At 58.3% G+C, this 51,526-nt stretch carries 51 protein-coding genes (1 of these 51 cut by a window edge); 30 read left to right on the top strand and 21 right to left on the bottom strand.

Annotated elements, in window-relative coordinates; translation table 11 throughout:
* Nucleotides 1-1,094: 1,094 nt before the first annotated feature.
* The 4 genes from IQ265_RS10265 to phoU form a co-directional block, all read right to left on the bottom strand.
* Complete coding sequence (locus IQ265_RS10265; RefSeq protein WP_194053030.1) at nucleotides 1,095-2,339, bottom strand: hypothetical protein; 1,245 nt, start codon at nucleotides 2,337-2,339, stop codon at nucleotides 1,095-1,097.
* Between the two features lie 30 nt (nucleotides 2,340-2,369).
* Nucleotides 2,370-3,020 carry a flavin prenyltransferase UbiX gene (locus tag IQ265_RS10260; protein WP_194053029.1) on the bottom strand — a complete coding sequence of 217 codons (651 nt, stop codon included), beginning with the start codon at nucleotides 3,018-3,020 and terminating at the stop codon, nucleotides 2,370-2,372.
* 286 nt (nucleotides 3,021-3,306) lie between these two features.
* Nucleotides 3,307-5,691 carry a ribonuclease R family protein gene (locus tag IQ265_RS10255; protein ID WP_194053027.1) on the bottom strand — a complete coding sequence of 795 codons (2,385 nt, stop codon included), beginning with the start codon at nucleotides 5,689-5,691 and terminating at the stop codon, nucleotides 3,307-3,309.
* Nucleotides 5,692-6,216: 525 nt separating this feature from the next.
* Nucleotides 6,217-6,876, bottom strand: a complete 660-nt coding sequence (gene phoU / locus IQ265_RS10250) for a phosphate signaling complex protein PhoU (protein ID WP_194053024.1) — start codon at nucleotides 6,874-6,876, stop codon at nucleotides 6,217-6,219.
* A gap of 238 nt (nucleotides 6,877-7,114) precedes the next feature.
* Between phoU and psaM the strand changes: the two genes are divergently transcribed.
* Nucleotides 7,115-7,210 (top strand): photosystem I reaction center subunit XII, encoded by a 96-nt coding sequence (gene psaM, locus IQ265_RS10245; protein WP_194053022.1) that lies wholly within the window; start codon nucleotides 7,115-7,117, stop codon nucleotides 7,208-7,210.
* Between the two features lie 122 nt (nucleotides 7,211-7,332).
* On the opposite strand, the gene pyk is transcribed toward psaM, so the two are convergent.
* Entirely contained in the window at nucleotides 7,333-9,123 is a 1,791-nt protein-coding gene (gene pyk / locus IQ265_RS10240; RefSeq protein WP_194053020.1) for a pyruvate kinase, read from the bottom strand.
* Nucleotides 9,124-9,431: 308 nt separating this feature from the next.
* On the opposite strand from pyk, the gene crtR reads away from it, so the two are divergent.
* Nucleotides 9,432-10,319 (top strand): beta-carotene hydroxylase, encoded by an 888-nt coding sequence (gene crtR, locus IQ265_RS10235; protein WP_194053018.1) that lies wholly within the window; start codon nucleotides 9,432-9,434, stop codon nucleotides 10,317-10,319.
* A gap of 52 nt (nucleotides 10,320-10,371) precedes the next feature.
* Here crtR and aroH read toward each other — a convergent pair whose 3' ends face one another.
* Both aroH and sppA read right to left on the bottom strand, forming a co-directional pair.
* Nucleotides 10,372-10,749 (bottom strand): chorismate mutase, encoded by a 378-nt coding sequence (aroH, locus tag IQ265_RS10230; RefSeq protein WP_194053122.1) that lies wholly within the window; start codon nucleotides 10,747-10,749, stop codon nucleotides 10,372-10,374.
* A gap of 143 nt (nucleotides 10,750-10,892) precedes the next feature.
* Nucleotides 10,893-11,756 (bottom strand): signal peptide peptidase SppA, encoded by an 864-nt coding sequence (sppA, locus tag IQ265_RS10225; protein ID WP_194053016.1) that lies wholly within the window; start codon nucleotides 11,754-11,756, stop codon nucleotides 10,893-10,895.
* A 261-nt stretch (nucleotides 11,757-12,017) separates the two neighbouring features.
* Between sppA and IQ265_RS10220 the strand changes: the two genes are divergently transcribed.
* The 3 genes from IQ265_RS10220 to IQ265_RS10210 all read left to right on the top strand — a co-directional run bounded on the left by IQ265_RS10220 (nucleotide 12,018) and on the right by IQ265_RS10210 (nucleotide 15,888).
* Nucleotides 12,018-13,025 (top strand): EamA family transporter, encoded by a 1,008-nt coding sequence (locus tag IQ265_RS10220; protein ID WP_194053014.1) that lies wholly within the window; start codon nucleotides 12,018-12,020, stop codon nucleotides 13,023-13,025.
* 252 nt (nucleotides 13,026-13,277) lie between these two features.
* The gene (locus tag IQ265_RS10215) at nucleotides 13,278-14,531 is read left to right on the top strand and encodes a HEAT repeat domain-containing protein (RefSeq protein WP_194053012.1); all 1,254 of its coding nucleotides are present in this window, start codon (nucleotides 13,278-13,280) and stop codon (nucleotides 14,529-14,531) included.
* A 283-nt stretch (nucleotides 14,532-14,814) separates the two neighbouring features.
* Nucleotides 14,815-15,888 carry a glycosyltransferase family 4 protein gene (locus tag IQ265_RS10210; RefSeq protein ID WP_194053010.1) on the top strand — a complete coding sequence of 358 codons (1,074 nt, stop codon included), beginning with the start codon at nucleotides 14,815-14,817 and terminating at the stop codon, nucleotides 15,886-15,888.
* 2 nt (nucleotides 15,889-15,890) lie between these two features.
* Here the strand turns inward: IQ265_RS10210 and IQ265_RS10205 are convergent, their stop codons facing one another.
* From IQ265_RS10205 to IQ265_RS10195, 3 genes are all read right to left on the bottom strand, one after another.
* Nucleotides 15,891-16,553: a DnaJ domain-containing protein gene (locus IQ265_RS10205; RefSeq protein WP_194053008.1), complete on the bottom strand. Its 663-nt coding sequence runs from the start codon at nucleotides 16,551-16,553 to the stop codon at nucleotides 15,891-15,893.
* 75 nt (nucleotides 16,554-16,628) lie between these two features.
* Nucleotides 16,629-17,264 carry an ATP-dependent Clp protease proteolytic subunit gene (locus tag IQ265_RS10200; RefSeq protein ID WP_194053002.1) on the bottom strand — a complete coding sequence of 212 codons (636 nt, stop codon included), beginning with the start codon at nucleotides 17,262-17,264 and terminating at the stop codon, nucleotides 16,629-16,631.
* Nucleotides 17,265-17,379: 115 nt separating this feature from the next.
* Complete coding sequence (locus tag IQ265_RS10195; protein WP_194053001.1) at nucleotides 17,380-18,063, bottom strand: ATP-dependent Clp protease proteolytic subunit; 684 nt, start codon at nucleotides 18,061-18,063, stop codon at nucleotides 17,380-17,382.
* Nucleotides 18,064-18,256: 193 nt separating this feature from the next.
* Between IQ265_RS10195 and IQ265_RS10190 the strand changes: the two genes are divergently transcribed.
* The 6 genes from IQ265_RS10190 (at nucleotide 18,257) to IQ265_RS10165 (ending at nucleotide 25,119) form a co-directional block, all read left to right on the top strand.
* On the top strand, nucleotides 18,257-18,439 hold the full coding sequence (locus IQ265_RS10190; RefSeq protein WP_106873209.1) for a CsbD family protein: 183 nt from the start codon (nucleotides 18,257-18,259) through the stop codon (nucleotides 18,437-18,439).
* 215 nt (nucleotides 18,440-18,654) lie between these two features.
* The gene (locus IQ265_RS10185) at nucleotides 18,655-19,557 is read left to right on the top strand and encodes a glycosyltransferase family 2 protein (RefSeq protein WP_228037761.1); all 903 of its coding nucleotides are present in this window, start codon (nucleotides 18,655-18,657) and stop codon (nucleotides 19,555-19,557) included.
* 380 nt (nucleotides 19,558-19,937) lie between these two features.
* Entirely contained in the window at nucleotides 19,938-21,791 is a 1,854-nt protein-coding gene (locus IQ265_RS10180) for an ABC transporter ATP-binding protein (RefSeq protein ID WP_228037760.1), read from the top strand.
* A gap of 198 nt (nucleotides 21,792-21,989) precedes the next feature.
* The gene (locus IQ265_RS10175; protein ID WP_194053000.1) at nucleotides 21,990-22,535 is read left to right on the top strand and encodes an EF-hand domain-containing protein; all 546 of its coding nucleotides are present in this window, start codon (nucleotides 21,990-21,992) and stop codon (nucleotides 22,533-22,535) included.
* Nucleotides 22,536-22,585: 50 nt separating this feature from the next.
* Entirely contained in the window at nucleotides 22,586-23,167 is a 582-nt protein-coding gene (locus IQ265_RS10170; protein WP_194052999.1) for a Uma2 family endonuclease, read from the top strand.
* A 392-nt stretch (nucleotides 23,168-23,559) separates the two neighbouring features.
* Nucleotides 23,560-25,119 (top strand): pentapeptide repeat-containing protein, encoded by a 1,560-nt coding sequence (locus IQ265_RS10165; protein WP_194052998.1) that lies wholly within the window; start codon nucleotides 23,560-23,562, stop codon nucleotides 25,117-25,119.
* Here the strand turns inward: IQ265_RS10165 and IQ265_RS10160 are convergent.
* On the bottom strand, nucleotides 25,090-25,311 hold the full coding sequence (locus IQ265_RS10160) for a hypothetical protein (protein ID WP_194052997.1): 222 nt from the start codon (nucleotides 25,309-25,311) through the stop codon (nucleotides 25,090-25,092). The genes IQ265_RS10165 and IQ265_RS10160 overlap by 30 nt on opposite strands.
* Between IQ265_RS10160 and IQ265_RS10155 the strand changes: the two genes are divergently transcribed.
* The 8 genes from IQ265_RS10155 (at nucleotide 25,300) to IQ265_RS10120 (ending at nucleotide 30,121) form a co-directional block, all read left to right on the top strand.
* A complete protein-coding gene (locus IQ265_RS10155) occupies nucleotides 25,300-25,689 on the top strand; it encodes a hypothetical protein (protein ID WP_194052995.1) in 390 nt (129 codons plus the stop codon). The genes IQ265_RS10160 and IQ265_RS10155 overlap by 12 nt on opposite strands.
* 52 nt (nucleotides 25,690-25,741) lie before the next feature.
* Nucleotides 25,742-25,990, top strand: coding sequence for a hypothetical protein (locus IQ265_RS10150; RefSeq protein WP_194052994.1), 249 nt, complete (start codon nucleotides 25,742-25,744; stop codon nucleotides 25,988-25,990).
* The gene (locus IQ265_RS10145) at nucleotides 25,977-26,429 is read left to right on the top strand and encodes an HNH endonuclease signature motif containing protein (protein ID WP_194052992.1); all 453 of its coding nucleotides are present in this window, start codon (nucleotides 25,977-25,979) and stop codon (nucleotides 26,427-26,429) included. Before IQ265_RS10150 ends, IQ265_RS10145 begins: the two co-directional genes overlap by 14 nt.
* A 235-nt stretch (nucleotides 26,430-26,664) precedes the next feature.
* On the top strand, nucleotides 26,665-27,189 hold the full coding sequence (locus IQ265_RS10140; RefSeq protein ID WP_194052990.1) for a gamma-glutamylcyclotransferase: 525 nt from the start codon (nucleotides 26,665-26,667) through the stop codon (nucleotides 27,187-27,189).
* Between the two features lie 70 nt (nucleotides 27,190-27,259).
* Nucleotides 27,260-28,504: a tryptophan synthase subunit beta gene (gene trpB / locus IQ265_RS10135; protein WP_194052988.1), complete on the top strand. Its 1,245-nt coding sequence runs from the start codon at nucleotides 27,260-27,262 to the stop codon at nucleotides 28,502-28,504.
* Between the two features lies 1 nt (nucleotide 28,505).
* Nucleotides 28,506-29,132, top strand: coding sequence for a ribonuclease D (locus IQ265_RS10130; RefSeq protein WP_194052986.1), 627 nt, complete (start codon nucleotides 28,506-28,508; stop codon nucleotides 29,130-29,132).
* A gap of 164 nt (nucleotides 29,133-29,296) precedes the next feature.
* Nucleotides 29,297-29,530, top strand: a complete 234-nt coding sequence (locus IQ265_RS10125; protein WP_194052984.1) for a Calvin cycle protein CP12 — start codon at nucleotides 29,297-29,299, stop codon at nucleotides 29,528-29,530.
* Between the two features lie 288 nt (nucleotides 29,531-29,818).
* Nucleotides 29,819-30,121: an RNA-binding protein gene (locus IQ265_RS10120; protein WP_194052982.1), complete on the top strand. Its 303-nt coding sequence runs from the start codon at nucleotides 29,819-29,821 to the stop codon at nucleotides 30,119-30,121.
* A gap of 71 nt (nucleotides 30,122-30,192) precedes the next feature.
* Here IQ265_RS10120 and IQ265_RS10115 read toward each other — a convergent pair whose 3' ends face one another.
* Both IQ265_RS10115 and IQ265_RS10110 read right to left on the bottom strand, forming a co-directional pair.
* Nucleotides 30,193-31,116: a hypothetical protein gene (locus IQ265_RS10115; protein WP_194052980.1), complete on the bottom strand. Its 924-nt coding sequence runs from the start codon at nucleotides 31,114-31,116 to the stop codon at nucleotides 30,193-30,195.
* Between the two features lie 71 nt (nucleotides 31,117-31,187).
* The gene (locus IQ265_RS10110; protein WP_194052978.1) at nucleotides 31,188-31,610 is read right to left on the bottom strand and encodes a peptide chain release factor 1; all 423 of its coding nucleotides are present in this window, start codon (nucleotides 31,608-31,610) and stop codon (nucleotides 31,188-31,190) included.
* A gap of 223 nt (nucleotides 31,611-31,833) precedes the next feature.
* Here IQ265_RS10110 and IQ265_RS10105 point away from each other — a divergent pair, with 223 nt between their 5' ends.
* Nucleotides 31,834-32,655, top strand: coding sequence for a carbonic anhydrase (locus IQ265_RS10105; RefSeq protein WP_194052976.1), 822 nt, complete (start codon nucleotides 31,834-31,836; stop codon nucleotides 32,653-32,655).
* A gap of 1 nt (nucleotide 32,656) precedes the next feature.
* On the opposite strand, the gene IQ265_RS10100 is transcribed toward IQ265_RS10105, so the two are convergent.
* A complete protein-coding gene (locus tag IQ265_RS10100; RefSeq protein WP_194052974.1) occupies nucleotides 32,657-33,223 on the bottom strand; it encodes a hypothetical protein in 567 nt (188 codons plus the stop codon).
* Between the two features lie 452 nt (nucleotides 33,224-33,675).
* Between IQ265_RS10100 and IQ265_RS10095 the strand changes: the two genes are divergently transcribed.
* The 3 genes from IQ265_RS10095 to IQ265_RS10085 all read left to right on the top strand — a co-directional run bounded on the left by IQ265_RS10095 (nucleotide 33,676) and on the right by IQ265_RS10085 (nucleotide 39,508).
* A complete protein-coding gene (locus IQ265_RS10095; protein ID WP_194052972.1) occupies nucleotides 33,676-36,660 on the top strand; it encodes a peptidase domain-containing ABC transporter in 2,985 nt (994 codons plus the stop codon).
* Between the two features lie 116 nt (nucleotides 36,661-36,776).
* Nucleotides 36,777-38,300, top strand: coding sequence for an HlyD family efflux transporter periplasmic adaptor subunit (locus IQ265_RS10090; protein WP_194052970.1), 1,524 nt, complete (start codon nucleotides 36,777-36,779; stop codon nucleotides 38,298-38,300).
* Between the two features lie 221 nt (nucleotides 38,301-38,521).
* On the top strand, nucleotides 38,522-39,508 hold the full coding sequence (locus tag IQ265_RS10085; protein ID WP_194052968.1) for a LysR family transcriptional regulator: 987 nt from the start codon (nucleotides 38,522-38,524) through the stop codon (nucleotides 39,506-39,508).
* Nucleotides 39,509-39,695: 187 nt separating this feature from the next.
* Here the strand turns inward: IQ265_RS10085 and IQ265_RS10080 are convergent, their stop codons facing one another.
* The 3 genes from IQ265_RS10080 to IQ265_RS10070 form a co-directional block, all read right to left on the bottom strand.
* A complete protein-coding gene (locus tag IQ265_RS10080; protein WP_194052966.1) occupies nucleotides 39,696-40,484 on the bottom strand; it encodes a hypothetical protein in 789 nt (262 codons plus the stop codon).
* A 71-nt stretch (nucleotides 40,485-40,555) separates the two neighbouring features.
* Nucleotides 40,556-41,329: a 1-(5-phosphoribosyl)-5-[(5-phosphoribosylamino)methylideneamino]imidazole-4-carboxamide isomerase gene (gene hisA / locus IQ265_RS10075; RefSeq protein WP_194052964.1), complete on the bottom strand. Its 774-nt coding sequence runs from the start codon at nucleotides 41,327-41,329 to the stop codon at nucleotides 40,556-40,558.
* A gap of 38 nt (nucleotides 41,330-41,367) precedes the next feature.
* The gene (locus tag IQ265_RS10070) at nucleotides 41,368-41,589 is read right to left on the bottom strand and encodes a hypothetical protein (protein WP_194052962.1); all 222 of its coding nucleotides are present in this window, start codon (nucleotides 41,587-41,589) and stop codon (nucleotides 41,368-41,370) included.
* Between the two features lie 184 nt (nucleotides 41,590-41,773).
* Between IQ265_RS10070 and fabI the strand changes: the two genes are divergently transcribed.
* From fabI to IQ265_RS10045, 5 genes are all read left to right on the top strand, one after another.
* Complete coding sequence (fabI, locus tag IQ265_RS10065; RefSeq protein ID WP_194052960.1) at nucleotides 41,774-42,550, top strand: enoyl-ACP reductase FabI; 777 nt, start codon at nucleotides 41,774-41,776, stop codon at nucleotides 42,548-42,550.
* Between the two features lie 140 nt (nucleotides 42,551-42,690).
* Nucleotides 42,691-43,272: a Uma2 family endonuclease gene (locus IQ265_RS10060; protein ID WP_194052959.1), complete on the top strand. Its 582-nt coding sequence runs from the start codon at nucleotides 42,691-42,693 to the stop codon at nucleotides 43,270-43,272.
* Between the two features lie 17 nt (nucleotides 43,273-43,289).
* Nucleotides 43,290-44,456 carry a serine hydrolase gene (locus tag IQ265_RS10055; RefSeq protein ID WP_228037759.1) on the top strand — a complete coding sequence of 389 codons (1,167 nt, stop codon included), beginning with the start codon at nucleotides 43,290-43,292 and terminating at the stop codon, nucleotides 44,454-44,456.
* A gap of 4 nt (nucleotides 44,457-44,460) precedes the next feature.
* Nucleotides 44,461-45,057 carry a CPBP family glutamic-type intramembrane protease gene (locus IQ265_RS10050; RefSeq protein ID WP_194052958.1) on the top strand — a complete coding sequence of 199 codons (597 nt, stop codon included), beginning with the start codon at nucleotides 44,461-44,463 and terminating at the stop codon, nucleotides 45,055-45,057.
* A gap of 210 nt (nucleotides 45,058-45,267) precedes the next feature.
* Nucleotides 45,268-46,395, top strand: coding sequence for a hypothetical protein (locus IQ265_RS10045; RefSeq protein ID WP_194052957.1), 1,128 nt, complete (start codon nucleotides 45,268-45,270; stop codon nucleotides 46,393-46,395).
* Nucleotides 46,396-46,597: 202 nt separating this feature from the next.
* On the opposite strand, the gene radC is transcribed toward IQ265_RS10045, so the two are convergent.
* Nucleotides 46,598-47,329 (bottom strand): DNA repair protein RadC, encoded by a 732-nt coding sequence (radC, locus tag IQ265_RS10040; protein ID WP_194052956.1) that lies wholly within the window; start codon nucleotides 47,327-47,329, stop codon nucleotides 46,598-46,600.
* A gap of 96 nt (nucleotides 47,330-47,425) precedes the next feature.
* Between radC and IQ265_RS10035 the strand changes: the two genes are divergently transcribed.
* Nucleotides 47,426-47,869, top strand: coding sequence for a DUF1824 family protein (locus IQ265_RS10035; protein WP_194052955.1), 444 nt, complete (start codon nucleotides 47,426-47,428; stop codon nucleotides 47,867-47,869).
* Between the two features lie 80 nt (nucleotides 47,870-47,949).
* On the opposite strand, the gene IQ265_RS10030 is transcribed toward IQ265_RS10035, so the two are convergent.
* A complete protein-coding gene (locus tag IQ265_RS10030; RefSeq protein WP_194052954.1) occupies nucleotides 47,950-50,043 on the bottom strand; it encodes an AMIN domain-containing protein in 2,094 nt (697 codons plus the stop codon).
* A gap of 233 nt (nucleotides 50,044-50,276) precedes the next feature.
* Nucleotides 50,277-50,435: a hypothetical protein gene (locus tag IQ265_RS10025; RefSeq protein WP_194052953.1), complete on the bottom strand. Its 159-nt coding sequence runs from the start codon at nucleotides 50,433-50,435 to the stop codon at nucleotides 50,277-50,279.
* On the opposite strand from IQ265_RS10025, the gene IQ265_RS10020 reads away from it, so the two are divergent.
* Nucleotides 50,434-51,147, top strand: coding sequence for a COP23 domain-containing protein (locus IQ265_RS10020; protein WP_194052951.1), 714 nt, complete (start codon nucleotides 50,434-50,436; stop codon nucleotides 51,145-51,147). The two genes, IQ265_RS10025 and IQ265_RS10020, sit on opposite strands and share 2 nt — an antisense overlap.
* 14 nt (nucleotides 51,148-51,161) lie before the next feature.
* On the opposite strand, the gene IQ265_RS10015 is transcribed toward IQ265_RS10020, so the two are convergent.
* Nucleotides 51,162-51,526: the 3' portion of a hypothetical protein gene (locus tag IQ265_RS10015; protein WP_194052949.1), read on the bottom strand. It continues 256 nt past the right edge of the window; only the last 365 of its 621 coding nucleotides appear in the window; its start codon lies off the right edge, out of view; its stop codon occupies nucleotides 51,162-51,164.

Genomic DNA, 51,526 nt, shown 5'->3' with positions numbered 1-51,526 from the left:
AGKTTGNCCAKCYWKNATGKYSRNCKCMGSSSYACYNGMCSWSCACCRYRNNCGGSNNCGNAANTGCYSAMNGYAKGSCAWRRMCWCAMTGWSNNNGCGAAYCMYRKCGGCCTYGRSSTYGYYRWCYKTNNTKGCSRMGSMGMMGNACTKRRCCAYNASYGNTGNGRMMYMGARRYWGCKGRRYRTAWRSCWRRKCYTCACYSAGRMNGCGRAYNNTGSCSGNNTMGGCCNTCNTYSASCKTYTGMGMWNGAGMMKRSTGNAGNNATWGYNCWGKARNNNATMRAKKKAGCRSGGCAKAAWCMKSMTCWKMACSMAKKCKYKGRNTNCMMKTAGGSCSWSKSYNGCKKSYGNGCNGANNGCCTSSWSMWSRTYKYCRGYASYNTANCARYNNNNCACSKSMRMATCRGCCTSRGNNCGWAKWSKNNTTNGNCMRYTMNGGCCAGSRKGSKKGYGNGCKNTMGYCTNCCASNTCKTSWYCSNGCANNNAYAGCSRSCKGCMYRTMKSCCYGGSCRNAGMGSKMTTGCMGCWCGKCCRGSRRKGYWKTKARCYWMRYCWSMMWGYCKTGRNNNTGCARNTAGCKSSMGKYSTGYWKCYSSGKMNCAANCGCYSYYSCMGSWSGYMMKSRSNAKGCRWYKRWMSRCNCSAMARYKCCGYSNGTRCMKNTAGYTYCNNNNGWGCTGMYGRRWRRCRRCSYCGCCCYSGGYGGCAAWMAYCWNGGCRAYGGWMKGCCSMRMGSNCMGCCWSWAYSWYASYWTCGNGNTGWCGAAARRCKGSNTMGCCCWRRGNCNNGGCMARRRYNNCTNCGGYRMTGSWCTKSCCMGCRSNCAKCMTNNCAATKASRYMRWSGKTGWYGMMRWWSWGGYNAKCSSWMAGTSTSRKNNNGGGCGGCTCCGGTGCTGCTCTTGCCAGCACCCATCATGCCAATTAGGTAGAGGTTGATGCCGTTGAGGCGATCGGTCAGGGTCATGGGAGGGGGAAGATGAGTAGATGGGTGGGAGAGTGGGCGGGTAGGTGGGTGGCGGTCCCTGAGCGAAGGCGATCGCGCTAGCGTCTCCCGTAGGGAGAAAGGGGGTGAGTCGGTAGGTGCGGGTGTTAGGGGGTGAGGGCGTCATCGGCGGCGTCCCACTCGTCGTCGCCGTTTTGAATAGCTGTGCTGTCGTCCCTGTTGTTAGCCCAGTCTGAGGTGGCGGCGGCTTCGGCGGCGGCGCTATAGGGGGGCACAATGACTCGGTAGTCGGCATCAACTACGCCGTCCTCGGCCATCTCAGGGTCGCTGAGGGGGGTGTCATCGTCATTGGGTGCGGCGCTGTAGGTTTCGTCGTAGCCTGCATCGGATGAGAAACTGTAGACCGTTTCCGAGGCGTACTCAGAACCCGAGTCAGCATACCTGGGGGTTGAGCCGCTGCCGTAGCTGACATCGTCGGGCGGGGCGTAGATGTTGTCTACCTGGCCGCTGGGCGCAGGTGAGTCGTCGTCATCGCGGTAGCTGTAGGAGTACAGCGATCCATCTTGATAAACCCGACGGGGGGCTTGGGGGGCTTCGAAGTTGCGGTCAGGGGAGCGGTTGATGTCCTGGCTGGAAGGTCTCGTATAGCCCTGCTCCCAGCCCTGGCTGATATCGTCTAGGCTGTCCTGCACGGGGCTTACCCCTGGTGTGGTGTAGGGTTGATTTTCGAGCCCGCCCCAGTCGTCATCTAGCTCGCGCAGCGATTCGTTGACCCGCTGCTGCTGTTTGGCTTGCTGCTTGCTGCTGCTAAACCAGGTGGTAACGCCATCGATAATGCCTGAGGCCGCGTCTAAGGGCGTCCCCGAAGCGGGAGGAGAGGTGCTGGGCGTAGAGGCTCGGCTGAGTGATTCCCAGTCATTCCACCGAGCGGGCGACTGTAGGTTGGTCCAGGCTCGCCAGCTGGGGTCGTCGTCGGCTGAGTCACCTGGGGGGCGATCGCCAGGGGAAGATGACGCCCGGCCAGACCCAGCGGCTCTGGAGGCAGGGTTAGTGTAGGGGGGCGGGCTACGGCGATCGCTCGCTGCTCGGCTAGCCGAAGCAGCACCAGAACCCGGAGCTGACCCAGTCGGCTCATAGAATGACTGGGGCCGATACTTGTACGCCGCCGATCGGCTGCGGTTGCTGGCCCCCACCGAGCCTAGCACTGCTGTTAGCGCCAGGGTGGTCAGCGCGCCCAGCAGCACCGCCCCCGTCAGCCAAATGCCCAGGGGCAACGCCTGGGTACTGCCGCCAAAGAACACCAGCGGCAGCGCCGGGGCCAGGTTTTGCACCCCCAGCAGCACCACCAATCCCAGCACCAGCACCACTACAATCAGACGTACGGTAGCCATAGTTAGCCCTACAACGCCATCTTGCCCATCCTATCGTGACTCGTGGGGCAAATGCCCCTGCCAGCGGTTGAGGGGTACGCAGTCAATCTCTAGCTGGTCAAGGGCGCGAGCCACCACAAAGTCGACCAGATCATCAATGCTCTGGGGCTGATGGTACCAGGCGGGAATGGCAGGCACAATGCGCGCGCCAGCTTCGGCCAGGGTCGTTAGGTTACGCAGGTGAATTAGGCTAAACGGCGTTTCGCGCGGTACCACCACCAGCTTTCGGCCTTCCTTGAGCTGCACATCGGCGGCCCGCTCCAGCAGGTCAGAGCTGAGCCCCGCCGCCAGTCGCCCCACGGTGCTCATGCTGCACGGTATCACCACCATCCCCGCCGCCCGATACGACCCGCTGGCAATGGTCGCCCCCACGTCGCCCCAGGGGTGGCAGCGCAGCTTTCCCGCTGTAGGGACTCCCGCCTGGTCGCGCCAAAATTGCTCTTGCTTGTCGGGGTCAAGGGGCATGTGAATGCCCGACTCGGCCTGCCACACCATCTGCGATGCCTTAGACGCCACCAAATCTACGACACCGCCGGCGTTCAGTACGTGTTTGAGAGTGTGGACGGCGTAGATTAACCCCGATGCTCCGGTGACGCCCACGATCAGGGGACGGGTGAGGGCGGGTGAGTCGGTGGAGGGCATTTGGGGATGGGTGAATGGGTGGATGAGTAGATGGGTGGATGAGTGAATTAAAGGGCTATCGCTCTGGTTTGCCGCTTCTAAAGCTTTTGGGGACTCGCAGGAAAATAAGGTACCTGCTTACCGGGCTTCGACTTCGCTCAGCCCTCGATCACCGAAGGTTGAGCGAAGTCGAAACCTGGCTACCTAGTACACTATTAGCCCGCCGCTCCCTCGCCCTCTTCATCCTAACGAGCTAGGGGGATTAGAGCTAATTCATCCACCCATCCACCCCTAACTCATCTACCCTTTACTCACTCTCATCCCGCCCGCCGTCGTCGCGGTTAATGGGCTCGCCGTTCTCGTCTTCGCTGTAGTTGTTGTCTTCGTCTTCGGGGGCCTGGCTGCCGCCGCCGACGGCGACGAGGTCAATTTGCTGGCGGTAGTAGTCAACGCTCTTGACCTGCACATCCACTTTGTCGCCGAGGCGGTACTGCTGGCGGTTTTTGCGGCCAACCAGCTTTTGCTGGCGGGCGCGGTACTCGTACCAGTCGTCTTTGAGCGAGCTGACGTGGACGAGACCTTCGACCAGCAGTTCTTCAATTTCGACGAAAAAGCCGTAGGACTGCACGCCGGTAATCAGGCCGTGGAAGACTTCGCCGGTATGCGATCGCATAAACTCAGCTTTCTTGAGCCCCTCCAGGTCTGACTCGGCCTCCTGGGCCAGGCGCTCGCGCTCGGTCAGGTGAATGGCGATGCGGGGCAGGTCGTCTTCTAGCTCGTGCTGAATTTCCGGGGGCAGCACGTTCCAGTTGACCTGGCCGTGGCAGGAGCTGTGGCGCAGATTAGCCGGGTCTTTGGAGCGGGTGGAGCGGCGATCGCGGCCCGACTCAAACACCGCGTGCAGAATGCGGTGTACCAGCAGATCGGCGTAGCGCCGCGACGGCGAGGTGAAGTGGGTGTAGCCATCGGTGAGGGCCAGCCCAAAGTGCAGGTCGGCGTGGGTGCTGTAGAAGGCGGGCTGAATGGTCTCCAGCAGTAGGTAGGTGAGAATCTTCTCGGCCCCAGAGGCGGCAAACTGCTCCACAAACCGCTGGTAGTCTTTGGGCTGAGGGGCAGCCTCGTCGTCAAGGGTGAGCTGAATTTCCATGTTTTCGGCCAGTTTCACCAGCTCTTGCACATCGCTGGCGTCGGGGGCGCGGTGCAGTCGGTAGATGGCGGGCACCCCCAGGGCCTTGAGCTGCTGCGCAATCAGCTGGTTGGCCAGCAGCATGCACTCGGTGACAATCTGCCGCGAGGGTAGGCTGGTGGCGGTCACCATCACCCCCAGCAACCCCTCGTCGTCGTACTGGAACTTGGGCGATCGGTAGTGGGCCAAGGGCTCGCCCGCGTCGGCGGGGAAGTCGTACTCGGGCAAGTTGAGCTCAAAGGAACCCCGGTGCAGCCGCTGTCGCTTGATTGCCTGGCTCAGGTAGAGCAGGTTATCCATCAGGTCATAGACGGGCTCCAGGGCCTTCAGGGCTTTGGGTTTGATGCCCAGGCTTTGAATCAGCTCTGAGTTGTCGCGCTCCAGCACCGCCTGCGCTTCCTGGTAGGAAATTTGGTGGTCTACGGCCACGACTGTGGGCTGCACCTCATACTCCAGTACTGCGCCCGTATCATCGAGGGTGACCAGCACGGAGATGGCGAGGCGATCTTTGCCCGCCAGCAGCGACCCCAGGGGGCCAGACAAAGGCGGCGGCAGCATTGGGATCACCTCGTCGCCGAGGTAGACCGAGGTGCCGCGTTTGCAGGCCTCGTGGTCGATTGCAGAGTGGGCCGGCACGTAGTGCGAAATATCGGCAATGTGAATACCTAGCCGCCACTGGCCAGCTTTGGTGCGCTCCAGGCTGAGGGCATCGTCGATTACCTGGGCGTTGGGGCCGTCGATCGCCACCGTTAGCGCCTCGCGCAGGTCGACGCGACCCTTGCTGTCGGCCTTGAGCACGCGGGTGGGCAACTCCTGGGCCGCCGCTAGCACCGCATCGGAGAAGGTGCGGGGCAGGTCGTGCTTGCAGTAGACAATGTCGATGTCGGCAGCGGCTTCGGCGTCGCTGCCCAAAATTTGGGCTACCCGACCCTGGGGCGGGTGCTGCCCCAGGGGATAGCGCACAATTTCGACGTGGGCGAGCTGATCGACCGCCTCGGCTAGGTTGCCCCCGTTTTCGATTAGGGCCAGCTCAAACAGCAGGCGATCGTCGAGGGGCACCGCCCGATACTCTTCGGCTTCCTGCTTGACTCGGGCCAGCACCGAGGCGTTGGCGCGTTCTAAAATGAGCTGCACTTCACCCTCGGGGCTGCGGCGACGACTGCCCTCTTTGGTCACCTTGACCAGTACGCGATCGCCGTTCCAGGCCGTATTTAGCTGGCTCTCTCGCACGTAGATATCGTCGGCCCCCTCCTCGTCTTGAATAGCAAAGCAAAAGCCCTTGCTGGAGCAGCGCAGCTTGCCCTCAATCACATCTTCGGCCAGGTTGCGGCGGTACTTGCCCCGCTCCTTGACCAGCACTCCCAGCCGCTCGAGGGCATCGACGGCAATTTGCAGGTCGCGCTGGCTGGCATCGTCATTGCAGTGCAGCTTTTTCTCCAACCCTTTGAGGGTGTGGGTCTTGTCTTTGGCGAAGCTGGCCAGTAGGGCCGCGATCGAGAGTTCCATGTAGCGACTGATTCCTAAAACTATTCATGACTGGGTGCCCTGGACTGGGTCAGGGCATCAACCCGGTTTAGCTTCCTGGTTTAGAGCGAAAGGGAAGCTTTAGCAAACCGCCTGTGGTAACGAGGCAGCGCCGCAGCCGGGGGTGACGTTGTAGCTGAAACCGACCTCGATTCGTTGGCTTAAAGCAAGGTTTCAGATCCTAATACCCTGGCTTCGGCCTCCAGCTTTGGCCGAGAAGACAGCCGCCTGGAACCGCCAACGCCCAAGTGTAACCGCTACAGCCGCAGATGAACCCGGCTGATGGCAACCACAACCCCAGGCCAGACCTGCAGCGAGGGCTAGCCCCCCTCAGCAAAAGGGAACAGGAGCGACGGGGAACAGGCTACTCCTACAGTTTCTCAGGAAATGGACCGCTGTCAAATCTTTTTGTCAATGGTAGGCAACGTTTTGTAAAGCGGTCTGCGGTGCAGGGTACAGGGTATCAGGTCACCTCTACCCTCGAACCCTGTACCCTGTGTCCTACTCTCAAGTTCGCTCGCCGGTAACGATATAGGCCACCCGCTTGCCAATATTGGTGGCGTGGTCAGCGATCCGTTCCATGTAGCGAATGGCTAGCACCAGCAGCACCGTGGGCTCGACCGACCCCATCAGGTTGGTCTGATGGGCCAGCAGGGCGTAGAGTTCGTCGTAGTCGGTGTCGATCGCGTCGTCTTTTTGCTTAATTTCCAGGCCGCTTTCGGCATCCAGGTCAGACAGGGCCAGCAGACACATGGCCACCATCGATCGACAGCGATCGAGCATGGTCTGCACGCGCCCCATCAAGGGGTGGACCGGGTAGGGAAAGAGCTTAATGGCGACTTCGCCCAGGTCTTCGGCGTAGTCGCCAATGCGTTCGAGGTCGCGCACCAGCTGCATAAATGCGCCAATTCGCCGCAGGTCTTCGGCCTCAGGCTGGGCCTGAAGCGTGAATAGGTGCATGCAGTCCACTTCGATCTGGCGGTAGAACTGGTCGATCTGCTTGTCGTGGCGGTGCAGGCGCTGGGCGGCATCCAGGTTGCGATCGCACAGGGCCTCCCGGGCCAGCACACAGGAGTTCTCAACCAGGGCTCCCATGCGCAGCAGGTCGCGCTGCACCCGCAACAGCTGCCGCTCAAAGTTACCGCGCACTGGTTGAGTTGTGTCCATATCAAGCATTGCTAGCACACCGAGAAGATTGAAACAGCAGTGGCCGTAGCCCTTCACCCTATCAGGCTCTGGGATGATCTCTAAAATCAGAAACGCCAGCCCTGCCCAGCTGAGTTCCCATTAAGCTCTGTAACAGTTAGGCCCGACCGCCTCGCGAAAGATCCCGTCTTAGTTAACAATCGGTCTAGACCAAGCGTCTTTCTAAGCGTCATTCACTCAGCTTTGAGGAGTATTTTGTATGCCCCTTTCAGAAACTCAGATTTTTATTGCCCTAGCCGTAGCTTTATTGCCTGGTATTCTGGCACTTCGCCTGTCTACTGAGCTTTATAAGTAGGTTAAGTTGGGGTGCATTTTAGTACTCCACGGCTATAACTCACCATAACAAAAGGCTTCGGCGTCATGAGCACCGAAGCCTTTTGTTATGGAATGTTGACAATGGCGGCGGGAAAGACCGCCCTACAAACTCATAGCAGGCTCGTTTTTGACTGGCCCCAGTGCCCCCGAGTAGATCAGGCCGCGCCGGGTATCGAGGGTGAGAATGCTGCCGTCGCGGATGATTTCGGTGGCGTTTTTGACCCCCACAATCACTGGCACCCCCAGCCGCAGGCCAATGACTGCCGCGTGGCTGGTAGGGCTGTCATCCTCGGTGACAATGCCCCCTGCCCGCCGAATCACCTCAACAAAATCGGCACTGGTGTTGGGCACTACCAAAATTTCACCATCGTTGAAATCGTTGACCTCCAGACTGTTGCGGGCTACCCGCGCTCGCCCGCTCACCGAGGCCTCGCCAATGCCAACGCCGCGCCCTACCACAGCGGTGACCACATCCACCTTGATTAGGTCAGTGGAGCCTGACACGCCCTGCAGGGTTCCCGCTGTCAGCACCACCAGGTCACCGTCGTTGAGCAGGTGTTTTTCCTGGGCGACGCTCATAGCCGCCTGAAAAGTCTGGGTACTAGAGGGCAAATCGAGCACCAGCAGGGGCCGTACCCCCCACACCAGCTGCAGCTGGCGAGCCACGTTGACGTGGGGCGTGACCGCCAAAATTGGCGTTTCGGGGCGGTACTTCGACACGTTGCGGGCGGTGGCCCCCGATTTAGTCAGCGTCATCACGGCCGCCGCGTTGAGCTGAGCGGCAATGCGACCCACAGCCTGGCTAATGGCGTTGGGAATAGAGCGCCGAGCGCCGCTAATGTTGCGATCGCCCAGCGTCAGCCCCTCCTGTTCGGTACAGATGGCGACCTTGGCCATCGTCGCCACCGCTTCCACCGGAAACTTGCCCACGGCGGTCTCGTTGGAGAGCATCACCGCATCGGTACCGTCGAGAATGGCATTGGCAATGTCAGAGACCTCGGCGCGAGTAGGGCGGGGGTTAGACACCATGCTGTCGAGCATTTGGGTGGCCGTAATCACCGGAATGCCCAGGGCGTTAGACATGGCGATCAGCCGTTTTTGCAGAATGGGCACCTCCTCGGCGGGCAGCTCTACCCCCAGGTCGCCCCGGGCCACCATCACCCCGTCGGAGAGCGACAAAATCGCCTCCATCTGCTCGATCGCCTCGTGCTTTTCGATCTTGACGATCACCGGCACATTTTTGCCAGCGGCGCTGATAATCTCCTTGATTTCCAGCACATCCTGAGGGTTGCGCACAAAACTCAGCGCCACCCAGTCAACCCCCTGGTTGAGGCCAAACAGCAGGTCTTCGCGGTCTTTGTCGGTGAGCGCCTTCACCGAGAGATACACCCCCGGAAAGTTGACCCCCTTGTTGTTAGACAGGGTGCCGCCCACGACCACGCGGCAGTGCAGCTCCTGGGCCTCTAAATCGACCGATTCCACCTGCATCTCCACCTTGCCGTCATCCAGCAGAATGGTGGACCCAGCGGGCACCTCTAGGGCCAGCTTGTCGTAGGTGACGCAGGCGCGCTCCTGGTTGCCCACAATAATCTCGCTGGTCAGCACAAAGGGATCGCCCTTAGCCAGCACAATCGAACCGTGCTCGAATCTACCCAGCCGAATTTTAGGCCCCTGCAGGTCTTGGAGGATGCCGACGGGCTGGTTGAGCTCAAAGGAAATTTGGCGAATTAGACGAATGCTGCGCTGGTGGTCGTCGTGGCTGCCGTGGGAAAAATTGAGCCGCAGAGTGGTAGCCCCAGCTTCGATCAGTGCCCGGAGTACATCGGCATCTTGAGTGGCAGGGCCGATGGTGGCAACAATTTTGGTGCGGCGAACAGCGTTGCGCAGGGGCATAAATGACCTCTACTGAGAGTAAAACGCTACCGCCCCGAACGCTTGATCAAGCCCACAGGTTGGTAGCCATAAAGCACAGGGATAGTAGCACGAATGCCGAGGGGCTTTACGCCTAACCCCAAAACCAGCAAGAATTTCAGCGTTTTCACCGAAGATAAACCGCCTGCCACAGCCTAGGGTTACCAAAGTTCTGCATTGCCCTCAACACGCGGGGTGGAACCTTCAGGCTTTAAGCGACGTCACAAAACTTTAATGTTTATGCGTCGTAACGTATACTACCGAAGACACTGGTGTAGGAGCGATGCAACATGTCGGCGGCAGCTGAGCCCCTGACGATTCGAAAAACGGTACCCCCCGAGTTATTGAAAACTGAGGGCGGGCTAAGTTTGAACAGTCTCATGTTTATAGCCTCCGTTGGGCTCATGAGTCTGTCTACGGTGGGCTATTTTTGCTGGCACTGGGCTAGCTGGTGTGTGTTTCTAATGAATGTTTTGTCTCTGCACCTGGCGGGGACGGTAATTCACGATGCCAGCCACAACTCGGCCCACCGCAACCGGGTGGTGAATGCTTTGCTGGGTCACGGCAGTGCCTTGATCCTGGGGTTTTCATTTCCGGTGTTTACGCGGGTGCACCTGCAGCACCACGCCCACGTCAACGATCCCGAAAACGATCCCGACCATTTCGTGTCAACCGGCGGCCCCCTGTGGCTGATTGCGGCTCGCTTTTTTTACCACGAAATCTATTTCTTCAAGCGGCGGCTGTGGCGAAACTGGGAGCTGCTGGAGTGGTTTTTGGGCCGTTTTGCGGTGGGCCTGCTGGTATTTATGGCCTGTCGATTTGACTTTTTGGGCTATCTCTTCAACTACTGGTTTTCGCCTGCCCTGGTGGTGGGTATTGCCCTAGGCCTGTTTTTTGACTACCTGCCCCATCGGCCGTTTCAGGACCGCGATCGCTGGAAAAATGCCCGCGTTTACCCCAGCCCCGTTCTCAATCTGCTGATCATGGGCCAGAACTACCACCTGGTGCACCACCTGTGGCCCTCAGTGCCCTGGTACAAGTACAAGCCCACCTACGAGGTGATGAAGCCTCTGCTCGACGAGAAAGGGTCACCCCAATCGCTAGGGCTGCTGCAAATGAAAGATTTCTTCGGGTTTCTCTACGACCTGTTTTTGGGTATTCGCCTGAAGAAGCATTGACTCCGGCACAACCCCAGTAGGGGCACAACATGCTGTGCCCCTACTGGGGTTGTTAACCCGTTACTACCAGATCGGGGCGCAGGTCGCGGGCACCGCGCAGGTAGACGTGCTGCACCTTGCCGTGGAGCACAGGAAGCTGCACGTGCATTAGAATGCGGATGCAGCAGGGCAGGCTGCCTTCAACGTGCATGTGCTGCACATCCAGAAGGGCGACATTGTCCCACTGGGGGCGCTGACGGGCGATCGCAGCCGGGAACACAGCATCCAAATCGCGGGTGACCGAAAAGGTGGCGCTAATAATGTAGGTGGGGTCGAGGCGGTTGCGCTCCTCCACAGCGTCTACCAGCTCTGTCACCGCCTCCCGAATGGCCCCCTCGGTATTTTCTGATACCGTCACTGCTCCTCGAATTGCCCACACTCGCCAGTCCACGCTGCAACCTCCAAAGGTCATTCTTCAAGGCCCCAGAGGCACCATGCGGGCAACTGAGGAAGAGAATTGACTGCATTTTACCGCTTAATCCTACCAGGCTCGCGATCTGACCAGTGCCTTAAGGGGTAGATACAACTACGCCCTTAGGGGCGATACAGCCATAGGGGAATGCCGCTGGTAGAGCGCTCAAACTCCAGCCATTCGAGGGTGGCACTGAGGGCGGGCACGGCCAGTTGGGGGTAGGGCAGGCTTGAGGCTCCAGGCAGAATGAGGCTGCTGTTGCCGGGCACCAGCCGCTTCAGCAGCGGTTTTTTCTCGTCGAAGGTAATGCACTCGGCTTTCTCGGGGTCGAGCCCGACCAGTTCGGCGGCCCAGCGACGGGCGTCTTCTTCGCTGCCCAAGCGGTCTACCACGCCCAGCTGGAGCGCCTGTTCGCCGGTAAAAATGCGGCCGTCGGCGAAGGTGCGTACGGTGTCTTCGCTGAGTCGGCGGGCCTCGGCCACGGTTTTGACAAACTGCCCGTAGCTGACGTCAATCAGCTCTTGCAGAATGCCTTTTTCGGGGTCGGTAAGCTCGCGATCGAAGGCCAGAATGTCTTTGTAGGGGCCAGACTTGATCACCTTAAACGACACCCCAACGCGATCGAGCAGGCGCTCCAGGTTGTTGCCCCGCAGGATCACTCCAATGCTGCCGGTGATGGTGCCGGGGTTGGCCATGATATGGTTAGCCCCCATACCAATGTAGACGCCGCCCGAGGCGGAGATATTGCCGAAGCTGGCCACAATTTTGAGCTTGTCTTTGAGCCGCTGCAGAGCCGTGTAGATTTCCTGGGAGTCGCCGACGGTACCGCCGGGGCTGTCGATGCGCAGCAGCAGCGCCGGAAAGCGCTTTTCCTCAATTTCTTTGAGGGCTTCGAGCACGCGCTTGCGGGTGGCGGCGGCGATCACGCCAGTGACCTCAATGCGGGCAATGGACTTGCGAAAACGGGGCGAAAACGGCCAGACCATAGGGGTTAAAGCAAACCTAAACGAATTCAAGGACAGACGGTAGCCAACGAGCCCCTGGGGGACTGAGGTTAGCTTTCAATTGTAGCCAAAACCACACTGCGCCGGGGCAGCGCGCTGTAGCGTCGGAGCGGGGGCTGTGCCTAGCTGGGCGCAGCCGATCCCGAACTGCGTTAACATTCCTTAAAGAAAGTCTCTGGCCGCCGCGATCGCCCTCTGGGCTAACTTTTGGGCTAGTTCTTAACGACCTCACCCCCTCTCCCTATGGATTCAGCCGCCGCTCCCTCAACCGCCGCCCGTAACCCCATTGTGCTCATTGCCCCTTTTTTCCTGTGGGGTACCGCCATGGTGGCGATGAAGGGGGCCATGCCCCACACCACACCGTTCTTTATGGCCGGTACGCGGCTAGTGCCTGCCGGGGCCGTGGTGTTGCTGGTCAGTTTTCTCCTGCGGCGGCCTCAGGCCATTAGCCGTCGGGGCTGGCTGTGGATAGCGCTTTTTGCCCTGGTCGATGGCACCCTCTTTCAGGGCTTTTTGGCGGCGGGCCTGCAGCGCACCGGGGCAGGCCTAGGCTCGGTAATGATCGACTCGCAACCCCTGGCGGTGGCGGTGATGGCGCGAGGCCTGTTTGGCGAACACATTGGTGCCCTGGGCTGGATTGGCCTGCTGTGGGGCATTGCGGGCATTAGCCTGCTGGGCCTGCCCGACGAGTGGATTTTTGCTCTCTTCCATGGCGATACCACTTGGCTAACGGGGGGCACCGCCCTCAATACCCTGCTGCAGGGCGGCGAATGGCTGATGCTGCTGGCGGCGCTGTCGATGGCGACGGGCACCATTTTGATTCGCTACGTGTGTCGCCACGTTGACCCCGTGGTGGCTACCGGATGGCACATGGTGCTGGGCGGTCTGCCGTTGTTTGGTCTATCGGCCCTGGGCGAGGTGCAACCCTGGCAGGGGTTGACCGGGTTGGACTGGAGCGCGATCGCCTACTCGACCCTCTTTGGTAGCGCCCTGGCCTACGGTATTTTCTTCTTCCTGGCGGCTCAGGGCAACCTCACCAGCCTCAGCGCCCTCACTTTCTTGACTCCCGTGTTTGCGCTGCTGTTTGGCAATCTATTTTTGGCCGAAACCCTGAGCTCGCTCCAGTGGTTGGGGGTGAGCTTTACCCTGGTCAGCATTTACCTGATCAACCAGCGCGACGCCCTCACCCAGAAACTGCGGCAGTGGATGCTGGCCTATGGAGCGACGGCTTCTTCGGTAGAGCCAGATTAGGGGAAGAGTAGGCGGATGAGTGAGTAGGAGCATGGGGGCGTAATATTGATCATCCCCTCACCTAATTCTCTCCCAACTCAATCGCCAATCGCATCTACCCATCCACCCGCCCACCCATCTACCCGCCTACCCGCCCACCYAWSMRMCMRCCTCCTCCCATAGATCGCTCTGCCCCCAGCGGGGTAAGTTACCTTAGGGGCATCCGCACTGGGTAACCGTCACCGCCAGCTATGGGCTGTCATGAACATGAGAATGCTATTGCCAGGATGTAGGCTCGGCCCCAGCGGCAGTCGTGCGGTGGCCCTGGCCCTGATTGCCGGTCTGTCGGCCTTGGGCATAGGAGACGTATCCCCTGCCTGGTCAAGAACCGCCGTCCTACCGAACCTAGGAGAGCAACGGGCAGATTTTATTGCTCAAGCCAATACACCAATTCAGACGAACGCCTCCTCTGCTCCTAACCCGGTGCTGCTGCAGCCGGGGGCAGAGGGCGATGAGGTGATGATGCTACAGCGGCAGATGCGGCTGCAGGGCCTTTACCAGGGAGCGGTGGACGGACGCTACGGGGAGGAAACTAAGGCGGCGATCGCGGCCTTTCAAACCAGCGTTGAACTTCCCCCAACGGGCACCCTCGACCAGGCCACCTGGCAGCGCATGAGCACTCCCCAACTGCTTGCGAACGATGCCTCAGCGGCAGCGGACCTGCCAGTGCTGTTACCCAGTGCCGAGGGTGACGCTGCACCGCTTGAGGTACCGGAGGCAGAGTCTCTAGAACCGGCTACCAATCCTCCGAACCGTCTCAGTCGTCGCCTGGGTTGGTTCATGGTGGGCGGCCTGGCGCTGGCGGTTTGCCTGGGGGGCTGGCTATGGCTAGGCCAAGGAAAAAGGCGTTCTAGAGCGGGCAATTCGCCCACCGTGCTGCCTGAAACCAATCTGCCACCAGCTTTAGACCCAGCGGCACCTGAGGCCCCAGCCGCCACCGACCTGCCGCTGGAAGCCACTACCCGCTTGAGTCGCGTGGATGTAGTCGATTCTTTGGTACATGAGCTAGGCAGCGCCGATAGCTCAGTGCGCCGCCACGCTATTTGGGAGCTGGGGCAGCGGGGCCATTCCGACGTTATTCAGCCCTTGGTAAATGGGCTTTTAGAGGCCGACTCCCAGGAGAAAAGCCTGATTTTGGCGGCTCTAGCGGAGATTAGCAGCCGCAGCCTCAAGCCCATGCACCGCGCCCTGGCCCTAGGGCTGCAAGACCCCAGCCCCGAGGTGCGCAAAAACGCCATTCGCGACCTCAGCCGGGTTTACGATACGGTGGTGCAGCTCAGTCATATGCTCGCCCACGCCAGCCAAGACCCTGACCCTGGGGTGCAAGAAACCGCCCGGTGGGCGTTGACCCAGCTCAACCGCATACCCACTGCTCCCTACCCCAGCGAACCCACCGCTTTGGAAGCTGCCTACGACGACGATCGCCAGAGGCCAACTCACGAGGGTCGTCGTATTCCGCCCTCCTAAGGGGAATTTTGGATTTTGGATTTGGACAATGGACTGAACCTGCTCTAAAAATAGCCGTTCCCTGAGCGAGGTCGTTGGTGTTCGCGAAGCGAGTGCTGGGCACTCAGCCGCTCCAAAGGGGCTAGGGAATGGCTATGGCTGTTTTTATTGTTGAGGGTGCTGCGCTAGCGGCATGGACGATTGGTATAAGTAGAATTGCCAATCCAAAATTACCGATCCAGAATTACCGATCTAAAACTTCAAGCACCGTCTTTTCCTGCCCTACCTACGTTTACCCCCGCCCATGCCATCCCCCCGCCGCCTGCTCTTGATCTCAACTCCCGTAGGACCGCTGGGGTCTGGGCTAGGGGGCGGTGTCGAGTTGACCTTGCTTAACCTGTGCCAGGGGTTGAGGGCGCGGGGGCACCAGGTAACAGTGGCGGCACCAGAGGGGTCTAGCCTGGCCGATGTGCCTGTGGTGGAGGTTTCTGGTCAGCTTCAGCCTACAGCTCACACCCAGGGGCGCAACGCTCTGGTTACTCTCCCGGCTGACAGCGTGTTGGGCAACCTGTGGCGCTACGCCCAGCAGCAGCAGGAGCAATTTGATCTGATCGTGAACCTGGCCTACGACTGGCTGCCCTTTTACCTGACCGAGTTTTTTGATACGCCAGTGGCCCACTTTGTCACTATGGGCTCTCTCAACGACGCAATGGACGAGGCTATTCAGCAGGTGGCGCGGCAGTTTCCGGGGCGGCTAGGAGCCTATACCCGCACCCAGGCCGAGACCTTTGGGGTGGCCGATGCCTTTGCAATTCTCAGTAGCGCGATCGCTTTAGAGCAGTACGACTTTTGCGCTACCCCCGGCGAGGCCCTGGCCTGGCTGGGGCGTATTTCGCCTGAAAAAGGCCTGGAAGATGCGCTGGAGGCCGCCGAAATGGCCCAGGTGCCGCTCAAAATCTTGGGCAAGCTGGAGGACGCCAGCTACTGGCAACAGCTCTGCGATCGCTTTCCCCACGCCGCTGACTACTATTTGGGCTTTTTGCCCACCCGTGAACTCCAGCAGGTGCTGCGCCAGTGCCGTGCCCTGGTGATGACCCCGCGCTGGATCGAAGCCTTTGGCAATGTGGCGATCGAGGCCCTGGCCTGTGGGGTGCCGGTGATTGCCTACGCCCGCGGCGGCCCCGCTGAGATTGTGCAGCAGGGTAAAACCGGGTGGCTAGTAGAACCTGACTCGGTATCGGGGCTGGTGGAGGCGATTAGGAAGATTGACCAGTGCGATCGCCACGCCTGCCGCCGCCAGGCCGAAACTGACTACTCCCTCGAGGCCCTAGCCCTCCGCTTTGAGCAGTGGTTTGAAACTATTATCGGCCGTACATAACCCTACTGGGCCTGGGCCATGGAGCGCTGGCCCAGCTGCTCTAGACGCACAAAGTCGTGGTGTAACGCCTGGCGTAGCGAGCGATTTTGAGGGTCAACCCGACGGGCCTTTTTCAAACAGGCTTCGGCCTTTTTAAGGTTGCCGGTACTGAGCAGGTCGTGGCCCCAGCGGTAGTAGGTAATGGCGTGCCACTGACGAATTTCTGGATCGTCGGGGAAGCGCTGGGCGAGCCCTTCGACTAAAGCCACCGCTCGGGGAAAGCGCTGCCCTCGGAAGAACTCTCGCAGCTGCTTAAAGCTGGCCACCTTGAGCTGTTGATCGGCCTCAGAACCCCCCGGTGTTGGGCTGACGGTCAGCTCAATCTCCTGCTCCTGTGCTTTTGTCTGTACGGGCGGCACCTGGGGAGCGACTGGGGCGGGTGCTGTTGGGGCCGCTGGGGCCGGTTTGGGGGGAGTCCGCTGAGCTATGACGGCCTCAGGGGGAAGCGCATTCACCAACGCTTGGTACGCCTGGGTGACCTGAATAAATTTTTCCTTCGCCAGCTGGTCGCCGGGGTTGGTGTCGGGGTGGTAGAGCCGGGCCAAATTACGATAGGCCAGCTTGACATCGCCAAAGCTGGCCCCGGTTCTAAGCCCTAGTATGCGGTAGTAATGCGCCAGCGCCATGGTTCGCTAACTCTATAGCAGGGGTACGTGTGCTGCCCCTATTCTGCCAACTCTAAGCGAAAATGGCGCAGCGAATTAGACCGTAGCCGGCACAGGAGCAGCAAGCTCCTGGGTGCGCTCTTCAATCACGCGGTCGATTAGGCCATAGGCAACGGCCTCCTCTGCCGACATGAAGTAGTCGCGATCGGTGTCCTTTTGAATTTGCTCAATTGAACGCCCGGTGTGGCGAGACATCATCTCGTTGAGTTCTTGACGCACCCGCAGAATCTCTTTGGCCTCGATCGCAATGTCGCTGGCCTGGAGCCGCTGCCGCCCGGTGCCACCCATGGGCTGGTGAATCATAATGCGCGAGTGGGGCAGAGCTACGCGCTTGCCTTGGCTGCCCGCCGCCAACAAAAATGCTCCCATGGAGGCCGCTAGACCCAGGCAAATGGTGACCACATCAGACTTGATGTACTGCATGGTGTCGTAGATGGCCATACCTGCCGTCACCGATCCACCGGGGGAGTTGATGTAGAGGTAGATGGGCTTGGTGTTGTCGTCGGAGTCGAGGTACAGCATGGCGGCCACAATGGAGTTGGCCAGGCTGTCGGTCACCTCTTGACCCAGAAAGATAATCCGCTCCTGGTTGAGGCGGGTGTAGATATCGACCCACTGGGAGTACTGGCTACCGGGCAAACGATAGGGAACTTTGGGAGTGCCGATGGGCATAGTGCTCTTTCAACCTAAAAACAAAACAACAGAACTGGAATGAGCCAAGACCGCCTTTAGGGGCGATCGCGCCTGAATATCGCGCCTGAATCTTGAGTGCAGCTTGGCGTTGGGTCTAAACGCCCACTCCGGCAGCCACCGGCAGCTCTTTACGGCTGGCCAACACCCGGTCGATAATGCCGTATTCCTTGGCTTCTTCGGGGTTCATGTAGAACATCCGGTCAGAGTCGCGCATGACCTGATCCAGGCTCTTGCCGGTACTCTTGGCGAGAATGTCCATCATCGATCGCTTATTGTCGAGCACCTCTTTGGCCCGAATTTCGATATCGGTAGCCTGACCCTGGGCACCGCTGCGGGGCTGGTTAAGCACAATGCGAGCGTGGGGCAAGCTGGCCCGATAGCCCTTGGTGCCTGCGGCCAAAATTACCGCTGCCGACCCCATCGCCTGACCAATGCAGATAGTGTGCACCGGGGGCTTGATGTAGTTCATGGTGTCGCAGATGGCAAAGGCTTCGGTGTCGTAGCCAATCATGTTGCCGTCGTACCAGGAGGTGCCGGTGGAGTTGATGTAGAAGAAAATGGGTTTGTCGGGGTCGTCAAACTGCAAAAACAGTAGCTGAGCAATAATTAGCTCGGTGACGTCAATACCCACCTGCTGCTTAATGTCGTCCCCTGAAAAGAGGGGCAGCCCCAGATAGACAATGCGCTCTTTCAGCAGCAGTGAGGGTAAGTCTGGGGGCGGCGTGCGGTACGTTGCATCGCCATACGGTGCCTGCACGGCTTTAATCTCTAAACTCATAGACCGAAGACGCCCAAATACGGCATTTGAACAGTGTAACGCGGGATTGAGCCGGGTTCGACGCCGCCCCCAAGACGGATATCCTCACCTCAGGTTCTACCTAAATGCACACCCGATTTCGCCCTTGTTATAGATGAGGTGTCGATGGGCTTAGCTCTACGGTAGAAGTAAATCACGTTAAGGAACTTCTACTATGTCTATTGAAGATCGCGCTAAGGCCACCGCTAAGAATATAGAAGGCAAAATGCAGGCCGCCGCTGGTGAAATTACAGGCGACCCGAAAGATAAAGCCGAGGGTGAGGCCAAGCAAGCCGAGGCTCAGGCCACCCATGCCAAGGAAGATGTGAAAGATTCTCTGAAGCGAGCGATCGACTAGGCAATACAGCGCTAGCGCTTACGCTTGAGCGTTGCCTAATAGCGTTTGGGGCGGCCAGTGGCTGCCCCTTTTTAATGGCCGCAATAACGACAGCGTAAAGATGCTTTGGAACTGTGGCTGGTGGCCAAGTTGGCGAGTAGATTTCAGTTTGGGGGCCAAAATGGGTTCCCTAAACCAGGGAGAGTTCCTGTCTACCGCTGGGATATACCGCGCCTATGTTCTCTATTTTTATTCTGACCCACAATGAAGAGCGAGATATTGCCGCCTGTATTGAGTCGGCACTGCTGTCAGACGATGTAATTGTGGTGGACTCGTGCAGCAGCGATCGCACCCAAGCGATCGCCACCCAGTACCCCATTCGCTTCGTCGAACATCCCTTTGCCAGCCACGGCCATCAGCGCACCTGGATGCTCGAACAGGTGCCCTACCGCTACGACTGGGCCTACATTCTCGAAGCCGACGAGCGCATGACGCCGGAGCTGTTTGCCGAATGTTTGGATGCGATCGCCAACGGCGATAAAGTCGGCTACTACGTAGCCGAGCGGGTGATGTTTATGGGCCGCTGGATTCGCCGCAGCACCCAGTTTCCCCGCTATCAGCTGCGGCTGCTGCGGCGGGGCAAAGTGTGGTTTGACGACTACGGTCATACCGAGCGCGAGATCGTAGACGGCCCCACCGGCTTTTTGCAAGAGACCTACCCCCACTACACCTGTAGCAAGGGGCTCAGCCGCTGGATCGACAAACACAACCGCTACTCCACCGACGAGGCCGCCGAAACCCTGCGGCAGCTTCAGGCGGGCCGCGTGGATTGGCAGGCTCTATTTTGGGGCAAATCTGAAGTCGAGCGGCGGCGAGCGCTGAAGGATCTCTCGCTGCGACTGCCCCTGCGCCCCCTGACGCGGTGGCTCTACATGATGTTTATTCTCGGTGGCTGGCGCGACGGCCGAGCCGGGCTAGCTTGGTGCACCCTCCAGGCGTTTTATGAGTATTTGATTGTGCTCAAGGCGCGAGAATTAATGCATCCCGAATACCTGACCGGGGTGCAACCTGGTGAGGAAGTTGTTGGCTTGAAGGACTTTCCTGCTGATGTTGCCGCTATAGAAAATAGCGCCGCCTGACTAAATGTTGGGGCGTCACCAGTACAGCAGGGCAGGTCTGCCGTAGGGGCAAACACCGTTTGCCCTGAACTGGATCAGGCCACTCTCCACCAATACCGCCTGCCCTATAAGCAGGTGTAGCCAAAAACGCGGGACAGAGCCAGAGCTGCCGCTGGGGGTATTTCGACTGTCCCCAGCCCCCGCTCGACCAGGAACCGTCGCCCTCAGTAGGGCGCAAACGTAAACTTAGCAGTGCACAGACCCAACAGAAGGTTTGGTCTGTGCACTGCTAAGTTTGGAGGGTAGATTGGTCGCAGTTTGGAGGCTACCGTTTAGAGCAAGGACCAAAACCTCACCCACTCATCCAGCCACCCACTCCCCTGCAACGCTATCGTAGGAAAATGAGTGAATACCGGGTAAAACGGGTTTCGCCCCCCAAAAAGAAGGCGTCGTGGCGCAACCTGGGCGAATCATTGGGGATGTATCGCTACGGGCAGCGAGCTATTCAGCTCGTGTGGCAGACCGACTGGCGGCTGACGGTGGCGCTGGGGCTGCTGACCCTGGTGGCAGGTTTGCTACCGGCGGCGATCGCCTATGTTGGAAAGCTAATTGTAGATGGCGTGGTCAGGGCGGCCCAATCGGGATTGGCGGTGGATCGCCAGGCCGCGCTGATGTACCTGGCTCTAGAAGCTGTGCTGGTGGCGGGGTTAGCGGGGGCGCGGCAGGGCTTAACCCTGTGCCAATCGCTGCTGCGGGTGCTGCTGGGGCAGCGGGTCAACGTGATGATTCTTGAAAAGGCCCAGACCCTGCCGCTGACCTACTTCGAAGATTCTGAGTTTTACGACAAGATGACCCAGGCTCGGCGCGAGGCCTCGGCTCGGCCCCTGGGCATGGTGAATCGCACCTTTGGGGTGGTGCAAGATGTGCTGTCGCTGGTTACCTTTGGGGGATTGCTGCTGCAATTTTCGGGCTGGGCGGTGGCGCTGCTGGCCGTGGCCACTCTGCCCGCCTTCATCGCCGAAACCCAGTTCGCAGGGGAAGCCTTTCGCCTGTTTAAGTGGCGATCGCCCGAAACCCGGCAGCAGGTTTACCTGGAGGCGCTGCTGGCCCGCGAAGACTTTGCCAAGGAGGTGAAGCTGTTCGGCCTGGGGCCGCTGCTGCTAGAACGCTATCAAAATATTTTTCAGCGCCTCTACAGAGAAGACCGCAGTTTGACGGTGCGCCGCAGCGGCTGGAGCTATGGGCTGGGCCTGCTGAGCACCGTATCGTTTTACCTGGCCTACTGCTGGATTGTGCTGGAGGCGATCGCAGGCCGCATTTCCCTGGGCGAATTAACCATGTACCTGACGGTGTTTCGCCAGGGGCAAACCACCTTTGCTAGCACCCTGACGGCGATCGGCGGCATGTACGAAGACGGGCTCTACCTGGCCAACCTCTACGAGTTTCTCGAACAGCCGGTGCCAGAGGACATGGGCACCGCCGATCGCGGCCCTGACCCGACCGATGGGCTGCGGTTTGAGCATGTGTCATTTACCTATCCGGGCAGCGATCGCCTGGCCCTAGAGAATGTCTCCTTTCACCTGAAGCCGGGGGAAAAGATGGCGATCGTGGGGGAGAATGGCTCGGGCAAAACCACCCTAATCAAACTGCTTACCCGTCTTTACACGCCTTCCCAGGGTCGTATTCTGCTGGATGGCCGCGACCTGCAAGAGTGGGATGCCGACGTGGTGCAGCAGCGCATCGGCGTAATTTTTCAGGACTTTGTGCGCTACCAGTTTAAGGTGGGCGAAAATATTGGTGTTGGGGATGTGAGCGACTTTGAGGATGCCCAGCGCTGGCAGGTCGCGGCCGCCAAAGGCACCGCCACCGAGTTCATTGAGTCGCTGCCCGACGGCTACGACACCCAGCTCGGCAAGTGGTTCTTTGGTGGTCAGGAACTCTCCGGCGGCCAGTGGCAAAAGATTGCCCTGTCTCGCGCCTTTATGCGCACCGACGCCGACATTCTGGTGCTCGATGAGCCGACTTCGGCAATGGATGCCGAGGCCGAAACCCGTCTGTTTGAGCAGTTCCGCGAAGCTACCCAGGATCAGATGGCGATTTTAATCTCCCACCGCTTCTCGACGGTTCGACGGGCCGACAACATCATTGTGCTGGCTAACGGCAAACTGATCGAACAGGGCAGCCACGAGGAGCTGCTGCGGCAGAACGGTCGCTATGCCCGCCTATTCACCATGCAGGCGGCAGGGTATTTGTAGCCCACCAGATCCCAGGGTTCTAACCCTGACTGGCAAACCCCGACAAAGCGTAGAAGAACCCTGGGAATCTACCTCGCCAATCAAACCATCTCGTTGATGGGTCAGCTTATGAATGAACCCACATAGGCACGCCACAACAGGCAACCTGAAAGTACCATAGGCTGATGACAACCAACGGGACGGAGGAACGTACAGGCTATGTTAACCGACTTGCAACAGCGCAAATTGACCAAGCTATTTAGCATGTACGACTCTGACTACACCGGAGTACTGGTCAAAAAAGACTTCGAGCTGATGTTTAAAAAGCTCTCTACCCTGCGCAACTGGTCCTTGCGATCGCCCCGCTGCCTGGTGCTGCAAGATAAGCTCATGCGCAAGTGGCAGGGGCTCGAAAAAAAAGCCGACACCGCCCACAACCATCAGGTTTCCCGCGCCGAATGGCTGGCCTATTACGAGGACGGCCTATCCGACACAGAGCTTCATGCAGAGGACATTATCAGCCTGATGGATCTGATCTTTGATGTCTTTGACCAGGATGAAGACGGCAAAGTTAACCAGGAAGAATGGGGGCAGCTGCTAGCCGCCTTTAACGAGTCGCCGGTCTATGCGCCCCTAGTGTTTCCGCCGCTCGATACCGACCAGGATGGCTGGCTGACCAAGGCCGAGTTTTTGGAGCACTTCAGCGCCTTTTGCTGTAGCGACGATGCCGACAACCCGGCCAACGGTATGTTTGGGCCTTACTAGAATTCCTTAGAATCGGCTTTACGGCCTTGCACGAGCGGAGCACTGTACCCATGAACCCAGCCCTCTCGACAGAAACCCAGCTTTTGACCTTTGAGGACTATCTGCGCCATGACGATGGCACCGATACCCGCTACGAACTGGTGAACGGAGTGCTGGTGGAAATGCCCCCAGAATCGGAAGAAAACAACGACATTGCCCGAAAGCTACTGTTTGAACTGGCGAAGCATATACCCATCGCCCTCTTGGCTCACAAGGATACGGAGATTGAGGTCACCGGACGCCGTGCCACGGGCCGCATCCCCGATTTGCTGGTACATACCGAAGCCTCGAAGGCTGCTGTAGCGGGGGCAACCCGCGCGACCATTACCCGCGATATGCCGCCCCCGGCACTGGTGGTGGAGGTGGTCAGCCCTGGGCAGGCCAACCGAGAACGCGACTACCGCTACAAACACACCGAATATGCGGCGCGCGGCATTACGGAATACTGGATTGTCGATCCAGAAACCCAGCAGGTGACGCTGTGTCTGTGGGTGAGTGGGCAGTACGAAGACCGAGTCTACAGCGGGGCAGAACCGCTGCAATCTACTGTAGTGCCAGGGTTTGGGCTGACGGCGGTAGCAATTTTTGAGTGAGTGGAATTGCACCCTTACTCCTACACCAGATCCCAGGGTTTTCTGGGAAGCTGGAGTAAATTTGTGGCAAGGCGCAGAAAACTCCTGGGCCTTCTCCTGCCATAAGCAACACCCTGCCGCAGAAACCGGGTTTCTTCTGCGGGTAGGCATAGGATGCTGCCTTTTGACCCAGAAACCCGGTTTCTAAATCTAGATTTTCGCTAAAACATTACCGAAATTTGGGCTGAGCCCTTGTAGTTTTAGGAAACACAGCGCTTTTCGTTGTCATGAGACATGCCGGAAAGCCGTTCTGATCCCCCTAGCCCCTTGCGGTAAAAGGCCAATCATGTACCCCCTTAATAGGGGGGGCAGGGGGGATTACAAACCCTAGCTCTACAACAGCCCTGCCCATCATGCAACGGCTTACCGCCAAAGAACTACAGCGCCGCTACCGCGCCGGAGAGCGCAACTTTGCCGAAGTAGACCTCAGCGGCGAATCGCTGCGCGGCATGAACCTAAAAGGCATTGACCTCAGCGGTGCCGACCTCAGCCGCACTGATATACGCGGCACCCAATTTGTAAATGCTAGCCTTCAAAGCACACAATTTGGCCAAGCCAGAGCAGGACTGCAAGGGCGGTGGTTAATAGGGAAACTTGCCTTTAGTCTTTCGTTGGCGATACTGTTTAGTTACGCCACCTCATCCACGATTTCTCAGTTTGTTGTATTCCAGTTATTTCAACCAGTAATATTTGAATATATTTCTGACTTGCATTTCATTTTTCTTATTTCACCTAGTTTTTTGACACTATTTATTTTGTTAGGCATGTTCGCTTCCATTGTCCGTCAGGGGCTGACCTTTAAAACCCTGACCACAGTTTTATTGCTAAGTTTTATCGCATCATTGACAACAGTATTCACAAGCGGAGGCCTGCTTACAGGAGCATCTATAGTTGCACTTATAGCCGCAACCGCAGGTTTAGTCGCAGTCATACTCGCAGTTGTGGATACAGGTCCAGTATCAGGTACAATCGCAGTCATATTCACAGTTGCAAACGTAAATATAGTCCAGCGTAGTGTCGGGCTATCAGCTATAGGTGCAGGTGCAGTCGCAGGTACAGTCGCAGGCGCAGTCACATTTGCAGTCATAGTCTTGAACATCTATGTAGCCTGGCGCTCCCTCAAAGGTGATAAAGATTTTGCGGTGATACGTGTGTTTGCCCTAGCGATTGGTGCTGTTGGCGGCACCTCCTTTGCCGGGGCCGATTTAACTAGGGCCTGTTTTGCTCAAGCCATTCTTAAAAACACTAACTTTGCCGCCTCGCGCCAGCATTCAACGGTGTTGACTAACGTGCGCTGGGAAAAGACCAAAAAACTAGATCGAGCGAGGGTAGGTAATTCTATTCTGCAAAATCCTCAGGTGCTTAAGTTAGTGGTAACACTAAATGGGGCTAATCAAAATTATTTCAACACCAATTTGCGCGGTGCGAACCTGGTAGGTGTAAACCTAACAAACGCTAACCTAAATGGTGCAATTCTTAGCGAAGCGGTGCTTAGCGGTGCCAATCTGCAACATGCTAATTTGACCGAGGCCAGTTGCATTAGCACCGATTTTAGCAGTTCTTCCTTGACTGGAGCCACCTTAGAAGCTTGGAACATTGAAAGCTCTACCTGTTTAGATAACGTTCACTGCGATTATGTTTACCTACTTCACAACCAACGAGAGCGCCGCCCCAGCAGTGGCAGCTTTGCCCCTAGCGAATTCAGCAAACTCTTTCAAGAAGTGCTCGACACCATCGATCTTATCTTTCAAAACGGCGTCGATTGGAAGGCCTTTGTACAAACCTTTAAAGATGTTAAAGTCGAGCATGAAGGAGCCAATCTAGACGTTTTAGGATTTGAAAATAAAGGTGATGGCGTAGTTGTGGTCAAACTACAGGCATCCCTAGGTGCCGATAAGTCGGCCATCCACTAGAGCTTTATGCAGCGTTACAAAAAAGCCCTGAAGAATGTAGAGAACTTTTACAAAGCCAAATTGCATGCCAAGGACCGTGAAATTGAGATTTATCGAGAGAAAAGCAACGATTTCTTTGAAATTGCAAAGCTGCAAGCCCAGCAAACGATCAATGTCAAAGCCATTGCAGGAAACAACAACGTGAACGACCACAGCAACAATCTCAACATCACTGGCAACATCACCAACTCCACCGTTAGCTTTGGCGACATCAACGCCCAGGTCACCAACCAGATCAACCAACTACCCGCCGCGGCCCCCCAGCAACCCGACCTCAAAGCTCTGCTCAGCCAACTGCAAGCTTTGATTCAGAGCGACAGCCAGCTTACCGACGCCAGCAGAGCCTATGCCCTAGAGCAACTGCAAGCCCTGGCCACTGCCGCCCAAAATCCCCAAGACTCCGCCATGAAGAAAATTGCCAAACAATCCATGACCCTGCTCAACAACATTTCCAGCGTCGCTGGCTCCATTCAGATGGGCCTATTCATCAAGCAAGCCTGGCCGCTGATCGCTGGCATCTTTGGACTGTAGAGATTGAGCCATCCGGCTAAACTTGAAGTACCTATTTATGGTGCGTAGCGCTATGACTACAACCCTACTTAAGCCTTCGTCCATCCTGCCCGAGGGTCTGTGTATTCAACAGGTCAACAACCTCACCCTCTTCAAATTTACTGACAAGCTGGGCGATCGCATGCAAGAACTGCTGGACAAAAAAAAGGCAGATACACTCACTGCTGAAGAAAGCCTCGAACTAGAAACCATTGGCGAACTAGACAATATCTTCAGCTACATCAATGCCGTCATGGCTGCTCAAGCCCATGAGCCTTCCTAAGGCGCTGCGTTTTCAGGTGCGTCAACGGGCGCAGTTTCGGTGTGAGTACTGCCATTATCCAGAGCTTTTAAGCTCAGCCCCGCTATCCATCGACCATCTTCAGCCGCAATCGTTGGGTGGGACAGATGACCTCGACAATCTTGCTCTCGCCTGCCGCCGCTGCAACGAAAGGCGTTACAACTTCATCGCAGGTATCGATCCAGAAACCGGTGCAGAGACTGTTTCGTTTAATCCTCGGCAACAACGCTGGGCTGATCATTTCATCTGGTCAGCCGACGGAACGCTTCTGCTTGGGGTTACCCCTACAGGTAGGGCTACTTGCGATCGCCTTGACCTCAACGACAATCGCCGCCCTGATAAATTTATTCAAACCTGTAGACAACTGTGGAGCATGAGCGGATTACATCCCTCAAAGGACGATCCGCAGCAGTCAGAGTAAGTTTTTGTCAAAGCTGCAATGGGCATCTTAAAGACTTGTCAAGGCTTTATTAAGACACCTTTCTAGCTGGGAAATAGAGTGATATAAACGAAAGTAACAGCATCAATCCTCGGTATCCCGACCGGAAAACCGTAGGTTCCGGTTGTAGCCCTTCAATCACCGTTCGCTCCCGGCTCTAGCAAAGGCTATTAACTCACTTCCGTTGCTCTCAAACCACCGCTCTCAACGATCGCCCATGACCAGCCTCACGCCCCTCCCCGGCCCCGACGATCGCTTTTACTACTTTGCCTATGGCTCCTGCATGTGCCCAGTCGATTTAAAGCGCTCCCTGGGCGAGAGCACCCACGATTACGTGGTTGGGCCAGCCACCCTGGCTGGCTATCGACTTGGGTTCTTTCGGCGATCGCGCCTGCGCAACTGCGGCGTGCTCGATGTCGTTCCCGACCAAAATTCTACTGTGCAGGGCGTGCTTTACCACCTGCCCTGGCGGCTCAGCCCTGCCCTCGACCTGCGCGAAGAGGGCTACTGCCACGAAACAGTGTCAGTAACCTGCAACGGCCGAGCTTACGCCGAGACCCGCACCTACTCGGTCATCAGCAAGACCCACGCAGAAATTGCCCCCAACGAGTGGTACTCCAGCGTGGTGATGCGCGGTGCCGCCACCTGTGGGCTGCCAGAGGAATATTGCTGGAACCTGTTTCACCACATTCACTCACTGCAACGGCGGCAGGCCCCGGCGACGCTGCAACGCACGGCCTAACTCCCTAGCAACGGGTCGGGGCATTCCCTATAATGGGGGCACATTCTAACCCTTCACCCCCGCCAAGCCTGTGACCCAAACGCCGCTTTCGCCTCGCCCCGCTGTCACCGATGCTCGCCCCGATGCCCTGGGCCGCTTTGGCCAGTTCGGTGGCAAGTACGTGCCCGAAACCCTCATGCCCGCCCTCTTTGAGCTAGAACAGGCGTTTTACCAGTACCGCGACGAGGCTGACTTTCAGGCTGAGCTAAACGGGCTGCTCAAAGACTACGTCGGTCGCGCCACCCCCCTCTACTTTGCTGAGCGGCTCACCGCCCACTACCGCCGCCCCGACGGCAACGGCCCCGACATCTACCTCAAGCGCGAAGATCTCAACCATACTGGGGCGCACAAGATCAATAACGCCCTAGGTCAGGTGCTCTTGGCCAAGCGCATGGGCAAGCAGCGCATCATTGCCGAAACCGGGGCGGGCCAGCACGGGGTAGCTACCGCGACGGTGTGTGCCCGCTTTGGCTTGCAATGCGTCATCTACATGGGCGTGCAGGATATGGAGCGTCAGTCGCTGAACGTGTTTCGCATGCGGCTGATGGGGGCTGAGGTTCGCGGCGTGACGGCGGGCACCGGCACCCTCAAAGACGCCACCTCCGAGGCAATCCGCGACTGGGTGACGAACGTGGAAACTACCCACTACATTCTCGGTTCGGTGGCGGGGCCGCACCCCTACCCCATGCTGGTGCGCGACTTTCACGCGATTATTGGCGAAGAGACCCGTGCCCAATGCGTCGAAAAATTTGGCGGTCTGCCCGACATTCTGATGGCCTGCGTCGGCGGTGGTTCCAACGCCATGGGCTTGTTCCACGAGTTTGTCAACGAGCCCACGGTGCGGATGATTGGCATTGAGGCAGCGGGCAGTGGTGTGGATACGGGCAAGCATGCGGCGACGCTGACGGCGGGCCGAGTGGGCGTGCTCCACGGGGCGATGAGCTATCTGCTGCAGGATGGCGACGGTCAGGTGATTGAGGCCCACTCCATCAGTGCCGGTTTGGATTACCCCGGCGTTGGCCCTGAGCACAGTTTCTTAAAGGATGCGGGCCGCGCCGAGTACTACAGCGTTACCGACCAGGAGGCGCTGGATGCCTTCCAGCGAGTGTCGCGCCTAGAGGGGATTATCCCCGCCCTCGAAACCGCTCACGCTTTCGCCTATCTGGAAACCCTGTGTCCTCAGCTGACGGGTAACCCCCGCATTGTGATTAACTCCTCGGGCCGGGGCGACAAGGATGTGAACACTGTGGCCAAGGCACTGGGCGGGCTAGAGTAATATGGCCGACGGTTTTGAAATTTGCGATCGCGATCTCACCCCCGACCTGCTGGCCCGCTACCAGCAGGCCGATGCGATCGCCTGCGACACCGAGACCATGGGGTTGCTGCCGCTGCGCGATCGCCTCTGTCTGGTGCAGCTCGCCGACCCCGATGGCCATGTGGCGGTCGTTCGCATTGAGCTGGGTCAAACCGAAGCGCCCCTGCTCAAAGAACTGCTGGAAGCCCCCGAGATTCTCAAGCTCTTTCACTTTGCCAGGTTCGATCTGGCGACGCTGAAGCACAACCTGGGCATTGCCGTCGCGCCCGTGTTTTGCAGCAAAATTGCCAGCAAGCTCAGCCGCACCTACAGCCCCCGCCACGGCCTCAAAGAGTTGGTCAAAGAGCTAGAGGGCATCGAGCTTGACAAGACGGCTCAAAGCTCCGACTGGGGCAATGCCATGAACCTCTCCGAGGAGCAGCTGCGCTACGCCGCCAACGACGTGCGCTACCTGCACAGCATTCAGCAGACCCTGACCACCATGCTCAAGCGCGAGGGTCGTTGGGAGCTAGCCCAGGACTGCTTTCGCTGTTTGCCCACCTTCGTCGCCCTCGATTTGCTTCAGTACCAGGGCGTGTTTGAGCATTAAGAACGGGCGTTTTCTGAGCAGAGTTGTTTGTCTTGCGACAGGCTCCGCCAACGCGGAGCGTTCTACAGGAAAGGGAAAGCCCGTTTAAGGCACGCCTGCGGTCGGCAGACAGGTAAGATGGGCCTATTCATCTCGCCAATTGATCGACGACTAGGAGAACGATTATGAGCGTTGACAGCAAAGACTTTCAAGACGAGTTGCAAAAGGCGATCGACTACGCCCACCAGATCACCGCCGAGAAGGGTGAAACCTCTTCTGAGGCTGCTGCTGCCTGGGATGTAGTTGAAGAAATGCGGGCTGAGGTATCGCACCAGCACCAGAAGCCCAAGAAAACCGGCTTTGATCAGTATTTAGAAGAGAATCCTGAGGCCCCCGAGGGGCTCATGTACGACACCTAAGTCACGTACAACCTCTAGTTGCGTACCTTCCTCTGCGCTCTCTGCAAAGTTGCCCAGAGAGCGCTACTTTTTTGAGGCTGCGGCTGATTTGCATTAGAGATTTGCCTGGCTGGTGACAAGCCCGAAAATGGGAAGCATGACCCAAATCACCACCGTCGGGCAAGGGGCGATGTTAAGATAGGCAAGGTTAGTTTTCGGTAGATTTCGCTTGTTTCATTTCATTTCTGATTTCCGATACAGCTTTGTCTCCGTTTACTCGCTGCATTTGTACAGTAAGGAGACAATCTGATGTCACTCTATGTTGGTAACCTGTCCTACGATGTCACTCGCGAAGATTTGGAGCGAGTGTTTGCAGAATACGGCGACGTGAAGCGGGTAAGCCTGCCCACCGATCGCGAAACCGGCAAGCCTCGCGGCTTTGCCTTCGTCGATATGGCCGCTGAAGCTCAGGAAGACACGGTCATCGAATCGCTCGATGGCGCTGAGTGGATGGGTCGCGAAATGCGGGTCAACAAGGCTCGTCCCCGCGATGATGCCCGCAGCGGTGCAGGCGGCGGCAACGGCGGTAACTATCGCCGCACAGGTTTCTAAACGTCTGGCGCTTTTTAACACGCTTTAAACCTTCAAGGGTAGGTCGCAGTGACCTACCCTTTCTTTTTGAGTTAAAACGTATTTCGCTCAGGTACGACAGGAGAGCGATCAACCTGGGGTTGGGGTCTGCCATTGACGTCTAGATAGCCCAGGTCTTTCAGAAAAGCGTACAGCGCCGTAGGAAAGTCGGCGTACTGCTCTGCTACATCGCCATTGTCGTCGTAGGTTTCGAGGCCCCAGTCATCGGTGCGATCGTAGTGGGCTAGCATGTACTGCCAGGCGTTGCGGTACTGCCCCAGGCGAATGCTTTGGGCTACATAGCCCGCCAACACGCCATTTTTGTCGCTGCCGCGATCGGCAAACTCCGGGTCTTCTATCGTGAAGCGCATACCAGCCGCCATATCATCCAGGTAGTCGGTGAATTGGGTGGTGGTGTCGCGGTACTCCCCATTTTCGTAGGTGAGAATAACGCTGGGCGGATGCGACCCGGCGTAGGAGCTGAAGCTGTAGAAGAAAGCATTGTCGAGGGTGACAAACTCCATCAGCCCATCGCTGTTGAGGTCTACAAATTCGCCGCCGCCGCCGTCGAGGTAGCCAAAGTAAATGGGGTTAAACTGCTCGTCTTGCCAGGTGTAGGTGGTGTAGGCCAGGCAGCAGTGGGCACCGCCGGTAAAGGTTTGCACCACGACCTCTGGGGTACCGTCGCTGTCGAGATCCATCAGTTCTATGCCTGCAAACATAGCGGCGGTGTCGGTGGCTGTCAGCTGAAGCTCGTTGTTGTAAAACAGCTGCAGCGTCAGGTTATCGCCAATTTCCTCTGCCTCGTAGTTGATTGGCGTATAGCTGGCGACCACGCGAACAGGCCCCTGCTCGATTGCCCGATTGGTAAGCGCTTCGGTCTCGTAGTCGATTTCAATGCGAGGGTTTTCGGCCAGGGCGGGCAGGCTCAGGGTGACCAGACTACCGATTAACAGGCTTTTCAGGACGGCTTTCATCGACGGTTCGGTGTTTCTAATAACAGTACTTATTACGCAGTTGGCTCAGCTTGCCCCGGTAGCTTCTGAGGCTACCAGCGTCGCCAGTGGCGTTTGCCCACCACAAAAACGCCCAGCAGTACCCCCACCAGGAGCGTGTAAGACATAGTCACCAGCGCGGTGGGGATGGGCAAAAACCCTTTGACAAAGAGCACCAGGGCAATACAGGGCACCAGCGCCCACAGCACTCCGGTATCGATATAGACCTGGCGGGTAAACCGGCGTTCTAAAACAGCAAGGGCTAGAGCCCCGATCGCAAATCCAGCAGCGATGGGCAGCACCATAAACAGCAGCTGCATCAGCGGCAGTAGGCCAGGGCCAACGTTGGCTAGCAGCAGGGTTAACCCCTGGGCCAGCAGTAGGTCGGCTAGGGTTGCGATCGCTACCGCCGCCAGGGCTACCTGAAGCAAAATGACCCAGGGCAAGGATTTCAGCCGCCAAAAGGGGTTGCGCATAGTCTGAGCTGGAACGTTACGCCCATTATTGCGCCGAAACTGGAATTTGGTACGGTGCTGAGGCCACCGAGGCGGTTTGAATTGGCTGGGGCTGCTCAAAAGCAGGAATGATTGCTGTGATAAGTAAATCTTTGCGGTGCTAGGGCCTTAGATATGGGATAACAATAAATGCGGGTGCAGGCGGCGATCTGCTCCTTCTTCATACCCATTGTTTGGTTGCCCCATGGAAAAGCTGCTGCAAGGTCTGCGTGAGTTTCAGGAAAACTACATTCCCGGACGCGAGGAACTTATTCAGCAGTTGGCTAAGGGGCAAAATCCGCGCGTGCTCTTCATCGGCTGCTCCGACTCGCGGGTAGACCCGACCATCATTACCCAGGCCGAGATTGGCGACCTTTTTATCATTCGCAACGCAGGCAATATTATCCCGCCCTACGAGGCCACCAACGGCGGCGAAGGGGCCACCATCGAATATGCTATGGAGGCGCTGGATATTCGCCAGGTGATTGTCTGCGGTCATACTCAGTGCGGAGCCATGAAGGGGCTGCTGCAACTGGGCGAACTAGAGGATAAAATGCCCCTGGTTTACCACTGGCTGCACCACACCGAAGCGACCCGCAAACTGGTCGAAGACCACTACAGCCACCTGGAGAAAAAAGAAAAGCTAAATTTGCTGGTGGCCCAAAACGTCTTGACCCAAATCGATAACCTGCAAACCTATCCTTCGGTGCGATCGAAGCTGCACACTGGCGATCTGGCCATTCACGGCTGGATTTATGAAATCGAAAACGCTCAGTTGCTGGCCTACGACGACGAAACTCGAACGTTTGTCCCTCCCCACAGCAAGATCTATGCCGACCTGGAGCAGACCAAGAGCCTTAAACCTGGCGGTCTCTCTCTTTCCTTTGACGATACCGTGAAGCCCGGTGCCGGTGCCCCTGCTGTAGCGCTGCCGGAGTTTTCGGAGCCGGTACAGCCCCACTGGCCGGGGGCAAGTCGCCTCAGCCCTCAGCAGGCGGCTCGCATCTACGGGCGAGCTGGGGTGTAGGTTAGCGATCAAAATTGGCAATGCGGCGAGCTGCCCCCACACTCTGCTCGCCGGGGCCGAAAGTGACCTCTAGGGCCTGCTGATCGGCAAAGGCTTGCGATGCCTCGCGGTAAACAGTGCGAGTGGTGGGTAGGGTGCGCCGCTGACCGTTGTAGTCAAAGGTGATGGCATAGTCCACTTCGCGGAGGATCGCAGGGTCGGTGCGCTGCTCGATGGGTTCGCGCTTGCGGGCCTCAAGCTCATCGGCGGTGGGGCGAGGGGGCAGCGGCGGCCAGTACAACCCGTCGTCGTCGGGGCCGGTTGCGGCACCTTCAGGGCGCACGCCGTTGCGGTTGACCAGGGAGTTTGACTCAAAGGTTTCCATGTGAATGGTCTGGCGGCGATCGAAGCTGCGGGCGTACTCGGCCCGCCAAGTTTGGGTGACGGTGGCGGTGGCTTCGTAGGTGCCGGTGGTAATGGTGTCGCCTGTGGCGGGGTAGTTGTCGCACCCGGTCAGACCCAGACCCAGGGCTAGCGTGCCAGCCTGAAGCCAGCGAGGCAGCGAGAACGGAGAAGTCAACGTAGGCATAGCAATAGCTGAGCTTATCAAAGATGATTTATTGCCTATCAACGCTACCAGCGTCTTATATAGAACGGCTATGCCAGGCGGCAGGGGATGAAAGTGGCACAGACAGGAGAGTCGTTCAGCCGGGTAAGCTGTTTCTCGCCGTGGCCGTACGTTTTCCAGGTGCTGGCTTTACGTTTGGGGTTAGAGGGCAAAAAGTTGGTCACGTTAACCTGGGGTTAGCTTGTTGAGATCACCTCACGGCTTACCATGGGGCAGGCTGCGAAAGGCGGTCAAACCGTCGTCTAAACCGCCACTGACCTTTGAGGCTGAACTTAAATTACGTTGTGTATCGATTTAGTGCATCTCCCTATCGTTCACAGAGCGTATTGATTGAACCTGGTGAATACTAGCTTCTGCTTTGGCATATAGCTATGCCCGGCTGCCCCTACCATGCGTCCATAACCCCCCTGGCCATGACCCAAACGTCGCTTTCGATTCAGCAAACCTTCGAGACTTTAGAGCCCTTTGATCGGTTGCCCCCCGAGGCGCTGCAACAGCTGCTGCAAACGGCTCAGCCCCTGCGGTATCGGCTGGGTCAGCCCCTGCTGCGGCGCGAGATGTTAACCCAGCAGGTAATTGTGCTGCTTGAAGGGCAGGCCCGTCTGCTGGGCTACGACCCGCGCAATCAGCAGCCTGTGACCCTTAGGCGCTTTGGCCGGGGCGAAATGCTGGGAGTAATTAGCCTGATTCGCGGTGTACCCTGCGAGACGGTAATCGCTTCGACCGAGGTGCTGGCCCTTACGCTGCCGTCGTACAGGTTTTTGGGGCTGCTGGATGAATGCCCAGAGTTTGGTGAGGCCGTACGCGATCGCATCTATGCGATCGAAGCCTTTGATCTGGTGGCCGAGCATGCCAAGGCCCACGCCCTCGACTTTGGCGATCTCAAGGCCAAGGCCCAAACGGTCTGTGACGAGTCTGCGATCGTCACTTTGCCCAGCGGCCCCAACAATCTGGAACGGTTAAATCCCACCCTCACCTGGGTACTGAGCGGCGGCACGGTGCTAAACATTCCGGTCGGCTCCACGCTGCCGCTCGATCGGCCTGTGGAAGTGCTCAGCCCCCAGGGGGCGCGGGTGCTGGGTATGACCCCGGCGGTACTGGCCGAAACGCTGCCTGAACCTGCGATCGCTGAACCTGAAACGCTAGCGCGCACCGTGGAGGTGCTCGACGTCAACAATATTCCCTACGCTACTGAGGCCAATTTGGCCCCACGCCCTCAAAGCTCCTCAGCGGTAGAGAAAGCTTCAGGCCGCAGCTACCCCTTCGCACGGGGCCGAGGCGAGGTCGATGGTGCCTTGGCCTGCTTCGACATGCTCAGCCAGCACTTTTCCATGCCCTTCCGCAAGGATGTGATTCGCCGCATCTTGGCCAACCAGCACGAGCGCATGGGTCAGCTATCGCTGCCGATCTGCGGATCGGTAAGCGAAATGATGGGCCTCAAAACTCAGCTGGTGCGGGTGCCTGTCGGGGCATTTGGTCGGCTCAACACCCCCTGCCTGATTCGCTGGCAGGAAAGCTTTGCGGTTGTCTACGAAACCACGGAGAAAGCTTATATCCTGGGTGACCCGGAGGTCGGCATCATTCGCCGTACCCCTGAGAGCTTTGCCGAGACCTGGGGGGACAGCGGAGAAGTCCTGTTGTTGGAGCCCACCCGCGAAACTCCCAAACAAAAGTTTGGCCTGCAGTGGTTTTGGCCCTCCATCAAACAGTACCGCTGGGTGCTGATTGAGGTTTTTATAGCCTCGTTCTTTGTACAGCTGTTTGGTCTGGCCAACCCGCTGATGGTGCAGCTGATCATCGATCGCGTGATTGTGCAAAACAGCGTCGATACCCTACAGGTACTGGGCGTATTCCTGGTGGTAGTAGCCATCTTTGAGGCGGTGCTGACCAGCCTGCGCACCTACCTCTTTGTCGACACCACCAACCGCATCGACATGGCCCTGGGGTCAGAAATTATCGACCACCTGTTTCGATTGCCCCTGCGCTACTTTGACAAGCGCCCCGTGGGCGAACTGTCCAGCCGTATCAACGAACTCGAAAACATTCGTCAGTTTCTCACCGGCACAGCCCTGACGGTGGTGCTCGATGCCGTGTTTTCGGTGTTGTACATCGTAGTCATGTTCATCTACAGCTGGCTGCTGACGCTAGTGGCGCTGGCGACCATTCCGCTGTTTGTGCTGGTGACGGTGATGGCGGCCCCCATTGTGCGTAAGCAGCTGCGGGTGAAGGCCGAGCGCAACGCCTCAACCCAGTCGCTCTTAGTCGAGTCGCTGTCGGGCATTCAAACCGTCAAGGCCCAAAACATTGAGCTGCGCACCCGCTGGAAGTGGCAGGAGCGCTACGCCGAGTACGTCAGCGCCGGGTTCAACACCGTGCTCACCTCCACCACTGCCAACAGTGCCAGCAACTTTCTCAACAAGCTCTCGGCCCTGCTGGTGCTGTGGGTGGGGGCCTACCTGGTGCTGCAGGGCGAACTCACCCTGGGTCAGCTGATCGCTTTTCGAATTATCTCGGGCTACGTAACCGCGCCGATTTTGCGCCTGGCCCAGCTGTGGCAAAACTTTCAGGAAACGGCCCTGTCGCTGGAGCGGCTGTCGGATATCATTGACCACCCGCAGGAAACCGAGGCCGACGAGGCCAACCAGATCCCGATGCCGGAGATCACCGGACAAGTCACCTTCGAGAATGTAGCCTTTCGCTTTGCGCCCTCGGGTCCGCTGCAGTTGGCTAACGTCAGCCTGGAGTTTCCGGCGGGCATTTTCATTGGCGTGGTAGGCCAGAGCGGCTCGGGTAAAAGCACCCTGATGAAGATGCTGCCCCGCCTCTACGAACTGGAGTCGGGCCGCATTCTGATCGACCACTACGACATCAGCAAAGTGGAGCTACACTCACTGCGGCGGCAGATCGGCATTGTACCCCAGGATAGCCTGCTGTTTGAGGGCACGATTCAGGAGAACATTTCGCTCACCAACCCCGACGCTGAGCCAAGCGTGATTATTGAGGCGGCTAAAACCGCCTGCTGCCACGACTTCATTATGGACTTGCCCCTGGGCTACAACACCCGCGTCGGCGAGCGCGGCTCGACTCTCTCGGGGGGGCAGCGGCAAAGAATTGCGATCGCCCGCACCATTCTGCAAAACCCGCGCCTGCTGATTTTAGATGAAGCCACCAGCGCCCTCGACTACGACACCGAGCACCAGGTCTCGATGAACCTCAAGGAATGGGCCCAGGGCCGCACCGTTTTCTTTATTACCCACCGGCTCAACACCATTCAGCAAGCCGACCAAATTCTGGTGATGGACCAGGGATCGGCGGTAGAGCTGGGCACCCATGAGGAACTGATAGATCTCCAGGGGCGCTACTTCACCCTGTACCAGCAGCAGCTCAGCGGCGTTTAGGCAATAAATTTTGAATTTTGAACTTAATCCTCCAATTCAAAGTTCAAAGTTCAAAGTTCAAAACTCGCCGTCACCCCCTCCTCCCTCACCCCCAACCCCCTTATCCCCCAACAGCCATGGTTCGCATTAACAGCCTCCCCCCTAGCCAAACCTCTAACGCTGACCAAAACGGCGATGCCGTGCTCGCCAACCAGCCCTCGCGGCAGAAGATACAGTTCGATAAGCCCGTCATTCTTCGCCAGTCGCCCCGGTGGTCGAGGGCGGTGGTATGGACGTTAGTAGGTGTCACGACCTTTACCCTGGGCTGGGCCTGTTTAGCCAAGTTTGAGGAGGCGATTCCGGCCCAGGGCAAGCTGGAGCCGAAGGGGATGGTGCAGCCGGTGCAGGCCCCGGTGGGGGGTGTGGTTGAGGAGGTGCTGGTCAGCGAAGGGCAGGCGGTGGAAGCGGGCGATCCCCTGCTGCGGTTTGACCCCGAGACGACCCAGGCCCAGCTCACGTCCCTAGAGACCATTCGCACTAAGCTGCAGGAAGAAAATGCCTACTACAGGGCGCAGCTAGCCGACAATATCGATGCCAGCGCTCCGGCAGATATTGCCCCTGGGCTGGTGCAGCTGACCAGCAACCGCGCCGCTCTGGTGGCCGAAAACGCTCTCTACCGTGCCCAGCTGGCGGGCGATGTAACCGGAGAAAGTCTGCCTCCGGCCCAGCGCGATCGCCTGCGGGCCGCCACCGCCGAACTCAACTCGCGCCTCAGCATTGCCAACCTGGAGGTGGATCAGCTGCGCCGCCAGCTCACTCAGACCGAGGCCCAGCTCGCCAATGCCCGCGATGCCCTGCGGGTCAACCAAAACATTCTCGATCGCATCAAACCGCTGTACGAGGCGGGGGGCATTGGCGAAATTCAGTACCTGCAGCAGGAGCAGGAGGTGAACAACCGCCAGACCGAGGTCAACCGCCTAGTCGAGGAAGCGCAGCGGCTGGAACTGGCGATCGCCCAGGCCCAGGAGCAGTTTCGCAATACCTCCATCGCCTCCCAGGATGACCTACAGCAGCGGATTGCCGCCAACGACAACCAGATTGCCACCATCGACAGCCAGCTGACCAAAACCATTCTCGAAAACGATAAGCAGCTGCAAGAACTCGACAGCCAAATGGCCCAGCTGCAGCAAACCCTGACTTACCAAGAGCTGCGGGCTCCGGTCAGCGGCACCGTGTTTAACCTCAAGGCCAATCAGGCGGGCTACGTGGCCAACTCCACCGAGCCCATCCTCGAAATTGTGCCCAGCGATGCCCTGGTGGCGCGGGTGTTTATTACCAACCGCGACATTGGCTTTGTGCGCGAGGGCATGACAGTGGACGTGCGCATCGACTCGTTTCCCTACAGCGAGTTTGGCGATGTGAAGGGCACCCTGACCCAGATTGGCTCCGACGCGCTGCCCCCCGACCAAATCAACCCTACCTACCGCTTTCCAGCAGAGGTGACCCTCAGCGACCAGCTGATTGCCATCGACGGCAAGCCGGTACAGCTACAGTCGGGTATGTCGCTAAGCGCCAACATCAAAACCCGGCCCCGACGGGTGATCACCATCTTCTCTGATCTATTTGTGCGCAAAATCGACACGATCAAAACCGGCGGGTAGAGCACAAGGTCTATGTTCTCCAACGCTCTGGCCAGGGACGGTGGAGACGAATTTGCTTTGCAAGTAGTTGGTGGGGGCATTGCACTGCAATGCCCTCACCAAGCCAACGCTCGCTGTAGCAATCCTTTCGCTGGATTCATAGAAAAAGTAAACTAAGTCGACCTGATTTGATAGAATAGCGTCTATGTAAAAGCTCCGTCGCTCACCGGGGAGGTCATTCGTTGATTCACGCTACACTGCACCAGCTCAAGGTTTTTGAAGCGACGGCCCGCCACGGTAGCTTCACCCGCGCTGCCGAAGAGCTCTACCTGACCCAGCCCACGGTGTCGATTCAAGTGAAGCAACTGACCAAAGCCGTTGGTCTGCCCCTGTTTGAGCAAATTGGCAAACGCCTTTACCTGACCCAGGCGGGGCAAAAGCTGCTGGAAACCTGTCAGGAGATTTTTGACGGTCTCGACCAGTTTGAGATGGCGGTGTCTGACCTGAAGGGGCTGAAGCAGGGTCAGCTGCGTCTGGCGGTAATTACTACGGCCAAATACTTTGTGCCCCGACTGCTGGGGCCGTTTTGCCAGCGCTTTCCTGGTATTGACATTTCGCTGAAGGTAACTAACCACCAGCAAATTCAAGAGCGCATGGCGAACAACGACGACGATCTCTACATCATCAGTACGCCGCCCGAGCAGCCCGACCTAAAAATTTACCCATTTTTAGAAAACCCGCTGGTCGTGCTTGGTCCGCAGGATCATCCTCTGGTGGGCAAGCCGCGATCGCCCATTAGCGTCCTCAATGGTGAACAGTTCATCATGCGCGAACCGGGGTCGGGCACCCGTCAGGCGGTGCAAAAGCTGTTTGCCGAGCACGATATCGACGTCAGGGTGCGGCTGGAGCTGGGCAGCAACGAGGCGATCAAACAGGCGATCGCAGGCGGCCTGGGTATTTCGGTGCTGTCGCTGCACACCATTATCTCTGAGGGCACCACGGGCGAGTTTGCCATTCTCGATGTTGATCACTTCCCCATCGATCGCCAGTGGTACGTCGCCCATCTGGCGGGCAAGCAGCTCTCAGTGGTCTCCCAAGCGTTTTTGAACTACCTGCTCGAAGAAAGCCACGCCATGGTAGAAAATTTGCTGCCGGGTATCAACCGCGTTCCACCTGCGATGGCTGCTGGCGCTAAGACCAAAGGCGACGAGGTGCTGACCAAGGTTTAGACTCTATGGCTCTGGCATTTTCCACCGCTGATGAAGTTACTAATTCTTTGTAGCCGAAACCGATTGTATAGCCCTAGAGGCTGTCATTAATTAGCTGCCAATTGCTTGAAAATTAAGGACTACAGCCCCTAGACTGTTTTACAGGTCGGGCGTGGCAAAGCTTGTAATACGAGGTTTGTAGCCAGAATTAATGACACAGGCGTATAGCTACGGTATACGACGGTCGCTGGGTTTTTTCGCGCTGGGTTTTGACTAGGCGAAAATCCTGGTCGATGTAGAGGTGATCGAGCCGCGGTTTAGCCTCAGCAATCTGCTGGTATTGCTTTGCCTGAACCCGATTTTTACCGGGCATTGACATAGAGTTTGGCAGCTGAAATTTGGGGTCTTTTTGGTATTGGGCTACCGTTCGATTGAACCAGGCCTGAGCGGCTTCAGCACTCAGGGAAGGAGAACCCAAGCGCAGAAGCTGCCGAATGCAGACATTTTGAATCTCCCAATAGTCACCAATTTGCTCTGGAGATGGTGAGTCCGGTTCGGTCTGCGGCTGAACGCCGTAGCTTTGCATAATCATGAAGTCGTAGCTCAGGAGCCAGCGAGAGAGCCAGCTCAAAATTGGAGTTTTGCGGCCGGGTTTGTAGCGGGCCAGGTTGGCGTAAAAGCCGTTATCGTCAAAAATTTGATAAGACTCGTGATGCACCCGTCCCGGAATGATGTCTTGAAAGGGAATAGTCGACCAGACTGGACGCCAAATTCCTTTCAATAGCGGAATTTGTTGGGTCAAATCTGGGGTGGGGTTGCGGTGTTCTAGCTCGTCAAAAAGCGGCAGGAGGGTTTCGTTTGCGAACCGAACTTTTTTAGCCATTGGCTCTGTGTCCCGCTCTTCTACCTGCTTCAGAAGGCTGGATTTTAAGGTGGCATCGTCGGCCTCGGCCAGGGTTTTGGGTTCAAAGGGAGGGGCTAATAAACCATAATCCATACTTAGATTGCCTCATGCAGCAAGCCTGCAGGCCGCGATCGCCTCTAAGGCCGGTCCTTGATCTTCGCAGCTTAAGCAAACGCCGATCCGCCGAGGTCGGCGGGCACATCCTGCCAGCGGCCGTTGCCCACCGCCCGCACTGCCTCTTTAAGGCTGACATCGCCTGTGTAGAGGGCACGGCCTACAATCACGCCTTCTACGCCCTGGGGTTCTAAGACGAGTAGACTCAGCAGGTCGCGCAGGGTACCGACGCCACCGGAGGCGATTACAGGAATTGACACAGCTGCGGCCATCGATCGCATGGCAGGAATGTTTGGCCCCTGCAGGGTGCCGTCGCGCTGAATATCGGTGTAGATGATGGCTGCTGCCCCCCGCTGCTCCATTTGCTGGGCCAGGGCGATCGCCTCCACTTCAGAGGTTTCGAGCCAGCCCCGCGTCGCCACCTTGCCGTCGCGGGCGTCGATACCGACGATGATTTGACCAGGGAATTCGCCCGCCAGATCGCTAACTAGCTCGGGGTTCTCGATTGCCGCCGTTCCCAAAATGGCGTAGCGAACCCCTAGGGCAAAGAGATCGGTGACTCGGGCGCGATCGCGCAGCCCGCCCCCCACCTCTATCGGCACATCCACCGCTCGAGCGATCGCCTCAATGGCCTGCCAGTTCTCCGGCTTGCCCGACTTGGCTCCATCGAGATCGACCAGGTGTAGCCGGGTTGCGCCCTGCTCTACCCACTGTCGTGCCACCTCCACCGGGTTGTCGTTAAATACCTCGGTTTGGGCGTAGTCGCCCTGGTACAGCCGCACACAGCGACCCTCAATCAAATCAATAGCGGGAATAACTTCCATAGCTTGCTTCTTAGGGGCATCAACCTGGAACTTTGGCATCACACGGCAACAGCAGCTTCAGCACTAAAGACTTCAACTGATGGGGAATCATCCAGCATCTCTTGCCCAAAAACATCAATGTAGCAAGCGATCGCAGACTTTACATCGGCGAGTGCTTCTTCGCAAGTATTGCCTTGGCCTACCACAGCGCCGGACATACCAATCGGATAGGCCACATAGCCATCTGGACGCTTCTCAATGACGATCTTGAACGTCTTCATAGGTTACGCCTCTGGAGCCGACTGTAAACCTGTGCTAGCTCATAGCCAGCATACGCAGGTCTGCCCTTCCATACTGACACAGCGGGTGGATGCCTTATTTGCCTTTTACTGGCCCCTATTCACCGGGCGCACATTCCCGTAAACTCCTAATTGCGAATCACCACCGCCCAAACGTAACGACACCATGCTAGACCTGACTGGTAAAAACGCCCTGGTAACAGGCATTGCCAACAACAAATCAATTGCTTGGGGCATTGCTCAGCAACTCCACGCCGCTGGGGCCAACCTGGGCATTACCTACCTGCCCGACGAAAGGGGCAAGATGGAAGGCAAGGTCAAGGACCTGGTTGACCCCCTCAACCCCAGTCTGTTTTTGCCCTGCAACGTGCAGGATGAAGTCCAGGTCGAGCAGGTCTTTAGCACCATTGGCGAGAAATGGGGCAAACTCGATATTCTCGTTCACTGCCTGGCCTTTGCCAAGCGAGAAGATCTCACAGGTGACTTTAGCGCCACGTCTAAGGACGGATTTCAGCTCGCGCTCGATGTCAGCGCCTACTCGCTGATTACCCTGGCGCGGGGGGCCAAACCGCTGATGACCGAGGGCGGAAGCATTGTTACGCTCACCTACCTGGGCGGCGTGCGGGTGGTGCCCAACTACAACGTCATGGGCATCGCCAAGTCGGCACTGGAAATGAACGTACGCTACCTGGCCTCGGAGCTTGGCCCCCACAACATTCGCGTCAACGGCATTTCTGCTGGCCCCATTCGTACCCTGGCCTCGTCGGCGGTGGGCGGCATTCTCGACATGATTCACCATGTGGAAGAAATTGCCCCCCTGCGCCGCACCGTGACCCAGACCGAAGTAGGCAACACGGCGGCGTTTCTGTGCAGCGACCTGTCTACGGGTATGACTGGGCAGATTCTCTACGTTGACTCTGGCTACTGCATCATGGGCATGTAGGCGTCGCGATCATACTGAGCGGTGCATTGCGGTTGGGGGATAGAGGTTGCTGCTCCGTAAGGTCTAGTAGCCGCGAATGTACCCTGCCAGGGTTTGGGCGTCGCTAGAATTGTGGAATGCCCAGGTGCTGTAGCGATTCCATGACTACAACGTCCATTCTGCTGACCTTTGAGGATTATCTGGCCCAGACTGACGGGCTAGAGGGTCGTTATGAGCTGGTCAATGGAGCGCTGGTGGAAATGCCGCCCGAATCGCCAGAGAATATTGATATTGCCAAGGGGTTAATGTTTGCCCTGGCCCGCTACGTTCCTGTTTCCCTGATTGCCTACAACACTGAAATTGAGGTTTCTGGAGGGCGGGCGACCTGTCGCCTACCTGATTTACTGGTTCACACTGAAGATTCTAAGGCTGCGCTTCAGGGCACGACTCGCGCCACGATTACCCGTGACATGCCACCGCCCGCCCTGGTGGTTGAAGTTGTATCACCGGGCGAGAAAGATCGGGCTCGTGACTATCGCTACAAGCACACTGAGTATGCGGCTCGACGCATTCCTGAATACTGGATCGTTGACCCTGGGCAGCGGCAGGTGACGGTTTGCCAGTGGATTGAGGGATGCTACGAAAATGAGGTATTTGCGGGAACGCAGGTTTTGAGGTCTGGGGTTGTCGCTGAGCTAACCCTAACCGCAAATCAGGTGCTTATCCTGGAACAGCAGGGATAGCGATCGCACAAACAACCATGACAAAATCCTTCCTTAAGCCCAGGCTGTGGACGGTGGTGGGGCTGGTAGCCGTGGGCGGGCTGCTGCGGGTGGCGGTSGATTGGCGGCTGKGGGCGCGATCGCTCACCTACCCCGATCGCCCCATCACCTCAGCAGACTGGTACCAGCCCCAGCAAAAGGTTGCGGGCATCGGCCTTCAGTCTCCACCGCTGGTGAAGGCTGAAACGACTGAAATTTCCCCAGATGCCCTACAGACGGCGCTGGACTTCGCCGAGGCGCAGAACTCCGTGGCGCTGCTGGTCATGCACCGCGATCGCCTGGTGGTCGAGCAGTACTGGCAGGGCCACACCGCCGACGCTCTGGTCAACTCCATGTCGATGGTGAAAACCCTGCTGTCGCTGCTGATTGGCGTTGCGATCGACGAAGGGCACATTGGCTCAATTCAAGACCCTGTCGGCACTTACCTGCCCGAATGGGCCAACGACCCCAGGGGCGACATCACCATCGCCGACTTGCTCTACATGCAGTCGGGCCTGCGCAACGACGATCGCACCGACACTCTGCGATCCGATCTGGTGAAGCTCTACGGCGGCTCCGATACCCAAAAGCTGGCCCTGAGCATTCCGCTGGAAGGTAAATCAGGCGAGGCTTTCGACTACAACAACATCAACTCGCAACTGCTCAGTCTGGTGCTGGAGCGGGCCACGGGAGAATCTTTTGGTGACTACCTGAGCAGCCGGCTGTGGCGACCGCTGGGGGCAGGGGATGGCTTTCTCTGGCTCGATCGCCCCGGTGGCCATGCCAAACCCTTCTGCTGCTTCTTTGCCACTGCTCCCGACTGGGTACGGCTGGGGCAAATGCTCCTGCACGATGGCCAGGTCAGCGGTACCCAAGTGATTCCGCAGGGCTGGATTGGGCAGATGCGGCGGGAGTCACCGCTGGAGCCAACCTTTGGTATGCACATCTGGCTAAAGGCGCGGACCGCCGACTATCCCCAGGTGAACCAGGCCTCGTCGGCCCCCTTTGCCGCTGCCGACACGTTTTATCTAGATGGTCGCCACCACCAGCGGGTCTACGTGATTCCCTCTGAGGAACTGGTAATTGTGCGCATTGGTGAAGACCCCCCAGCCTGGAACGATGCGGTGATCGTCAATGCGATCGTGGCGGGACTGCGGAGGCGATAGGAGAATGCTGATTGTGACAAGCTCTGCTGTTCCGATCGTAGACCTGATTACCCAGCGTTTGCTGTCAGCCTTTGCTACCGGGCTGAGCTGGCCGATGGGGTTGCTGGGTCTGGGGGCGATCGCGCTCTACGGCCTGGTAGCGCTGCCCATTGGCCTTAGGACTGGGTTTTTGGTGCGACAACGCGCCGCCGTTAGCCCGCTGAGCCTGGGGCTAGATATGCTGCGCCGCCTTATTGCGCCCGCCCTGGTCGAAGAAACGATTTTTCGAGTGCTGCTGCTGCCCCATCCAGCTGAAGGAGTCTCTGAGGCGCGCTGGCTGCTGTGGGGTAGCGTCAGCTTGGTGGCCTTTGTTTTGTACCACGTAGCGCTAGACCAAATTGTTTACAGAGGGGCAGGGGCGGGGCTCTCTGACCCTCGCTTTTTGGCGTTGGCAGGCTGGCTAGGGCTGGTGCTGACCGGCGCGTACTGGCTCACCGGCTCGCTCTGGCTGGTGGTGCTAATACACTGGGCTGTCGTGCTGGTGTGGGTGTACGGTTTGGGCGGTTGGGCACGACTGGCCAAGCCCGTTTGGGGATCAAAGCCACCTGCAACTGGCCTGTAACAAGCTTTTGGGACGATGGTGGGGCATAGGGATCCGGAGTGACTAAGGCTGCGATCGCGCAAAATTTTCCTAGGCACTGCTAAATTCCTGTGGCACAATACCGAGCGGAGCATTGCAGACCAAAGGGTGGCTCAGCGCCGCCCGCGACAGACTATTTGACAAACTATTTTGTCGCCGATGTTTATCTAAAGGAAAGCAAGGGTGTTCCCTATGTCTTTTACCGATTTATCGCCCAACCAAGATCTTTTTAACGAAGAAGCCGCCACCGTTGACCTGATTCCGGACGAAGCCTTTCTCAGCAGCAACAGCGTGTTGAGTTTGCTGGCGGCTTTTGACCCTAGCTTTGCTGACCTGGTGGCGAACTTTGCCGATGATCTGCCCGCTGCCAGTGGTCAGGTATTGGTCGATGACGGCCTATTTGAGGTCAACCTGCTGCTGGCCGACGATACGGCTTTGACCGGCAGCTTCGATGCCCCTGCCACCCTGCGAATCTACGCCGATCTGGCTGCGGTGTCTGACGGTACCGTAACCCTGTCCGGAGGCATTTTAGAGGCCGCGATCGCCACCGATGGCGAAACAGCTGCTCTGTCAGGGTTTGACCTATCCGCCGCTGCCAGCGCCCTGGTGCTGAGTGCCGTCAACGCGATCGATGCCACGGTGCCGTTGTCTAATGGTGCCTTTGCCCTCGATCTGACCACGGCCTTGGGCTCAATCAGCGGCACCATCGATATCGCCGGGGGGGATCTCAATCTCGATTTGGCGACGCCCTTTGGTCAACTCGTGGCCGACATTGACTTCCAGGACGATGCAATTTTTCCCTTTACAGCCCCGGTACCTGTCCTAGGTGACATCACTGGCGCAGTCGACTTCAACAGCGGCAACATTGTGGCTTCCCTGGGGCCGTTTGGCGATCTATCAGTGCCGATCTCAGCGCTGAGCGGTGAGCTGACTTTCGCCGATGGGTTCGCTGACCTGGCGGCCACATTGCCCATTGGTTCGGGCCTCAACCTGCCGGTGGCCACCGACATTGAAATTGGTCCCTTGGCCAGCGAATACGTTGCCGGGTTTGTGCAAGACCTTGAGGGCACCGGCACCCTTACCAACGGCATTCTAGATGCCACTGTCGCCGGCCCCCTCGGGCTGTTTGAAACCAGCTTTGATGTGGTAGCCTTCACCAGCCAGGGAGCTAACTTCTTCGCCGGTATCGATGGGTCTGTTGACATCGGCAACGGCATCGCCACTGCGTCGCTGACCACTCCTCTGGGCGACATCAACGATAGCTTTGATCTGACTACCCTAACCCCGGCGTTGGAAACCCCTGTGGCCGAGCTGATCTAAGCCATAGGGAGTGACGGATAGCGATTAGGGGAAGGTGCCAGGGCTCTCGCAGACCTCGTACCTTTCCCTTTTTTGTTGACGGGTAACGGTGAACCGACGAAGACGAGATTGTAAATGTCCACGCTCAGGACAGATTTGCCGTAGGAGCACTGTACTGTAATACTCCTACCAACTGAACGCTCTTGTTTTTAGGACATTTACGCTACGCCCCCTGGGGTGTTTCCTGCCAAAGCTGAGTGGTTTGGCGCAGGCTGCGAAAGTCGCCGTTGCCAATGATCAGGTGATCGAGCACTGGCACAGCCAGAATTTGTGCCCCCTGCAAAAGCTGTCGGGTGAGGGCCAGATCATCGGGAGATGGTTCGAGATTGCCAGAAGGGTGATTGTGCGCCACGATGCAGCGTACAGCGCCGTGGCGAATCACGGTTTTGAAGATATCTCTGGGGTGGGCCAGGGTTTCGGTGGCGGTGCCGATGGTAATTACCTTAGTACCCAGCAGGCGGTGACGCACGTCGAGCAGCACCACGGCAAAGCGCTCTTGGGCTTGCCACATGAGTTCATGGCTGAGGGCGGCGGCGGCGATCGCCGGATCATCGACCACGGTTTTCTCAGGCGGAATCGCCTGCAGCACCCGTTTGCCCAGTTCAATGGCGGCTAGGATGGTGGTGGCTTTGGCCGGGCCGACGCCGTCGATCGTGGTCAGGTCGTGGGCGGCAATATCGCGCAGCGAGGTCAGCGGGTCGCGCTGGTTTTGCCCCACCTCTTGCAGAATGAGCTGGCCTAGCCCCACCGCCGACAGCTTGCCAGGCCCCTGGCCGGTGCCCAGCAAAATGGCCAGTAGCTCTGCGGTCGAGAGACTTTTGGCCCCGTAGGACAGCAGCCGTTCGCGCGGGCGATCGCTAGACGGCATGTCTAGCATGCGAACATGGTAGGTCATGGTGGCACCTCTGATAGCTGGGCCAGAGGCCCACTGCTAGTAAGCCCAAACGGCTTGGGGTGATTCACCCCTCCAACCGACTATCAAGAACGAACTATGACGACCTCATCTTCCTTCCCTGCCGCCGCCGACATCGCGGCCATTCGCCAGCGGCTGAACCGGTTTAGCTGCCTTACGACCCCACCCGCTCTCAGCGATGCCGAAGCGACCCAGGTGCGAGCTGACCTAGGCCGCTTTAACGAATGGTCTGACTATCAAACTCTGGGCATTTGTGCCAGTACCCTGGCCGAGGGGCAGCAGGCGCTGCAGGCCTTTTTGATGGCCCTGGGGGTCTCTGTCAACCTCGACTTGCCGGCCCGTGAGGGAGCGGTCTATCTCAAGTTCAATACCCTCAAGGGAGCCTGGTATTTAGACGACTACAGCGGCCTGTCGCGGGGAGTGCTCGTTACATTTCATACCTCAGACCCTGAGGTGGCTGAGGTATCGGGTACCTACGGTCCCTTCCCGTTCGATCTATTCATCGAGCACAAAGAGCTGTAAAGCTCAGGGCAAACGGGCTAAGACAGGCAGGCATCGCCGCAACGATACCCACCCGCCTACTCGCCCACCCATTCCCTCGCCTACCAGCCGCCAGCGCCCCACTCGCGGCTCTGCTCGGGGGCAGCCGCAATGGGAATGGCACGGGGCACATCTTGAATCACCTGTACCTGAATAATCTGGTTGGGCTCAATGACAACGGTTTGGGGCGAGGTACCCACTGCAGTTGTTGCGCCAATCAGGGCACCGCCGAGCAGGCCAATGCCGCTAAAGCTGGTCACCAGCATGAGGGCTAGAGCACCCAGACCAGCTCCAGCGGCTAAACGGGGGCTACTGATATCGGGGCTGCCCACCATGTACTCGGTGGTGCTGGCAAAGTCTACCCGCTGCCCGGCTGGAGAAATTAGCATTTTGCTAACCCAGCGCTGACCTTGGGGTGTGGGTTCAAACTGGCCAATTAGCTGGCTTCCGGCTGGGGCGACGATGCCGTTGGTGATGGGGTCGCGAATATCGTGGGCCAGCAGCAGCACCTGGTTTTGGCTAGAGCTGATGTTTAGATCGAGGGGTTCGTTGCCCACGTAGCGCAGTTCCAAAACAGTGCCTGCGGCCACCAGGGTATCGGGGGAGAGCGGGGGCTCAGCGGGGGTGGGGTTAATTACGCTGGGCAAAGCCGCCTGGTCACCACTATCGGGCAATGGACTACCAAACAAAATTGGCTCTCCGGCGGCGGCAAGCATGACTGGGCTTTCGGGGGGGACTACGCTGCCCTGGCTGGTCGTTGTGGGCGCTGTGGGAACGGTCAGCAGGTTGGGGTCAGTTTGGGCCATCTCAACGGGGACTGTAGCCACGGGCGGCGGCTCCTGGCTAATGGCATCGGGCTGAGTTGCGATCGCACCATCAGCCGCCGAATTGGGCAGCACCGGAGGTTCGGCCGCGATGGCCCCAGCCGCACTCCTGGCCTCAGCGGCGGCAGCGGTTTCGGGAGCTGTAACCAAGGGCTCTGTGGCCGCAGGAGCTGCGGTCGAAGGAGCGGTGGCCGGTGGAGCCTCAGGTGGAACAACCGCGATTGCCTCTGGCTGTGCGACGGGTTGTGCTGGAACCACGGGTTGTGCTGGGGTTGGCAGCTCCGGCGGCGTAACCGCGATGGGAACGCCGCTGGTTTCGCTGTCGATCGCCGGTAAGGCCTCAGGTTCGGGGGCGGGTGGCGCGGCCGGTAAGGTTGCTACCTCGGGTTGAGACGGAGTAGCTACGGCAGGTGCGGGGGCTGTCGCTGTGCCGGGGGCAGCAGGTGGCTCGAGGGTCAGCACCGGGCTGGCCCCAGCGGCGGTAGGGGTAGGTGCCGTGGCGATCGCGCCCGGCTGTGCCGCTTCGCTGGTAGGGGGTTCTAACGAGGTGGGGTTTGCCGCCTGAGGTGCAACGGCAACAGGGCCAACCACGGCATCAAGTTCGGCCAGGCTCGGTACCGAGACCTGCTCCCCTGGCTGCCCCAAATTAAACGGATCGACGGGCAGGGTTTCGGGCAGGTTTGTCAAGCTATTGATATCGCTGGGCAGCATCAGGTTGGCGGCCGATGTGCTGAGCCGCCCGGTACCGGCCTCTGGAAAGCCCAGCTGAGGGTTATTGCCCGGAATTACCGGCAGTTCTACGATCATTTGACTACTGCCGGGTACTGGAGCATTGCCCGATACCGAGGTGCTATCGGGTACCGCTGCCGTAGGGGCACCACCTGGAGCGGCAAGGGCGGTGAGCACCCAGCGGGTTTGCTCACCAGCGGCGATGGATATCAGGCTGGCCCCATCCGCTGCCAGCACCGTATCGGCGGCCAGATCGAGCACGACCACCGTGGCATCGTTGACCTGACTGAGGCTCACCTGGCTTACGGCTCCGCTGTAGGTTTGCTGAGTCGCTACTGCCCCCAACTGGGTTTGAGGCAGCGTAAGCACAATGCGGGCCGGGTTGGCTTCAACCCTGTACTGAGGCGTAATACCGCTGGGCAGCGTCAGGGTCAGCTGTTGGGTAGAGGGATCAAACTGCCAGGCCGCCAGGGTTTCTGCTCGCGCAGCAGGGCTGATGATTAGCAGGGTAGACACGATCAGGCCAGCTCCGGCCCAGCCTCCCAGACGATGGCCGATCGCCCCTGGGCGCGGGACTGCAAATGGTTGGGTTGAGTGTTCCATGGGTTGTGTCTCCCTCTGATGCAGTGTGTGAGTTGGAGTATGCGAATGTGAAGCAAACTTGATGACTACTTTACGGCGAGCTAACGCTAGATGCAGCGTAAGGAGCTGCCCTAAACCGCCTAAATGCAGCGTGAGCCCAAAGCCTAACTAAGGATACGCACAATCTTAAAAATTGCAAGGGGCTTGAGAGTTTTGATGGCCCAGAGAGTACAGACATGCACGGACTGGGGAACCTATGAGGCTGCGATCGCGTCGCGGAAGACTAGAGCATCGCCCGTTTCCAGGTTAAGCAACGCTGCTGTCTGGTCTACCCGCCCAGCCATTGGGGCCCCCTGGGGTAGCGATTGCTCACACCCGCCACCCACGCTAATCGACTGGAGACACCACATCATGGCCCACACAACCGGCACGCTCGCTAAATTATTTGTAGGTGGGTTAGCCACCACGCTACTTCTAGGGCCGTTAGGGGCGTTGGGCCAGGCTCAAACGCCAGGGGCTGAGGGAACGCCTGAGCCTGCCCCAGCCGAGCCTGCTGAGGCCAATACTGCGCCTCGCTTCACCTGCCAAATGCAGGATGGACGGTACACCGTCATGTATTCTCCCACCAGTCAGCCGGGGCAGGCTTACCCCTGGGCTGTGCCCGAGGACATGGGCAGCGCCTGGCCCGCTGAGCGCCGCTGTGCCACGATCAGCGAACGCCTAGAGCAGTACCGCCCTGACGGCTTGCTGGCCCTAGAAACCGCCGTCGAAAATGGCTACAACACCGTTTGCGTTACCACCGAAAACGTGCCCGGCTGCCGTATCGTCTTCACCGTACCGCCGGGGCAGGATGCGGCCATCACCCGCGATCGCGTGTTTGACAACTTGACCATTGCCGATCGGGGCGACCAAACCCAGGGAGTAACCACATTCGCCGGCGGCAACAGCGACATCCTGGGCCAAATTGGCAATGTTCTAGGGCTTCCCAGTGCGACACCCGCCAGCCGTCGCACCAGCGGCATTAACCTCAAACCCTTTCTCGACCCGACCGATGGCGGTACTGGCGCTCGTCTAAACGGCGGTGGTCCTGCCGGTCGGCCCCTCGACCCCGATGCCTTTCGTTAGGGATGCTAGGCCAGTTAGTCCACCATGTGCTGGCCAAATAGGTAACCCAAAAACAAAATTTGCAGGGCCGTGAACAGACAGGCCGCAAACCCGGCCCAGTAAACGGAGGTGTAGATTCGCCCCCACCTCTGTAGAGATGGCGCTGGCTCAGATAACTGGGCCAGCGCTGTTTTTGTGCGCTGCCAAAACCAAACCATCCCGACAAAGTGAGCCGTTAGCAGCACAGTTAACGCTACCAGGGCAGCCATCGCAATGGGGTTAATGGGGCCGTAAGAATATCGAGTGAAAACCACCACGGTGCTGCTAAATCCCATCGCCAGGAAAAAAATGGCGGCGATCGTGACCCACCGAGCTATTCCCCTAGAACCACTCCGCTGCG

It is taken from the genome of Nodosilinea sp. LEGE 06152 (genome assembly GCF_015207525.1).
Classification (GTDB): domain Bacteria; phylum Cyanobacteriota; class Cyanobacteriia; order Phormidesmidales; family Phormidesmidaceae; genus Nodosilinea.
The sequence above is the reverse complement of the archived record's forward strand: the minus strand, read 5'-3'. Positions and strand labels throughout refer to the sequence as shown.

Bases quoted from the DNA above. Each gene is read 5' to 3' on its own strand.
- fabI (WP_194052960.1), top strand. From the start codon at position 41,774: ATGCTAGACCTGACTGGTAAAAACGCCCTGGTAACAGGCATTGCCAAC.
- IQ265_RS10125 (WP_194052984.1), top strand. From the start codon at position 29,297: ATGAGCGTTGACAGCAAAGACTTTCAAGACGAGTTGCAAAAGGCGATC.
- IQ265_RS10045 (WP_194052957.1), top strand. From the start codon at position 45,268: ATGTCTTTTACCGATTTATCGCCCAACCAAGATCTTTTTAACGAAGAA.
- IQ265_RS10105 (WP_194052976.1), top strand. From the start codon at position 31,834: ATGGAAAAGCTGCTGCAAGGTCTGCGTGAGTTTCAGGAAAACTACATT.
- IQ265_RS10035 (WP_194052955.1), top strand. From the start codon at position 47,426: ATGACGACCTCATCTTCCTTCCCTGCCGCCGCCGACATCGCGGCCATT.
- IQ265_RS10190 (WP_106873209.1), top strand. From the start codon at position 18,257: ATGTCTATTGAAGATCGCGCTAAGGCCACCGCTAAGAATATAGAAGGC.
- pyk (WP_194053020.1), bottom strand. From the start codon at position 9,123: ATGCCCCTGCGCAACGCTGTTCGCCGCACCAAAATTGTTGCCACCATC.
- IQ265_RS10260 (WP_194053029.1), bottom strand. From the start codon at position 3,020: ATGCCCTCCACCGACTCACCCGCCCTCACCCGTCCCCTGATCGTGGGC.
- IQ265_RS10200 (WP_194053002.1), bottom strand. From the start codon at position 17,264: ATGCCCATCGGCACTCCCAAAGTTCCCTATCGTTTGCCCGGTAGCCAG.
- IQ265_RS10195 (WP_194053001.1), bottom strand. From the start codon at position 18,063: ATGAGTTTAGAGATTAAAGCCGTGCAGGCACCGTATGGCGATGCAACG.
- IQ265_RS10175 (WP_194053000.1), top strand. From the start codon at position 21,990: ATGTTAACCGACTTGCAACAGCGCAAATTGACCAAGCTATTTAGCATG.
- IQ265_RS10185 (WP_228037761.1), top strand. From the start codon at position 18,655: ATGTTCTCTATTTTTATTCTGACCCACAATGAAGAGCGAGATATTGCC.
- IQ265_RS10255 (WP_194053027.1), bottom strand. From the start codon at position 5,691: ATGGAACTCTCGATCGCGGCCCTACTGGCCAGCTTCGCCAAAGACAAG.
- IQ265_RS10130 (WP_194052986.1), top strand. From the start codon at position 28,506: ATGGCCGACGGTTTTGAAATTTGCGATCGCGATCTCACCCCCGACCTG.
- IQ265_RS10050 (WP_194052958.1), top strand. From the start codon at position 44,461: ATGCTGATTGTGACAAGCTCTGCTGTTCCGATCGTAGACCTGATTACC.
- IQ265_RS10180 (WP_228037760.1), top strand. From the start codon at position 19,938: ATGAGTGAATACCGGGTAAAACGGGTTTCGCCCCCCAAAAAGAAGGCG.
- IQ265_RS10215 (WP_194053012.1), top strand. From the start codon at position 13,278: ATGCTATTGCCAGGATGTAGGCTCGGCCCCAGCGGCAGTCGTGCGGTG.
- IQ265_RS10025 (WP_194052953.1), bottom strand. From the start codon at position 50,435: ATGATGTGGTGTCTCCAGTCGATTAGCGTGGGTGGCGGGTGTGAGCAA.
- IQ265_RS10220 (WP_194053014.1), top strand. From the start codon at position 12,018: ATGGATTCAGCCGCCGCTCCCTCAACCGCCGCCCGTAACCCCATTGTG.
- IQ265_RS10100 (WP_194052974.1), bottom strand. From the start codon at position 33,223: ATGCCTACGTTGACTTCTCCGTTCTCGCTGCCTCGCTGGCTTCAGGCT.
- phoU (WP_194053024.1), bottom strand. From the start codon at position 6,876: ATGGACACAACTCAACCAGTGCGCGGTAACTTTGAGCGGCAGCTGTTG.
- IQ265_RS10060 (WP_194052959.1), top strand. From the start codon at position 42,691: ATGACTACAACGTCCATTCTGCTGACCTTTGAGGATTATCTGGCCCAG.
- IQ265_RS10020 (WP_194052951.1), top strand. From the start codon at position 50,434: ATGGCCCACACAACCGGCACGCTCGCTAAATTATTTGTAGGTGGGTTA.
- sppA (WP_194053016.1), bottom strand. From the start codon at position 11,756: ATGGTCTGGCCGTTTTCGCCCCGTTTTCGCAAGTCCATTGCCCGCATT.
- IQ265_RS10095 (WP_194052972.1), top strand. From the start codon at position 33,676: ATGACCCAAACGTCGCTTTCGATTCAGCAAACCTTCGAGACTTTAGAG.
- IQ265_RS10030 (WP_194052954.1), bottom strand. From the start codon at position 50,043: ATGGAACACTCAACCCAACCATTTGCAGTCCCGCGCCCAGGGGCGATC.
- IQ265_RS10150 (WP_194052994.1), top strand. From the start codon at position 25,742: ATGACTACAACCCTACTTAAGCCTTCGTCCATCCTGCCCGAGGGTCTG.
- psaM (WP_194053022.1), top strand. From the start codon at position 7,115: ATGCCCCTTTCAGAAACTCAGATTTTTATTGCCCTAGCCGTAGCTTTA.
- IQ265_RS10070 (WP_194052962.1), bottom strand. From the start codon at position 41,589: ATGAAGACGTTCAAGATCGTCATTGAGAAGCGTCCAGATGGCTATGTG.
- IQ265_RS10120 (WP_194052982.1), top strand. From the start codon at position 29,819: ATGTCACTCTATGTTGGTAACCTGTCCTACGATGTCACTCGCGAAGAT.
- radC (WP_194052956.1), bottom strand. From the start codon at position 47,329: ATGACCTACCATGTTCGCATGCTAGACATGCCGTCTAGCGATCGCCCG.
- IQ265_RS10210 (WP_194053010.1), top strand. From the start codon at position 14,815: ATGCCATCCCCCCGCCGCCTGCTCTTGATCTCAACTCCCGTAGGACCG.
- IQ265_RS10205 (WP_194053008.1), bottom strand. From the start codon at position 16,553: ATGGCGCTGGCGCATTACTACCGCATACTAGGGCTTAGAACCGGGGCC.
- IQ265_RS10170 (WP_194052999.1), top strand. From the start codon at position 22,586: ATGAACCCAGCCCTCTCGACAGAAACCCAGCTTTTGACCTTTGAGGAC.
- IQ265_RS10145 (WP_194052992.1), top strand. From the start codon at position 25,977: ATGAGCCTTCCTAAGGCGCTGCGTTTTCAGGTGCGTCAACGGGCGCAG.
- IQ265_RS10080 (WP_194052966.1), bottom strand. From the start codon at position 40,484: ATGGATTATGGTTTATTAGCCCCTCCCTTTGAACCCAAAACCCTGGCC.
- IQ265_RS10110 (WP_194052978.1), bottom strand. From the start codon at position 31,610: ATGCGCAACCCCTTTTGGCGGCTGAAATCCTTGCCCTGGGTCATTTTG.
- crtR (WP_194053018.1), top strand. From the start codon at position 9,432: ATGTCGGCGGCAGCTGAGCCCCTGACGATTCGAAAAACGGTACCCCCC.
- IQ265_RS10165 (WP_194052998.1), top strand. From the start codon at position 23,560: ATGCAACGGCTTACCGCCAAAGAACTACAGCGCCGCTACCGCGCCGGA.
- IQ265_RS10115 (WP_194052980.1), bottom strand. From the start codon at position 31,116: ATGAAAGCCGTCCTGAAAAGCCTGTTAATCGGTAGTCTGGTCACCCTG.
- hisA (WP_194052964.1), bottom strand. From the start codon at position 41,329: ATGGAAGTTATTCCCGCTATTGATTTGATTGAGGGTCGCTGTGTGCGG.
- IQ265_RS10090 (WP_194052970.1), top strand. From the start codon at position 36,777: ATGGTTCGCATTAACAGCCTCCCCCCTAGCCAAACCTCTAACGCTGAC.
- IQ265_RS10140 (WP_194052990.1), top strand. From the start codon at position 26,665: ATGACCAGCCTCACGCCCCTCCCCGGCCCCGACGATCGCTTTTACTAC.
- IQ265_RS10265 (WP_194053030.1), bottom strand. From the start codon at position 2,339: ATGGCTACCGTACGTCTGATTGTAGTGGTGCTGGTGCTGGGATTGGTG.